The sequence below is a fragment of the Candidatus Pelagibacter sp. PS_41 genome, assembly GCF_059417725.1.
The window spans coordinates 1-57,671 of the sequence record NZ_CM182062.1 but is presented as its reverse complement, the minus strand read 5'-3'; the positions used below and the strand labels follow the sequence as shown (position 1 = coordinate 57,671).

The 57,671-nt window shown below is 28.3% G+C and carries 53 protein-coding genes and 3 tRNA genes (1 of these 56 running past the window's edge); 21 read left to right on the top strand and 35 right to left on the bottom strand.

From position 1 onward, the window contains the following. Positions 1-410: the 3' portion of a shikimate kinase gene (locus AC5SL8_RS00280; protein WP_494579973.1), read on the top strand. The gene continues 103 nt to the left of window position 1, outside the view; the window shows 410 of its 513 coding nt (coding positions 104-513); its start codon lies beyond the left edge, outside the window; its stop codon occupies positions 408-410. Next, on the top strand, positions 397-1,503 hold the full coding sequence (gene aroB, locus AC5SL8_RS00275; protein WP_494579972.1) for a 3-dehydroquinate synthase: 1,107 nt from the start codon (positions 397-399) through the stop codon (positions 1,501-1,503). The genes AC5SL8_RS00280 and aroB overlap by 14 nt, the downstream gene beginning before the upstream one ends. Here the strand turns inward: aroB and AC5SL8_RS00270 are convergent. After that, positions 1,492-1,752 (bottom strand): BolA/IbaG family iron-sulfur metabolism protein, encoded by a 261-nt coding sequence (locus tag AC5SL8_RS00270; RefSeq protein WP_494579970.1) that lies wholly within the window; start codon positions 1,750-1,752, stop codon positions 1,492-1,494. The genes aroB and AC5SL8_RS00270 overlap by 12 nt on opposite strands. A gap of 25 nt (positions 1,753-1,777) precedes the next feature. On the opposite strand from AC5SL8_RS00270, the gene AC5SL8_RS00265 reads away from it, so the two are divergent. From AC5SL8_RS00265 to AC5SL8_RS00255, 3 genes are read left to right on the top strand one after another with little or no spacing between them, the layout of a single operon-like run. Further along, positions 1,778-2,305 carry a J domain-containing protein gene (locus tag AC5SL8_RS00265; RefSeq protein WP_494573220.1) on the top strand — a complete coding sequence of 176 codons (528 nt, stop codon included), beginning with the start codon at positions 1,778-1,780 and terminating at the stop codon, positions 2,303-2,305. Further along, on the top strand, positions 2,295-3,269 hold the full coding sequence (gene cobS, locus AC5SL8_RS00260; RefSeq protein ID WP_494579968.1) for a cobaltochelatase subunit CobS: 975 nt from the start codon (positions 2,295-2,297) through the stop codon (positions 3,267-3,269). Before AC5SL8_RS00265 ends, cobS begins: the two co-directional genes overlap by 11 nt. Next, the gene (locus tag AC5SL8_RS00255; RefSeq protein WP_494579966.1) at positions 3,270-5,078 is read left to right on the top strand and encodes a cobaltochelatase CobT-related protein; all 1,809 of its coding nucleotides are present in this window, start codon (positions 3,270-3,272) and stop codon (positions 5,076-5,078) included. It begins immediately after the preceding gene. Here AC5SL8_RS00255 and AC5SL8_RS00250 read toward each other — a convergent pair. The 7 genes from AC5SL8_RS00250 to AC5SL8_RS00220 form a co-directional block, all read right to left on the bottom strand. Continuing rightward, positions 5,075-6,355 carry an ActS/PrrB/RegB family redox-sensitive histidine kinase gene (locus tag AC5SL8_RS00250; RefSeq protein ID WP_494579964.1) on the bottom strand — a complete coding sequence of 427 codons (1,281 nt, stop codon included), beginning with the start codon at positions 6,353-6,355 and terminating at the stop codon, positions 5,075-5,077. The genes AC5SL8_RS00255 and AC5SL8_RS00250 overlap by 4 nt on opposite strands. A 2-nt stretch (positions 6,356-6,357) precedes the next feature. Further along, complete coding sequence (locus AC5SL8_RS00245; RefSeq protein WP_494579962.1) at positions 6,358-8,415, bottom strand: DNA gyrase subunit B; 2,058 nt, start codon at positions 8,413-8,415, stop codon at positions 6,358-6,360. A 115-nt stretch (positions 8,416-8,530) separates the two neighbouring features. Then, positions 8,531-8,620 (bottom strand) — tRNA-Ser (locus AC5SL8_RS00240). A 16-nt stretch (positions 8,621-8,636) separates the two neighbouring features. Beyond that, complete coding sequence (locus AC5SL8_RS00235) at positions 8,637-9,092, bottom strand: hypothetical protein (RefSeq protein ID WP_494579960.1); 456 nt, start codon at positions 9,090-9,092, stop codon at positions 8,637-8,639. Between the two features lie 127 nt (positions 9,093-9,219). Beyond that, positions 9,220-9,432: a DUF4422 domain-containing protein gene (locus AC5SL8_RS00230; RefSeq protein ID WP_494579958.1), complete on the bottom strand. Its 213-nt coding sequence runs from the start codon at positions 9,430-9,432 to the stop codon at positions 9,220-9,222. Then, positions 9,429-10,280: a hypothetical protein gene (locus AC5SL8_RS00225; RefSeq protein ID WP_494579956.1), complete on the bottom strand. Its 852-nt coding sequence runs from the start codon at positions 10,278-10,280 to the stop codon at positions 9,429-9,431. The genes AC5SL8_RS00230 and AC5SL8_RS00225 overlap by 4 nt, the downstream gene beginning before the upstream one ends. A 25-nt stretch (positions 10,281-10,305) precedes the next feature. Further along, a complete protein-coding gene (locus AC5SL8_RS00220; protein ID WP_494579954.1) occupies positions 10,306-11,412 on the bottom strand; it encodes a glycosyltransferase family 61 protein in 1,107 nt (368 codons plus the stop codon). A 116-nt stretch (positions 11,413-11,528) separates the two neighbouring features. On the opposite strand from AC5SL8_RS00220, the gene AC5SL8_RS00215 reads away from it, so the two are divergent. Beyond that, positions 11,529-12,308: a hypothetical protein gene (locus AC5SL8_RS00215; protein ID WP_494579952.1), complete on the top strand. Its 780-nt coding sequence runs from the start codon at positions 11,529-11,531 to the stop codon at positions 12,306-12,308. A gap of 8 nt (positions 12,309-12,316) precedes the next feature. Here AC5SL8_RS00215 and AC5SL8_RS00210 read toward each other — a convergent pair whose 3' ends face one another. The 13 genes from AC5SL8_RS00210 to AC5SL8_RS00150 are packed head-to-tail and all read right to left on the bottom strand — an operon-like array spanning position 12,317 to position 25,878. Further along, positions 12,317-13,060: a glycosyltransferase family 2 protein gene (locus AC5SL8_RS00210; protein ID WP_494579951.1), complete on the bottom strand. Its 744-nt coding sequence runs from the start codon at positions 13,058-13,060 to the stop codon at positions 12,317-12,319. Next, on the bottom strand, positions 13,053-14,312 hold the full coding sequence (locus tag AC5SL8_RS00205) for a RuBisCO large subunit C-terminal-like domain-containing protein (RefSeq protein WP_494579949.1): 1,260 nt from the start codon (positions 14,310-14,312) through the stop codon (positions 13,053-13,055). Before AC5SL8_RS00205 ends, AC5SL8_RS00210 begins: the two co-directional genes overlap by 8 nt. Continuing rightward, on the bottom strand, positions 14,309-15,049 hold the full coding sequence (locus tag AC5SL8_RS00200) for a glycosyltransferase family protein (protein WP_494579948.1): 741 nt from the start codon (positions 15,047-15,049) through the stop codon (positions 14,309-14,311). The genes AC5SL8_RS00205 and AC5SL8_RS00200 overlap by 4 nt, the downstream gene beginning before the upstream one ends. Beyond that, positions 15,046-15,504 (bottom strand): hypothetical protein, encoded by a 459-nt coding sequence (locus tag AC5SL8_RS00195; protein WP_494579946.1) that lies wholly within the window; start codon positions 15,502-15,504, stop codon positions 15,046-15,048. Before AC5SL8_RS00195 ends, AC5SL8_RS00200 begins: the two co-directional genes overlap by 4 nt. 7 nt (positions 15,505-15,511) lie before the next feature. After that, positions 15,512-16,306, bottom strand: a complete 795-nt coding sequence (locus AC5SL8_RS00190; RefSeq protein WP_494579945.1) for a glycosyltransferase family 17 protein — start codon at positions 16,304-16,306, stop codon at positions 15,512-15,514. Positions 16,307-16,315: 9 nt separating this feature from the next. Then, positions 16,316-18,124 (bottom strand): translation elongation factor 4, encoded by a 1,809-nt coding sequence (gene lepA / locus AC5SL8_RS00185; protein WP_494579943.1) that lies wholly within the window; start codon positions 18,122-18,124, stop codon positions 16,316-16,318. Between the two features lie 2 nt (positions 18,125-18,126). After that, positions 18,127-20,535: a phenylalanine--tRNA ligase subunit beta gene (pheT, locus tag AC5SL8_RS00180; RefSeq protein ID WP_494579941.1), complete on the bottom strand. Its 2,409-nt coding sequence runs from the start codon at positions 20,533-20,535 to the stop codon at positions 18,127-18,129. Then, a complete protein-coding gene (gene pheS / locus AC5SL8_RS00175) occupies positions 20,532-21,599 on the bottom strand; it encodes a phenylalanine--tRNA ligase subunit alpha (RefSeq protein ID WP_494579939.1) in 1,068 nt (355 codons plus the stop codon). The genes pheT and pheS overlap by 4 nt, the downstream gene beginning before the upstream one ends. 43 nt (positions 21,600-21,642) lie before the next feature. Further along, on the bottom strand, positions 21,643-21,999 hold the full coding sequence (rplT, locus tag AC5SL8_RS00170; RefSeq protein WP_271516858.1) for a 50S ribosomal protein L20: 357 nt from the start codon (positions 21,997-21,999) through the stop codon (positions 21,643-21,645). 1 nt (position 22,000) lies between these two features. Beyond that, on the bottom strand, positions 22,001-22,207 hold the full coding sequence (gene rpmI / locus AC5SL8_RS00165; RefSeq protein ID WP_006997462.1) for a 50S ribosomal protein L35: 207 nt from the start codon (positions 22,205-22,207) through the stop codon (positions 22,001-22,003). Between the two features lie 53 nt (positions 22,208-22,260). Further along, positions 22,261-22,806: a translation initiation factor IF-3 gene (infC, locus tag AC5SL8_RS00160; protein ID WP_494579937.1), complete on the bottom strand. Its 546-nt coding sequence runs from the start codon at positions 22,804-22,806 to the stop codon at positions 22,261-22,263. After that, positions 22,807-24,723 (bottom strand): threonine--tRNA ligase, encoded by a 1,917-nt coding sequence (gene thrS / locus AC5SL8_RS00155; RefSeq protein WP_494579936.1) that lies wholly within the window; start codon positions 24,721-24,723, stop codon positions 22,807-22,809. After that, positions 24,724-25,878 (bottom strand): glycosyltransferase family 4 protein, encoded by a 1,155-nt coding sequence (locus AC5SL8_RS00150; RefSeq protein WP_494579934.1) that lies wholly within the window; start codon positions 25,876-25,878, stop codon positions 24,724-24,726. A 42-nt stretch (positions 25,879-25,920) separates the two neighbouring features. Here AC5SL8_RS00150 and AC5SL8_RS00145 point away from each other — a divergent pair, with 42 nt between their 5' ends. Further along, on the top strand, positions 25,921-26,676 hold the full coding sequence (locus AC5SL8_RS00145) for an alpha/beta hydrolase (RefSeq protein ID WP_494579933.1): 756 nt from the start codon (positions 25,921-25,923) through the stop codon (positions 26,674-26,676). On the opposite strand, the gene AC5SL8_RS00140 is transcribed toward AC5SL8_RS00145, so the two are convergent. From AC5SL8_RS00140 to AC5SL8_RS00130, 3 genes are read right to left on the bottom strand one after another with little or no spacing between them, the layout of a single operon-like run. Next, a complete protein-coding gene (locus tag AC5SL8_RS00140; RefSeq protein ID WP_494579931.1) occupies positions 26,641-27,522 on the bottom strand; it encodes an NAD-dependent epimerase/dehydratase family protein in 882 nt (293 codons plus the stop codon). The genes AC5SL8_RS00145 and AC5SL8_RS00140 overlap by 36 nt on opposite strands. 1 nt (position 27,523) lies before the next feature. Then, positions 27,524-32,029: a glutamate synthase large subunit gene (gene gltB / locus AC5SL8_RS00135; protein WP_494579929.1), complete on the bottom strand. Its 4,506-nt coding sequence runs from the start codon at positions 32,027-32,029 to the stop codon at positions 27,524-27,526. Beyond that, the gene (locus AC5SL8_RS00130) at positions 32,029-33,468 is read right to left on the bottom strand and encodes an NAD(P)-dependent oxidoreductase (protein WP_494579928.1); all 1,440 of its coding nucleotides are present in this window, start codon (positions 33,466-33,468) and stop codon (positions 32,029-32,031) included. The genes gltB and AC5SL8_RS00130 overlap by 1 nt, the downstream gene beginning before the upstream one ends. A gap of 183 nt (positions 33,469-33,651) precedes the next feature. On the opposite strand from AC5SL8_RS00130, the gene AC5SL8_RS00125 reads away from it, so the two are divergent. Then, positions 33,652-34,419 carry an undecaprenyl-diphosphate phosphatase gene (locus AC5SL8_RS00125; RefSeq protein WP_494579926.1) on the top strand — a complete coding sequence of 256 codons (768 nt, stop codon included), beginning with the start codon at positions 33,652-33,654 and terminating at the stop codon, positions 34,417-34,419. On the opposite strand, the gene AC5SL8_RS00120 is transcribed toward AC5SL8_RS00125, so the two are convergent. The 4 genes from AC5SL8_RS00120 to AC5SL8_RS00105 form a co-directional block, all read right to left on the bottom strand. Then, complete coding sequence (locus AC5SL8_RS00120) at positions 34,420-35,304, bottom strand: DMT family transporter (protein WP_494579925.1); 885 nt, start codon at positions 35,302-35,304, stop codon at positions 34,420-34,422. It abuts the gene before it with no gap. 6 nt (positions 35,305-35,310) lie between these two features. After that, complete coding sequence (locus tag AC5SL8_RS00115; RefSeq protein ID WP_494579923.1) at positions 35,311-36,582, bottom strand: 2-oxo acid dehydrogenase subunit E2; 1,272 nt, start codon at positions 36,580-36,582, stop codon at positions 35,311-35,313. A 1-nt stretch (position 36,583) separates the two neighbouring features. Next, positions 36,584-39,619 (bottom strand): pyruvate dehydrogenase (acetyl-transferring), homodimeric type, encoded by a 3,036-nt coding sequence (gene aceE, locus AC5SL8_RS00110; RefSeq protein ID WP_494579921.1) that lies wholly within the window; start codon positions 39,617-39,619, stop codon positions 36,584-36,586. 129 nt (positions 39,620-39,748) lie between these two features. Next, positions 39,749-40,936, bottom strand: a complete 1,188-nt coding sequence (locus AC5SL8_RS00105; protein WP_494579919.1) for an acetyl-CoA C-acetyltransferase — start codon at positions 40,934-40,936, stop codon at positions 39,749-39,751. A gap of 74 nt (positions 40,937-41,010) precedes the next feature. Here AC5SL8_RS00105 and AC5SL8_RS00100 point away from each other — a divergent pair. The 6 genes from AC5SL8_RS00100 to AC5SL8_RS00075 all read left to right on the top strand — a co-directional run bounded on the left by AC5SL8_RS00100 (position 41,011) and on the right by AC5SL8_RS00075 (position 45,848). Further along, positions 41,011-41,087, top strand: a tRNA-Arg gene (locus tag AC5SL8_RS00100). Positions 41,088-41,208: 121 nt separating this feature from the next. Further along, a complete protein-coding gene (locus AC5SL8_RS00095; RefSeq protein WP_494579917.1) occupies positions 41,209-41,634 on the top strand; it encodes a PaaI family thioesterase in 426 nt (141 codons plus the stop codon). Between the two features lie 132 nt (positions 41,635-41,766). After that, a complete protein-coding gene (locus AC5SL8_RS00090) occupies positions 41,767-44,247 on the top strand; it encodes a helicase-related protein (protein WP_494579915.1) in 2,481 nt (826 codons plus the stop codon). Further along, positions 44,247-44,675, top strand: a complete 429-nt coding sequence (locus AC5SL8_RS00085; protein ID WP_494579914.1) for a tellurite resistance TerB family protein — start codon at positions 44,247-44,249, stop codon at positions 44,673-44,675. Before AC5SL8_RS00090 ends, AC5SL8_RS00085 begins: the two co-directional genes overlap by 1 nt. Beyond that, on the top strand, positions 44,672-44,998 hold the full coding sequence (fdxA, locus tag AC5SL8_RS00080) for a ferredoxin FdxA (RefSeq protein WP_494579913.1): 327 nt from the start codon (positions 44,672-44,674) through the stop codon (positions 44,996-44,998). Before AC5SL8_RS00085 ends, fdxA begins: the two co-directional genes overlap by 4 nt. Further along, entirely contained in the window at positions 44,940-45,848 is a 909-nt protein-coding gene (locus tag AC5SL8_RS00075; RefSeq protein ID WP_494579911.1) for a CarD family transcriptional regulator, read from the top strand. The genes fdxA and AC5SL8_RS00075 overlap by 59 nt, the downstream gene beginning before the upstream one ends. 354 nt (positions 45,849-46,202) lie before the next feature. On the opposite strand, the gene AC5SL8_RS00070 is transcribed toward AC5SL8_RS00075, so the two are convergent. Continuing rightward, positions 46,203-47,906, bottom strand: coding sequence for an AMP-dependent synthetase/ligase (locus AC5SL8_RS00070; protein WP_494579910.1), 1,704 nt, complete (start codon positions 47,904-47,906; stop codon positions 46,203-46,205). 7 nt (positions 47,907-47,913) lie between these two features. Continuing rightward, positions 47,914-47,998 (bottom strand) — tRNA-Leu (locus AC5SL8_RS00065). A gap of 67 nt (positions 47,999-48,065) precedes the next feature. Here AC5SL8_RS00065 and AC5SL8_RS00060 point away from each other — a divergent pair. From AC5SL8_RS00060 to AC5SL8_RS00050, 3 genes are read left to right on the top strand one after another with little or no spacing between them, the layout of a single operon-like run. Then, positions 48,066-48,662 carry a YqaA family protein gene (locus AC5SL8_RS00060; protein ID WP_494579909.1) on the top strand — a complete coding sequence of 199 codons (597 nt, stop codon included), beginning with the start codon at positions 48,066-48,068 and terminating at the stop codon, positions 48,660-48,662. Then, positions 48,663-49,148: a disulfide bond formation protein B gene (locus AC5SL8_RS00055; RefSeq protein ID WP_494579907.1), complete on the top strand. Its 486-nt coding sequence runs from the start codon at positions 48,663-48,665 to the stop codon at positions 49,146-49,148. Continuing rightward, positions 49,132-49,665 carry a demethoxyubiquinone hydroxylase family protein gene (locus AC5SL8_RS00050; RefSeq protein ID WP_494579905.1) on the top strand — a complete coding sequence of 178 codons (534 nt, stop codon included), beginning with the start codon at positions 49,132-49,134 and terminating at the stop codon, positions 49,663-49,665. Before AC5SL8_RS00055 ends, AC5SL8_RS00050 begins: the two co-directional genes overlap by 17 nt. Here the strand turns inward: AC5SL8_RS00050 and AC5SL8_RS00045 are convergent, their stop codons facing one another. Continuing rightward, positions 49,666-50,232, bottom strand: a complete 567-nt coding sequence (locus tag AC5SL8_RS00045; protein WP_494579903.1) for an HNH endonuclease — start codon at positions 50,230-50,232, stop codon at positions 49,666-49,668. Between the two features lie 47 nt (positions 50,233-50,279). After that, on the bottom strand, positions 50,280-50,936 hold the full coding sequence (locus AC5SL8_RS00040; protein ID WP_494579901.1) for an alpha/beta hydrolase: 657 nt from the start codon (positions 50,934-50,936) through the stop codon (positions 50,280-50,282). Positions 50,937-50,985: 49 nt separating this feature from the next. Here AC5SL8_RS00040 and AC5SL8_RS00035 point away from each other — a divergent pair, with 49 nt between their 5' ends. Beyond that, positions 50,986-51,189 carry a twin transmembrane helix small protein gene (locus AC5SL8_RS00035; protein ID WP_271517065.1) on the top strand — a complete coding sequence of 68 codons (204 nt, stop codon included), beginning with the start codon at positions 50,986-50,988 and terminating at the stop codon, positions 51,187-51,189. Here the strand turns inward: AC5SL8_RS00035 and AC5SL8_RS00030 are convergent. After that, the gene (locus tag AC5SL8_RS00030) at positions 51,186-51,671 is read right to left on the bottom strand and encodes a TlpA family protein disulfide reductase (protein WP_494579899.1); all 486 of its coding nucleotides are present in this window, start codon (positions 51,669-51,671) and stop codon (positions 51,186-51,188) included. The genes AC5SL8_RS00035 and AC5SL8_RS00030 overlap by 4 nt on opposite strands. Before the next feature lie 54 nt (positions 51,672-51,725). Here AC5SL8_RS00030 and argH point away from each other — a divergent pair, with 54 nt between their 5' ends. The 3 genes from argH to AC5SL8_RS00015 all read left to right on the top strand — a co-directional run bounded on the left by argH (position 51,726) and on the right by AC5SL8_RS00015 (position 55,160). Then, the gene (gene argH, locus AC5SL8_RS00025; protein WP_494579898.1) at positions 51,726-53,114 is read left to right on the top strand and encodes an argininosuccinate lyase; all 1,389 of its coding nucleotides are present in this window, start codon (positions 51,726-51,728) and stop codon (positions 53,112-53,114) included. A 117-nt stretch (positions 53,115-53,231) separates the two neighbouring features. Next, positions 53,232-54,446 carry a diaminopimelate decarboxylase gene (lysA, locus tag AC5SL8_RS00020; protein WP_494579896.1) on the top strand — a complete coding sequence of 405 codons (1,215 nt, stop codon included), beginning with the start codon at positions 53,232-53,234 and terminating at the stop codon, positions 54,444-54,446. A 12-nt stretch (positions 54,447-54,458) separates the two neighbouring features. Further along, a complete protein-coding gene (locus tag AC5SL8_RS00015) occupies positions 54,459-55,160 on the top strand; it encodes a lysophospholipid acyltransferase family protein (RefSeq protein WP_494579894.1) in 702 nt (233 codons plus the stop codon). Here the strand turns inward: AC5SL8_RS00015 and dnaN are convergent. Beyond that, positions 55,157-56,269, bottom strand: a complete 1,113-nt coding sequence (dnaN, locus tag AC5SL8_RS00010; protein ID WP_494579893.1) for a DNA polymerase III subunit beta — start codon at positions 56,267-56,269, stop codon at positions 55,157-55,159. The genes AC5SL8_RS00015 and dnaN overlap by 4 nt on opposite strands. Next, positions 56,259-57,671, bottom strand: a complete 1,413-nt coding sequence (gene dnaA, locus AC5SL8_RS00005; protein WP_494579891.1) for a chromosomal replication initiator protein DnaA — start codon at positions 57,669-57,671, stop codon at positions 56,259-56,261. The genes dnaN and dnaA overlap by 11 nt, the downstream gene beginning before the upstream one ends.

Below are 57,671 nucleotides of genomic sequence, written 5' to 3'. Positions count from 1 at the left end.
TTGATAACTTAATTGAGGAGTCCTTAAGGATGTCAATTACAGAAATATTTGAAAATAAAGGAGAGGATTATTTTAGAAAATTAGAAGAAAAAATCACACTTAAATCCTTAAAAAATAAAAAAAATGTAATTGCTCTAGGTGGAGGTGGTTTTATAAATGATAATATTAGAAAAGAGGTTTTATCAAATCATATCAGTTTTTGGCTAGATTGGGATGAGTCAATTTTACTTCAAAGAATAAGAAATAGTAAAAAAAGGCCATTAGTTTTTAAATCAACCGATAAGGAAATTAAAGAAATTATTAAAAAAAGAATTAAGGTATATTCTAAAGCACAATTTAAGATAAACTGTAATAAACTTACAAAAACTGAAATACAAAAAAAAATAATAAAAATTTATGAGCTTAATTAAAATACAAGTAAATACTGTTAATCAAAAATATCCTATGTACATAGGAAATAATATTTTAAATAAATTAAATAAATTTTTAAAAAAAGCTTCTATAAATTTAAATCATTGTCTTATTATAGCAGATAAAAATGTCCCCAAAAAATTGATTAAAGAAGTACTTAAATCTTTACCAAGATACTCAACCATAATTCACTATTTCAATGCGAGTGAAAAAAATAAAAACCAAAATAGTGTACAAAAAATTTTATCAATTCTTTTAAAAAAAAACTTTAACAGAAACGATTGTTTAATTTCTATTGGAGGGGGCATAACAGGGGATGTCTCTGGGTTTGCAGCAAGTATATATAAAAGAGGTTTAAAATTTATTAATATTCCAACTACTTTACTCTCACAGGTGGACTCATCAATTGGTGGTAAGACTGGTGTAAATACCCCGCATGGTAAAAATTTAATTGGATCATTCTATCAACCAAGTTTAGTTATTTCTGATATTAATTTTTTAAAGTTTTTGCCAAAAAGGGAAATCGTTTGTGGTTATGGAGAAGTACTTAAACACGCTCTGATTAAAGATAAGAAATTCTTTTTATTTTTGAATAAAAATGGAACTAACATTTTAAGATTAAAAAGCCCATTCATTGAAAAAGCTATTTATCAAAGCTGTTTAATAAAAAAAAGAGTGGTTGAGGAAGATGAAAAAGAGATGGGGGTAAGAAAAATATTAAACCTCGGACATACTTTTGCTCACGCATTCGAAGCAACACTTGGATATTCAAAAAGATTAAATCACGGTGAGGCTGTTATACTGGGTGTAAAAACAGCAGCAAAGTTCAGTCTAATAAATAAAAATTTAAATATAAAAGATTTTCAAATAATTGAAAATCATCTTAATAAATTAAATCTTCCAAGTGATATCAATAAATTTTTTTCTATGAAGGATCTTAATAAAATTTTATCCTTTATGAAAAAGGATAAAAAAAACAATACAAAAAAAATTAATTTAATTTTATTAAAAAAAATTGGTACGCCTATTCATAAACTTGAATTCAATGAAAAAAGAATTGCTACTTTTTTACAAAAAGAATTAATTCAATAATATTTGTATTGAATGTATATAATTTTTAAGCTCTAAATCTAAGATATTATAAATTTTTTTTGTTGATTCTATTTTAGATAATTGAGCAAGCTCATTAGATTTAATGGTCAATTTTAAATGGTACCTTCCTTCTTGATTTTGCTTATGGTTTTTATGCAGAAAACTTTTATCTTCAATTTTTAAATCCTGAATTATAATTTCTTTTTGAAGTTTATTTTTAACAATTGTAATTAATTCATTTATATTCATAAATAATAATTTATTATTATATAGCATGAAAAATATTTGTGATTGGAATAATTGTTTTGAAATAGGTGAATATAAAGCGCCAATTGAAAAAGATAATAGTAAGAAATACCGGTTACTTTGTTTGGCACATGTCAAAGAATTCAATAAGAATTGGAATTATTTTAAAGGTATGGATGATGAGCAGGTCTTTGATTTTCTTAAATCTGATATGACATGGCATAAACCAACTCAAAGCTTTAGTTCTTCTGATAATTTTTTTAAAGTTTTGTGGAACACCACTTTAAAGGATGAATTTGATAAAACAAAGCTTAGGGGTGAATATAACCATATGAATCAATTTAAATTTGATGCTAATGATATTAAAGCTTTTAGTATTTTGGGTGTTTCTGTTGGATTAAAATGGGAACAAATACAAAACAAATTCAAAACTCTTGTCAAAAAATTTCACCCTGATATTAATTTAGGAAATAAAGAATACGAAGAAAAACTTAAATTAATTACTTTAGCTTACACCCAGCTAAAAAATACATATAGGGAAAAAATTGACACCTAATTTAAACATACAACCAGATATCAAAATATCTTTAAAACAATCTTTTGGAATTGACTCAGATATGGAAGTGGACGCTTTCTCAAAAAAAAGTGAGTATGTCCCAGAAATAGATAAAAATTACAAATTTGATAGGGACACCACTCTTGCAATAGTTTCGGGATTTGCATTTAATAAAAGAGTTCTAGTTCAGGGTTATCATGGAACTGGTAAATCAACTCACATAGAACAAATTGCTGCTAGATTAAATTGGCCCTGTATTAGAGTAAATTTAGACAGTCATGTAAGTAGAATTGATTTAATTGGTAAAGACGCAATAGTTGTAAAGGATGGAAAACAGGTTACTGAATTTAAAGAAGGTATTTTACCTTGGTCAATACAAAACCCAGTTGCTCTTGTTTTTGATGAATATGATGCTGGTAGACCAGATGTTATGTTTGTTATTCAGAGAGTTCTAGAAGCAGAAGGTAATTTTACTCTTTTAGATAAAAATAAAGTAATAAAGCAAAATAAATTTTTTAGACTGTTTGCAACATCTAATACCGTAGGATTGGGGGATACTACTGGATTGTATCATGGAACTCAGCAGATTAACCAGGGTCAAATGGATAGATGGAATATTGTAACATCACTGAACTATCTTAGCCTTGATAAAGAAATGGAGATCGTTTTAGCAAAAAATAAAAATTTGAATAATTCAAAAGGTAAAGAAAAAATCGCAAACATGATTAAAGTAGCCTCTTTAACTAGAAAAGGCTTTATAGCAGGAGATATATCTACCGTAATGAGTCCTAGAACAGTATTGCATTGGGCAGAAAATGCTGAAATCTTTAAAGACACTGGCTATGCATTTAGAGTCACCTTCTTAAACAAGTGCGATGACATTGAAAAAAATACTATAGCTGAATATTATCAAAGATGTTTTGGTGATGAGCTGCCAGAGTCTATGGTTAATATTCAGATTTAAATGAGCAGCAAAGAAAATAATTTTAAAGAGCAATTTAAACAAGCTTTAATTTCAACTGCAAAAGTAATTTCTGATGATTATAAGTTAGATGTAAAAAAACTTGATAAAAGTTTAAGCAATAAAAAAATTGATTTTTTTGATGTAACTAATTTATCTAGTAAAAATGATTTTATTAGATTAAGAGCAGAAACAGATTCAGGAGCTTTAAAGAAAAAATTTTCAAATAAAGATATATTTAATAAAAACCTACCAAACAATCCATCTTGTAAATCTTTATATAATATTGCAGAAAAAATTAGATATGAGGTTTTGGGTAGAAAAATGCTCAAAGGTGTTGGAAAAAATTTAAACGAAAATTATAAACAAAAAATTAATTCTAATCATAAAGATCAAATCAAAACTAAGGATGATGTCCCTGTTGCTGAGGCATTTGAACTATTTATGTTAAAAAAATTTTTTAATTTAAAACTTAACTCAACATCATCCAAAATGTTAAATGTTTGGGAGAAAGATTTTTCAACATTTATTGATAAGCACATAGATTTTTTAAATGAAAACTTAGAAGATCAAGATAATTACAGTTTAAAATTTTCTGAGATTTTAGAAAATATGGATATTTTTAACTCAAATAATGAAGAAAATAATCAGAATGAAGATGAAAAAGATAATTACCAAGATAATAAATCTGAGAATAGTGATGAAAATCAATCAGATGCTAAAGAAGATGAAAATAAACAAGATGAGGTAAAAACTAGTCTTGATGCAGGATTTGATCTTAGTGATCAGCAAATGAATGAACAACTAGAGGATTCTGAATCATTAGAAGAAAGCTCAGAAAGTATTCTGCAAAAATCTAATCTTAACAATATTGATCAAGAATATAAAATTTATACAAATGAATTTGATGAAATTGCGAAAGCAGAAATTTTAGAGGACTTAAAAGAAACTCAAAAACTACGAAAAAATTTAGATCAACAGTTAATTGGTTTTCAAGATCTTATAACTAAGCTTGCTAATAAATTACAGAGGCAACTTCTTGCTAAACAAAATCGATCCTGGGAATTTGATTTAGAGGAAGGTTTGTTGGATAGCTCAAAGTTAACAAGAGTAATTATGGATCCATATAATTCTTTATCATTTATGAGAGAGAAAGATCTTGATTTTAAAGACACTATAGTAACACTTTTAATCGATAACTCAGGTTCAATGCGTGGCCGTCCAATTACTATTGCTGCTCTTTGTGCGGATATATTGTCTAGAACTTTAGAAAGGTGTTCTGTTAAAGTAGAAGTGTTAGGTTTTACAACTAAAAATTGGAAAGGTGGAAAAAGTAGAGAAGCTTGGACAAAAAGAAATAAGCCAAAGAATCCTGGAAGACTAAATGATTTAAGACATATAATTTATAAAGGCGCTGATACTCAATGGCGACAAACTAAAAATAATATAGGTCTAATGCTTAAGGAAGGTCTTTTAAAAGAAAATATAGATGGTGAGGCTATATCGTGGGCCTACAATAGAATAAAAAAAAGAAAAGAGGAAAGAAAAATTTTGATGGTAATTTCAGATGGAGCTCCTGTGGATGACTCGACCTTATCAGTCAATTCTGGAGATTTTCTAGAAAAACATTTAAAAAAAATAGTTAAGTTCATAGAGGTTAAAACTGATGTTGAAATTCTTGCAATTGGAATTGGTCATGATGTATCTAGATACTATGAAAAAGCCATTAAGATAACAGATGTTCATGAGCTTGGTGATGTTATGATATCGCAGTTAAGTGGCTTATTTGAAACTAAAAAAAAATTACATTAAAGTTTTAAAAGATTTTGATTTTTCCACTTTATATTCACTTCGGCACCTGTTCTTGTTTCAGAGTTTTTACATAAAATACTTGCATGATTTTTTTCAAGCAAAGTTTTTCCTATAAACATTCCAAGTCCTAATCCAGATTTTGACTTTATAGAAGACTTTAGAGATTTCACATAAGGTTCGCCAATTTTGCTTAGTACATCCTTAGGATACCCCTCACCATCATCCTCGATCATAATTTCAGAAAACTCACTATTTGTTTTAAGTGTTATAAAAACTTTTTTTCTTGAAAATTTATTTGCATTACCAATAAAATTTCTCAAGCCATAAATTACCTCTATGGACTTATTAAATCTTAATGGATTGGAATTTTGATCATAATTTACAATAAACTCTTTTTTGCTTATTTCTTGGAACGATTTAACAATCTCATCTATATATTTTGACAATGTAAGATTACTATCAATAAAATTATCCTCTATTATTGGGTTTAATGTAAGCTTTTTAAGTATCTCACTACACCTATCTATCTGACTGACTAACAATTCAACATCCTTTTTAACATTAATATCATCTTTAAATTGTTTTAATAAATCTGATGAAATAATTTTGATAGTTGAAAATGGAGTTCCAAGAGAATGTGCGGCGGCGGCAGCTTGTCCTCCTAAGGATAAAAGTTCATGCTCTTTTGACATGATTTCTTCCATTTTATTTAGTGCCTCTTTTCTTATTCTGGATTCTGATCCAAAGGTTGAAGCAAAATAATTCAAAAAAAGTAAAGCAATAATCAATGCTATTGGAATTGAATAGTAATAATAGCTGTCTACGTGAAAATGTTCTTTAATTGGATAGGGTAAAGATTGATTAAAAAAAGTAAGAAAAATAATTATTAAAACTGTGAAACAAACTAATAATAAATTGCTTTTAAATCCTAAATTAGACGATGAAAATATAGCTGGGATAATCAAAAAAATTGAAAAAGGATTTATAATTCCACCCGATAAATAAATCAAACAACTCAGTTGTAAAATATCAATAAATAAAAAAAGAAATGCTATCTTGTCTCTTAGTTGAGTGTTCTGATTAACATAGATTAAATAAAGATTACTTAGCACTCCTAATAGAATTGTTGAATTTGCTAAAATTAGACTAAATCTAAAATCAAAAACAAAATAAATAAGGTTGACTGTTATAAGTTGACCAATAATTGCAATCCATCTTAAATTTATGTAAGTAGATTTTTTTAATGAAAAATATTTTGAAGTTTCGAAAAACTTCATTATTAGATATCTAGATTTTGAACATTAATAGCATTTGACACAATAAAGTCTTTTCTTAAGGCAACATCATTGCCCATTAAAGTGTGAATTAAATCTTGGTCTTTTTTTAAGTCTTTTGAATATTGAACTTGTAATAAATTTCTAGTTTCAGGATCCAAAGTCGTGCTCCACAATTCTTCTGGATTCATTTCTCCTAATCCCTTAAACCTTTGAATACTCATTCTTGATTTTTCTTCTTCATAAGCTCTCATAAATTCTTTTGTTCCTTTTTTTATTTTTTGTAATTCTTTGCTATGTTTTAAAATATAGTCTTCTAATTCTTTTTCATCTTTAATGTAAATCCCTTTTGTACCTTTGTTTATTTTAAACAATGGTGGTTGGGCTAGATAAACATGACCATTTTCAATCAATTTATTAAATGGCTTATTATTAAAAAATGTTAACAACAAAGCTCTAATATGAGATCCATCAACATCAGCATCGGTCATAATAATTATTTTACCATACCTTAGATCTTTTAAATCAATATCTTGAACCTTTGGGTCTAAACCAAGCGCATTAATCAAAGTTACCACTTCATTTGATGACATCATTTTTGCTAATGCCTTTGTTCTATGTTCGCTCCCATCTTTATTACTATTTTTTTTGAGAACAATTTCTTCAACATACGTATTAAGTATTTTTCCTCTTAATGGTAAAACAGCTTGATTAGATCTATTTCTCCCTTGTTTTGCCGAACCTCCCGCAGAATCTCCCTCTACTATAAATAATTCAGTACCTTCTTGTTTGCCTATTTGGCAATCAGCAAGTTTTCCAGGTAAACCACTTAACTCTAATGCACCTTTTCTTCTGACATTCTCCCTTGCTTTTCTAGCAACATCTCTTGCTAAAGCTGCTTGCATTACTTTTGCTAAAATAATTTTAGAAGTTGATGGGTTTTGATCAAACCATGTTGATAATTTTTCACTTATAATATTTTCTACAATCATTCTAACCTCTGATGAAACTAGCTTGTCTTTTGTTTGTGATGAAAATTTAGGATCTGGTATTTTTGCAGAAATTACACAGGTTAATCCCTCTTTAATATCATCACCTGAGATAGTTAATTTATTTTTTTTTAATAGATTATGTTCAGTAGCATATTTATTGATAACTCTTGTAAGTGCACTTCTAAATCCTAGTAAATGGGTCCCACCATCTTTTTGATAAATATTATTAGTATAAGGATAAATATCTTCGCCATAGCTTGCATTCCATTTTAGAGAGCATTCAATTTCTATATTGTCTTTTTTGCCTTCAATATAAATTGGTTTTTTAAACAAATCATTTCCTGTTTTATTTAAAAGTTTTTCTCTTTTTTCATCTAAAAAATCTACGAATTCTAAAACCCCACCATCAAATTTGAATTCAATTACTTTTTCTTTTTTTTTATTTAAATCATTAATTGTGATTTTTATTCCTTTATTTAAGAATGCAAGTTCTCGCATTCTTTTAATAATGATATTAGGTGAAAATTTTATTGAAGAAAAAATCTCTTTTGACGGTAAAAAAGTTATTTGTGTACCAGTATTTTTGGATTTTCCTATAATTTTAAGCGGTGCAACTGATACACCATCTTTAAATTCCATATAATACCTATTACCATCTCTCTCAATCTCTAATTTTAATTTTTCTGATAACGCATTAACTACTGAAACTCCAACTCCATGAAGTCCCCCAGACACCTTGTATGAATCATGATCAAATTTTCCACCCGCATGAAGTTGTGTCATAATAACTTCTGCTGCAGACATTTTTTCACCTTTATGCATATCTACAGGAATTCCTCTACCATCATCTCTTACAGTAATTGTTCCATCAGAGTTAATTTTAACTTCTATATTTTTACAATGCCCTGCTAAAGCTTCATCTATTGAGTTATCAACAACTTCATAAACCATATGATGCAAACCAGTGCCATCATCAGTGTCACCAATATACATCCCCGGTCTTTTTCTAACTGCCTCAAGACCTTTCAAAACCTTGATAGAGTCTGCTTGGTATTTGCTTTTATTTGTCATTTTTTTAATTTTGGAGATTAAAAAATTATAACATTTTTTAAAAAAAATGCTGATTTATCTTAAGTAAAATAGCTGAAAAAAAGCTAATTAGGCTTATAAATTTAGGCTTATTTAATGGTGGAGAGAATGGGATTCGAACCCATGAAAGGATTACTCCTTTACACGCTTTCCAAGCGTGCGCCTTCAACCACTCGGCCACCTCTCCTAAAAAATTTGACAAATCAATTTTTTAAATTTTTAATTTTTTCTGTGTCTATGAATTTATAAGGCCATTCAACATAATTAGAATATTTTTTAAACCAAAATGAATGATATCTTTCAGCTAAATATGCATAAAGTCTAGTTGTGTCATAACCTTTTAAATCTTTAAAGCCAAAAATAGCTTCACATCTTTTAAGCCATGGAAATAGATCCTCAAACCATAACTTAAGAATTTTGGGTTTTGCCACACACATTATATGAGGATTAAAAGATCTGTTCTTTTTTATATACTCAATAAATTCATCCCTATCTTCTTTCTTCACAAGTTCAGCTGCTTTTTGTAAGTTTCTAAATCCATGAAATAAATCAAAATGTAATTCTATATTATAGTTTCTGTCTGAATATAAAATGCTTGGTTTTTGAATTATGTTTTTCCATCCTCGCTTAAATATTTTTGATAGTTTTGGTTTCCCCAAATTAATTTTTTTACAAATTACCGCATTATAGTTATTCCAATTGGAAGGAACTTTACTTAAAAGATTGTTACTAGAATTTTTACTTTGCAGCCAAAACCTTCTTTTTTGACAAAAACCTATCCATAAATTATTTTTTTTTTTCTAATAAATTTTTCCAAAACCAATAGTGAAATGTTAGTTCTGAATAATATTTCTCTTTATAATAAATGTTTTTTTTTTTATTACATTTTATATATTTTTTAGAAAATTTTTCTTTTCCAACTGCAGCAAGTTTGTAACCTGTTTTTTCTAAAAATTTAATTGACTTATTTGTTACACAATAAATTTCTAAATTTTTCATTTTTTTGAAATAATTGCTATTTCATTAAAATTTCCTTTTAAAATCGAAATGTTATCAAAATTTTTAAGAAAATATTCCTTCTGTTCACCTGTAATTAGTGAACTATTAAAATCATTCCCATTTTTAATATTTAATAATATATCTCTTAAAGTTGGTTTTTCTTTATTTAAATTCATGTCGTCTCTTGTGTCAGGAAAATCTAATTCCTCAGTTATAAAAAAACCACCAGAATTTATTAATGGAAATAACATAAACAAACTAATAATTTGATCTTTATATGAGTGAGAGGCATCTTCTATAATTATCTCAAAATTTTTTTTTAAATTTATTATATTTTTTTGTATTGATGTCTCATTGGATGAATCTACATAAAAGTTCTTGATTCTATTGGATTTATATCTAAATAAATCTGGAAAAATATCTGCTGAAAAAATTTTAGCATTTTCTAGATAAAAAAATATTGCAGCTGCAGCATTTCCGTAAAATGATCCAATTTCTAAAATATTAATTTTTTTATTTTTTAATTTGTTAAAAATTTCCTCATAAAATTTAGCATAATCATGGCCAACAATCTTTAAATGAGAATTTCTTTTGATAGGCTGATCGTATTGATTAATAAATTTTTTACCCTTATCGCTGCTAAAATATTCGAATAAATAATCTAAATTCTTATCAAACAGAAAATTATTTTTTTTTGAAAAATCATCTAAATTAGTTTTTTTTTTCAAATATGGTATATTTAATAAATATTTAAACGGGATTATCAAATATAGATAAACTTTGAGAAAAAAATTAGCTTTATTTAATCTGTGCTGATAATAAATCTTAAAATATGTTTTAATTTTCATATTAGATTTATTTATTTATACGTTTCTATAAGCCATTCAAGTAATCATTTAACACGTTAATATTTACAAAAATATCACCATTATTTTTTTCATTATTTTGGTAAGGAGTTGAATAAAGCATATAATCTAAATTATTAATTTGTGATATTCTTTCATACACTTTGTTTTGATAAGCATATCCTGGCTTTGACGGTTTGATCTCTATAACTTTACAATTTTTTTTACTAAAACATAAATTTGCAAGACCTGCACCATGTGCACTGACAATTATACTTGCGTTTTTAAATATATAAACCTGCTCTTTGAAATCAAAGTTTTCTAATTTTAAAATTTCAAATCCTTTTTCTTTTAAGAAATTGATGGTTTCTTTATGGTTAATTATTTGGCAATGTTTAAATAATGATTCAGATCTATCAATAAATATTTTTTCTTTACAATTCATTTTTAAAGCTTTTTCTAGGTAACTATCTCTTAGCCAATTAACAATCCATTCAGGTACAAATTGTGCTTGATCTAAAATATATCCTTTAAAATATGTGGGATGCTGAACAGATATAAGTTCATCACAAACTAAGTGCCTAAATTTTTTTGAGTCAATAAAATTGATTTTATTTAGATCTAATAAATTTAAAGATGTTTTTTGAAAATTATTTAATTTATTTAAATACAAGAAATCTGAATTCTTTAAATTATATATTTCACGATAAAGTTTTAACTTTGGAAGCATATCTAATAACCAATGTGAATAGTTAGAGTGACCACTAGCACCCTGAGCAAGATTAAAAACACGTCCATTAATTTTTTTTTTAAACCTTGGAGTTCCTATTTTTATACAGATATTAAAATTTGCAGTTTTTAATTCTCCTTCAATTTGTTGGTATGAGGGACCTTCTACTATTTGATTTTTTGATATAATTGCAACATTTTGAACATTATCGTTATAAATGCGCCCTTTAGAGATTTGATAAATTTTATACTTTTTTTTTTCGTAAGTTAATATTTTTTTGCTATTAATTTCTAAAATTTTTACATCTTTGTTGTTAATCGCAAAAATTACTCTTCCATAGATTGTTTTAAATAAATTATAGCAAGTATTTTTAAATAATCTTTGAAAAATTTTTTTTATTTTCATAGATTGTTATTTCTTAAATATAAATTTGACTCATATATACATTTACATAATTTCTATAAATATACTACTTATAAGCTTGAAAAGAGTAATATAAATATTAGTATTTTGTCATTCTTATGAAAAAAATAGCTTTTTTAATTTCTGGAAATATAAGAATTTATGAAAAGAATTTCATTTTTTTAGATTCTATAAAAGAAATATTAAAAGATTATGAAATAATTTTTATAAGTTCCGTTTGGCAAAACCAAGTTGAAATTGATGAATTTACAAAAAAGTATCAAATTAAATTTATCAATCAGATAGAAGAAAAAGATTGGTCACACAAAATAAAAGAGGTCAAATATGTTACTGGTGAAGAAAATCTTTCATGGAAACTAAAAAATATTTTTCATATGTGGTACGCTATAACAGAAAATATTAAATTTCTTGAAGATGTAGTAAGTAAAAATAATATTAAGATAGATTATGTGTGTAGATTTCGAACTGACATAACAACTCTTAAAGAAATAAAAAATTTTCAAAAAGACTTACTTAATATTCACGATAATGAAATTTTATTATCATCAAATCGTCATTTTAGAGGGATAACTGATTTATTTTTTATTGCAAATTATCAAACATTTTTAAAAATTAAAAATATTATGGTTTTTTTTGATCAATTATCAAAACAAGAAAGGGTTTTTAATCCTGAATATGTATTTTATTGTTTTTTAAATGAAAATAATTTTAAAATAAAAATAGCATATCAGTTGGAAATAGCCATTATAAGAATTGAAGAAGCAAGGCCCACCAAAGAAGCTCATATTCCTTTTAAAGATAAAATAAATATGAAAATTGCTAAAAGAAAAATAAAATTTATAAAAATATTGAATAAATTAAGATATATTTGGAACTAGAAAAACTATTAATCAATTTTACTATCTAAAAAAGATGACATCTTACTTTTATTTTCATTTAACTCTTCTGGAGTATTAATAGAGAAAATTTCAACTACAGGATAATGTAAAATTTTCTTATTATCTAATAAGTATTCATTATAAACCTGACTTACATAAAACTCATTATTAACTCTAATATTTTTTTTTATCATTTTGTTTGCATAAAACTCAAACTCTGATGTTTTTTTAAAATAATAACAACCTGTATTCCCAAAAGAGCTGACTACTTCTTTTTCCTTGGTTCTAACAACATTTGACATGTTATCATTTAATTCTACAAAAGAAAAACCAGGATTTGCTGTTGGCACAGTTACTAAAATTCCATCATTATCTCTTCTCGATGCAAATTCCATGAAGTTTTTTTTTGACCAATTAATAACCTGGTCGCAATCTTTAACTATTAAAGGTACGCTTTTATCTATCCCTTTAAAGCTTAGTAGTACTGTACAAACAGCACCTTCTGTAACTTCTTTTACTGTAATAATTTGATACTTAATTTTTTTTTTTGAAAAAAAAGAATCAAAATTATGATCCTTTAAATGTTCTTCTCGTATCAAAAAATAAAAATTAGCATCTTGAAAAGCCATATTATCAATCACATGTGCAATAAATGGTTCAGAGTTAATTTCAATTAATGGTTTTGGTGTTTTTATTCCTTTATCCAAGAATCTTTTACCTTTACCGGCCATCGGAATAACAATATTAATCACTTATTAAGCCCCATTTTTCAATTGCTTCTTTATACTCTGATAAATTTATTTCATTAGATTTATCTTTATTTAAGAGGTCAAATGCTTGTCTCATTGCTTTTGCTCCTGCGGTTGTGCCACTAGGATGGCCATGCATTTGTCCACCAAGGCTCATCATAAGATCGTCACCAAAATTTTTAACCGTCGTTTGCACTAAACCTGGGTGGCTCCCACAAGAAAAAGATGGAACAGTTTTTTTAAATCCATTTTCATTAGTAGATGTTAATATTGACATCCAGTTTGTTAGGTCTTCTTTTGTGTCTGACAAATAGCCTCCCCACATGCCTGCATGAATAAAATCAGCCCCTGAAATTCTTGCTAATTTTAAAAGTACGTTCCAAGAAATCGAATAAGCATTATTTTTATCTGTAATTACTCTGTCTCCACTTTTTTGATAAAACATAGCAATATTAAAATCAAAACTTCTGATATATTTATAGATTTGCAAACCGGTCCAAATATTTAAGTGATATGCTTTAATTTTGTTCTCTACTAAAAATTCAATTCTGTTTAACAAATATGGTAAATCTGAATTTACACAAGGAGCATAAAAAACTTCTTTATTCAATTTTGCAGCTTCATTCTGAACAACATCATTTACGACTTTAACTCTTTCTTCAAATGGACAGCAGCTTGGATTTCCTAAAATTTCATCTTCTTTTATAAAATCAACTCCGCCTTTTACCATCTTTATGCAAACTTCTTTTAAGGTTTTTATATCTAGTCCAGTTTTTGGCTTTACGATTCCTCCAAGCAAAGGTCTATTAATAGCATTTGTTCTTTTTTTAATTTCATCCATACCTATTTTGGGGCCTTTAAAATTTTCTATAAACACTTCGGGCAATTCAACATCTAAAAGTCTGCAATGTAAAATTTCTTCAATATCCATTTGTCCTCCCATTAGAGCACATATAAATTGAGTAATACCGTCTTGTTCCAAATCAAAATTTTTGACTGGAAAAGCAATTTTGACTATTGCCTCTTTTTTATTTTTTAAGTTATCTGGATGATCAAGGATAATTGATAAATGATTTTCTAATAACTCAGCTGTTTCATTATCAAGTCTTACATCAGGGTTTCCTATTGACTGCCCAATAGCAATTCCTTTTGCTGCTTTGAGCATATTGTTACTTTTAATGAAATATTTTGCGATAAAATATTTTTTTTTATCTACTGTTGAATTAAACAGAAAATTATCAAATTCTTTTTTCATTTATACTTTATTAACCTGCAGTTTTCATAGAATGATTTAACACTATTATAGCTTCCAAGTGAAGCAATGTATTCACAGTCATATGATTTAATTTTATAATTATTTTTTATCATCTCATTGTATACCAGACTAATCATATATTTACCATTTGAAGACAAAATTTTTTTTTTTATCATTAGCTCTGCGTTTTCAAAAAAAAACTTAGCTTCTCTAAAATAACTAACACAAGCTGTCGAATTAGTAGAAATTGGCTTTGGATCTTTTTCAGAAATTTTTGTTATATATTTTTGTTTATCTATTTTTGCATAACCTCTATTAAAGTATAATGATTGAAATATTGGAACACAACCATCAAACTTATTTTTTAGACAAAATTTAAAAAAATTTTTAAAATCAATATATTGATCTAATAAATCTATGAACAATGGTTTTTTTAAATCTATTTCATTTTTAATCCTTAGAACGCTTTGTGGTGCTCCAGCTGTATAATTATTTAAAATAAAATAACGAATTTTTTTTCCTAATATTTTAGAAATTTTATTTACTAAATCATATTTATTATTATGTCTTTTTTGAAAAATAAAGATTCCGTCAGATAAATTATAAGGTCTAGAAACTTGAACCCATTTTACAAGCTTTTTATCATTTATATCAATTAAAAGTTTGTGATTATTAAATTTTTCAAAATCATAATTTGGACCAGCCACAGGGATTATTAATTGAAAATCTTTACTCATCTTTTTTTAAGTACCATAATTTTTTTTTTATATTTAGCTATGTAATCTGAACAAATTCCCTTGTAAATTAAGGAATTATCAAATTTTTTTAAATTTTCTGGCAAAACATATATGCTAGCTTTAGATAGTTTTTTTCCTGGATACGTCCATAAATAACCACTACTTGTTAAAACATAATCATCTTTTTGATGCCAAAAATAGTTAGCTTTTATTTTCTTTAAATTAAGCAAAGCTTCTAAATTTTTTGCATGACACCATAACTTTTTATTTAAAAGGAAAAATTTATTAACTTTAAATATTGGCTCATCGTGACCTAAATAAAAGTTGTTCTTATAATACCATATATCAATCTCAACATCAAAACCTAAATTCAATGCATTTTTAATATATTCAAATTTATTTTCATCTTTTTTATTTGGTCCTGATATGTTCCCTCTATGTGAAATAAAAAACATTAAATTCTTAAATTAAAAATTCTGAAAATTTTTTTTGATTTTGAATAACATATTTTGGCAAATCTTCCTCTTTTGTTATTTTTTCAAATATAAAATTTCTACCAAATAAGTCCTTTTTTAAATGTATTTTTTTTTTTATGATTTCTATATCTGTGAATTCTGGTTTGTTAAATTCTGAATGTGCAAAAGATTTAATCTTTTCGCTAATTTCTTTTGGTGTCATAATATTTGAAAAATGCCATCCTCCATTATTTACTATATGCCAATTTATTTTATCTAGTCTATAGAAAGGATATTTTTTAACTTTTTGATTTCTTAGCCATTGAGGTTTTTTTAAATGCTTAATTTTACACATTCTGGAACCATACCACTCATTTTCAGTTGTATTTAATAGGTTTAATTTATAATAAATCATTTTTTGTTTAAAGGCAGTATATTTGTTTTTACTTTTAAATATCGACTCTATATTTTCAAAATTTGGTATTTCATCTATATCTGAAATTACAACATAATCATTTTTATCAACTCCAATCAAACCTTTTAATATAAAATCTCTCTGAAAATTTTCCCTTTGCCAATTATCATAATTTTTGGGGAATTTTTCTAATTTTATATACTCAATCTTATTTTTAAATTTATTAAACTTATTTAAATCAAAATTATAATTTTGTTTCACTCTACCTTGATGATCTTGCTTTGCTTCAACAATAATAAATTTGTCAATATAATTATTTAAAGAATTTAATCTTATCTCAAGAATTAAATCTTCGTTATTATACATAAAACAATCAAATATTTTCATTATTTATTCTTACTTTTCTTTACTAATTTTTAATACACCAATAAAGGCTTCTTGAGGTATCTCAACTTTTCCAAATTGCTTACCTCTTGCTTTTCCTTTTTTTTGTTTGTCTAATAATTTTCTTTTTCGATCTCTGGCACCACCACCGTGAATTTTAGTTAATACATCTTTTTTGAAACCTTTAATTGTCTCTCTTGCTATAATCTTTCCACCAATGGCAGCTTGAACGGGGATCATAAAATTATGACGTGGGATTAAATCTTTAAGTTTTTCACATACTTCTCTACCGACTGTTTGTGCAAAATCTTTATGAACCATCATAGACAATGCATCAACTGGTTCAGCGTTAACTAGAATCCCCAGTTTTACTAAATCACCTTCTCTGTGACCTATAATTTCATAATCAAAACTTGCATATCCACTGGTCATCGACTTAAGTCTATCATTAAAATCAAAAACAACTTCGTTTAAAGGTATTTCATAATTTAAAATAGCCCTATTACCAGAATAACTTAAATTTGTTTGTAATCCCCTTTTGTCTTGGCAAACTTTTATAATCGATCCCAAGTATTGATCTGGGGTTATAATTGTTGCTTTAATCCAGGGCTCTTCAATAAATTTTATTAGTGTTGGATCTGGTAAGCTCGAAGGATTTTGAAGCTCTATGACTTCTCCTTTATTCATATGAACTTTATAAACCACACCTGGTGTTGTTGTTAATAAATTTATATCAAATTCTCTTTCAAGCCTTTCTGTAATAATCTCTAAATGCAAAAGCCCTAAAAAACCACATCTAAAACCAAGCCCTAGAGCTGATGAAGACTCAGCCTCAAAAGAAAAACTTGCATCATTTAATTGTAATTTACCTAGACCATCTTTAAGTTTTTGATACTCAGAACTATCAACTGGAAACAGTCCACAAAAAACTACTGGTTTACTTCTCTTAAAACCTGGAAGTGCTTCTTGTAATGGTTTGGTTGCATCACAAATAGTATCTCCAACTTTTGTTTCAGATAAAACTTTTATTCCTGTTGTTATGAAACCAATTTCACCTGCATTTAATTCTTTCATATCAGTTGCTTTAGGAGTAAAGACACCAACTTTTTCAACAATATATTCTTGATTTGTTGACATCATTTTTATTTTCATATTTTTGGAAATTTTTCCATCAATAACTCTAACTAAAATAACTACACCAAGATAGGTGTCATACCAGCTATCAACTAGTAAACATTTTAAATCTGCATCTTTTTCTCCTTCTGGAGCTGGTAATGATACAATAATTTGTTCTAGAATTTCATTAATGCCCTCACCTGTTTTTCCTGAACAAGGAATGGCATTTTCAGTATCAATACCAATTACTTCCTCAATTTGTTTTTTTGTTTTTTCTAAATCTGAAGCTGGTAAATCAATCTTATTTAGAACTGGTACAATCTCATGATTTATATCTAATGCTTGATAAACATTTGCTAGTGTTTGTGCTTCGACACCTTGTGTACTATCGACAATCAATATGGATCCTTCGCACGCATATAAAGATCTGCTAACCTCATAACTAAAATCAACATGACCTGGTGTATCAATTATATTCAAGATATAATCTTTACTATCCTTAGATTTATAATTAAGTTTTACTGTTTGGGCTTTAATTGTAATCCCTCTTTCTCTTTCTATGTCCATTGAGTCTAATACTTGAGCCTTCATTTCTCTTTCGGTAAGTCCTCCACAACTGTGTATTATTCTATCCGCAATGGTAGATTTACCATGATCAATATGTGCAATAATTGCAAAGTTTCTTATATGATCAATCTTTGCCATAACTATGATCTAATCTTTGCGTCAGTTTTTGTTTCTACAGCTGATATAATAAGTTGATTAATTTTATTAAGGTCTTCTTCATTTAATGTTTTTTCTAAAGATTGGATAGTTACATTAAGTGCAATTGATTTTTTATTTTCTGGAATATTTGAACCCTCATAAACATCAAAAACTTTAACTGATTTTATTAATTCTTTATCTACATTAGATATAATATCTATTAGTTCCTGTACTTTAAAATTTTTATCTAACACAAAAGCAAAATCTCTTTCTGATTTTTGAAAATCTGAATATTTATATTGAGTTTTTTGATCTTTTAATGATTTTTTAGGATGTTTAATATTGTCTAAAAAGATTTCAAAACCAACTAAAGCTTCTGATTTAATATCTAATTTCTTTAAAATCTTTGGATGAATATCACCAAAAAAAGCTATTACCTTTTCTTTACCTTTGTTTAAGAAAACTCTTCCTGATTTACCTGGGTGATAATAATTAGGTGTCTCATCATCTATATAAAATTTATCTTTATTAAATCCCGCTTCAACTAAACTTTGAATAACATCTCTTTTTACATCAAAAACATCAACTAACCTATCTTTTTCAATCCAACTGTGTCTAGTCAATTTACCTGACCTTAAGCCACTAATTACTGTCTGTTGTTCACCTGGTTGACTTCCTTGAAAAGTAGGGCCAATCTCAAATATTGATAAATCCTTAAATCCTCTTCCTAAATTTTTATCTAAATGAATAATCAAATTAGAAAAGATTGAAGACCTTAATACATTTAAATCTGAACTAATGGGATTAACTATTTTGATTTCTTTATTTTTTTCTAAAAATAATTGATTAATCTTGCTGTCTGTAAAAGACCAAGTTATTGCTTCTAGATACCCCTTAGAAGCTATAGATCTTTGTAAAAAATGAAATAGTTTTTGTTTTGGATTTAATGTGTCTCTAGCTCTATTCTTTTCAGGCTCAATCATTTTAATTTGATCATAGCCTTTAATTCTCACCAACTCTTCTACTACATCAACTTCTTTGGAAATATCAGGTCTCCATGAAGGAATTATCAAATCAAAAAAGTTTTTAGTTTTTTTAAGTTTAAATCCTAAATTTTCTAAAATTTGTATCATTTCTTTTTTTTCAATATTAAATCCAGTAATTTTTTTAAATAAAACAGGATTAAATTTTATATTGCTGTTTTTTGTTTTTTCTGGTTTTTGGATATCGAATTCACTAATTTCACCACCACAAATTTCTTTAATTAATCTAGCTGCTTTTTCAAGACCTTGCTCTATGGATAGCGGATCAATACCTCTTTCAAATCTAAATTTTGCATCAGTATCTATATTTAAAATTTTAGAAGACTTTCTAATTGATCTTGGATTAAAATACGCTGACTCAATTAATACATTTTTTGTATCAAACTCTGTTCCTGTTCTTGTTCCACCTATTATACCACCAAGACCTAAAACACCTGAACTATCAGAAATTACACACATATCACTTTCTAATTCGTATTCTTTATTATCTAGTGCCTCAAATTTTTCACCTTTTTTTGAATTTCTAACAATGATTTGTTTATCAATTTTATCAACATCATATGCGTGCAAAGGTCTATTTAAATCAAACATTACATAATTTGTAATATCAACTATTGCAGATATAGGTTTTTGACCAAGGGATATTATCTTTTCTTTTAACCAATCAGGACTTTCTGTATTTTTTACACCTTTAATTAAACAACTGCCAAATGATGTACAGGCCTGACCTTTTTCATTTAAAATTTTAACATTAACAGTTTGTTTTCCTTTTTTTTTTAATTTTTGTTCTTTTTTCTTTATTAGTTTGCCAGCTCCAGCTGCTGCTAAATCTCTTGCTATACCACTCACTCCTAAACAATCTGCTCTATTAGGGGTAATAGAAATATCAATTACATTTAAATCATTTTTTGGAAAATAATTTTTACCAATTTTTTTTTCATATTTTTTTGTTGAAAGCTCTGTAATACCATCACTTTCTTCCGATAAATTTAACTCAGACTCTGAACAAAGCATCCCTGATGAGGTAACTCCTCTTATTTTGCTTACCACTAACTTCATTTGATTTTTTGGGATTACTGCACCTGGTGGAGCATAAATTGTTAACAATCCTTCTTTTGCATTTGGTGCACCACAGACTACTTTTATAGGATTACCCGAACCTATATCAACATCACATACTTTTAGTCTATCTGCATCTGGATGTTTTTCTGCCTTTAAAATTTTAGCTACTATGAATGCATCAAGCTCACCTGATTGCTTATCTACACTTTCTACTTCTAAACCAATATCTGTAAGTTTATCTATAATTTCGTTTTCATTTAATTTTGTGTCTAAATGTTCTTTGAGCCAGTTAGTTGTAATCTTCATCTACTTAGGCCTCTATAATTTGTTGGTACATCTATTGGATCAAATCCAAAGTGATTTAACCATCTATAGTCGCAATCAAAAAAGGCTCTTAAGTCATTTATGCCATACTTAAGCATTGCCAATCTATCTATACCTATTCCAAATGCATAACCTTGAAACTCATCAGGATTTACCTTCACATTTCTTAAAACATTTGGGTGAACCATTCCACATCCCAAAACTTCAAGCCATTTGTCACCTTCTCCAATAACTATTTTTCCATCTTTAATTTCATAACCAATATCAACTTCAGCTGAAGGTTCTGTAAATGGAAAATGACTGGGTCTAAATCTCATTTTTATCTTATCAACTTCAAAAAACTCTTTAATAAAATAATTTAAGCACCCTTTTAGATGACCCATGTTAATATCTTTATCAATATGTAGTCCTTCTACTTGATGGAACATAGGTGCATGAGTTTGATCACTATCAGACCTATACGTTCTACCTGGTGCTATTATTTTAAAAGGCGGTTTATCATTTAACATTGTTCTAATTTGTACTGGAGAAGTATGGGTCCTTAACAATAATTCTTTTTTATCATCTAAATAGAAAGTGTCATGCATATCTCTTGCTGGATGATTGTCAGGCGTATTTAATGCTGTAAAATTATTATATTCATTTTCAATATCTGGTCCTTCTTCAACACTAAATCCAATTTCTGAAAAGATTGAGGAAATTTCATCTATAACCTGTGACACTGGGTGTATCTTTCCCTGTGTGAAGGGTCTCTCTGGTAAAGTTATATCTACTTTTTCTTTTTCAAGTTTTTGATTAATTTCTTTTGTTTCAATATCATCAATTTTTTCGGATATTAAATTTTGTAGTTCATCTTTTACCTGATTTAAGTCTGATGCAAATTTCTTTCTTTCTTTTTCAGCTACCTTTCCCAGCATTTTAAATTGAGAACTAATTAGACCAGCTTTGCCAAATAAATCTGTCTTGATTTGATTAACTTGATTAAGGTCTAAATTACCTTTTAGCTTTAAAAGAAAATCATCTTTAATTTTTTTAATATCAGACATATTGAGAGATTATTTCTTCACCGAAGAAAAACAATAGTGAAGATTAATTTAGTGCTGATTGAGCCTTTTGAACAATAGTTTTAAAGGCTTCTGGACTATCGTAGGCTATTTCAGCTAATATTTTTCTATCTAGCTTAATGCCACATTTTGTTAAACCATTAATAAATTTTGAATATGTTAAGCCCTCAGATCTAACACCTGCGTTAATCCTTTGAATCCATAATGATTTAAATTCTCTTTTTTTTGTTCTACGGTCTCTGTATGCATACTGCATGGCTTTTTCCATAGCTTGCTTTGCAACTCTTATTGTACTTTTTCTTCTTCCCCACTGACCTTTTACAGCTTTTAAAACTTTTTTATGTTTCGCATGACTTGTGACACCTCTTTTAACTCTTGCCATATTATCCTCTTAAACTGTAAGGCATATATGATTTAACTATTTTGCCATCCTGTTTTGACATAGCAGTTGTGCCTCTTAATTTTCTAATTTGTGAATTTGTTCTTTTAATCATGCCATGTCTTTTTCCAGCCTGAGCCATCATAACTTTACCTGTAGCAGAGATTTTAAATCTTTTTTTTGCTGAACTTTTTGTTTTTAATTTGGGCATAATTATGCGGTCTTATACAAATATTGTAATAGATTTACAACCTCTATTAAGGCCTATAAAGGCTGAATAACCATAATCATTTGCTTCCCATCAAATTTTGGGTGTAGCTCTACTTTGCCAATATCTTGCATATCAGCTTTTATCTTGTCCATTAATTCCCTGCCTAGATGTGAGTGCTGCAGCTCTCTACCTTTAAATCTTATTGTAAATTTTACTTTATCACCTTTGCCAATAAATTTTTTAGCATTTTTAACTTTAAAATCATAATCATGAGTTTCTGTAACAGGTCTCATTTTGATCTCTTTCAACAAAACAATTTTTTGTTTTTTCTTTGCAACGTTAGCTTTTTTTTGAGCATCATACTTAAATTTACCCATGTCGATAATTTTACATACAGGTGGTTTAGCATTTGGAGCTATCTCGATTAGATCTAAGCCTTGTTCTTTAGCCATTGAAATGGCCTCGTTAGTATTTATTATTCCAATATTTTCTCCCTCACTTCCAATTACTTGTACTTCTGGAGCCGTAATTCTATTATTAGACTTAGGTCCTTTATCTTTAGTTCTTCTTTGAAAATAATTTTGTTTAAAATCTGCCACTTAGTTTGAAGATGCTTTGTTTAAAGCTGAGAAAGTTTTTAAAAATAAGTTTAATTCCATATTTTCTTGTTTGTTAGTATCCAATCTTCTAATCGTTACTGAGTTACTGTCAACTTCTTTTTTACCACAAATCAATAAAAGTGGTATTTTTGATAAAGAATGTTCTCTAATTTTATAATTTAAATTATGATTTTTTAAATCAACTTCAGAGCTCATACCAGCTTCTCTAATTTTTTCATTTACTTCTTTTGCATAGTTATCAAACTCCTCCGAGATTGGAATTACAACAACTTGTAAAGGAGCTATCCAAAAAGGAAATTTTCCAGCATAATTTTCTATTAGAATTCCTATAAATCTTTCTAAAGAACCAAACAAAGCTCTATGTAACATCACAGGTATTTTTTTTGTTCCATCTTTATCAACAAAAGAAGCATCTAATCTTCCAGGTAAATTAAGATCAACCTGCAATGTTCCACATTGCCAATCTCTACCAATGGCATCTCTTAGAACAAATTCAATTTTTGGACCATAAAATGCTCCTTCACCTTTGTTAATCGTATATTCAAGTTTTGATGCTTTCACAGCATCTAATAAAGCTTTCTCTGCTTTGTCCCAAACATTGTCATCGCCAACTCTTAAATCAGGCCTATCTGAATATTTTAATATTACATTTTTAAATCCGAGATCTTTATAAATATCTAAAATTAAATTAGTAACTATTAAGCATTCTTCAGTAATTTGATCCTCAGTACAAAATATATGTGCATCATCCTGAGTAAAAGCTCTAACTCTTAATAGACCATGTAAGGCTCCTGAAGGTTCATATCTATGCACCTTTCCAAATTCTGAAATCCTTAATGGAAGATCTCTATAGCTTTTTAAACCTTGATTAAAAACCTGTACATGACCTGGGCAATTCATTGGTTTAATAGCAAATACTTTTTCATCTGGTGTCTCTGATGTATACATGTGCTCACCATACTTTTCCCAATGACCAGATTTTTCCCAAAGAGCTCTGTCTAAAACTTCTGGAGTATTTACTTCCTTATAACCAGCTTTCTCTTGTCTTCCCCTCATATAAGCGACTAATTTTTGAAATAATTTCCAACCTTTTTCATGCCAAAAAACTGCTCCTGGACTCTCTTCTCTAAAATGAAATAAGTCCATTTCCTTTCCTAGCTTTCGGTGATCTCTTTTTTCTGCTTCTTCTATTCTTTTTAAGTATTCATCTAAATCTTTTTGCGAAGCCCAACTTGTTCCATAAATTCTTTGTAACATTTCATTATTAGAGTCTCCTCTCCAGTAAGCTCCTGATACTTTAGTTAATTTAAAATATTTTCCAATTTTTCCTGTTGAAGGCAAATGTGGACCCCTACATAAATCATGCCAGTCACCATGAAAATATATAGAAACATCTTCTCCCTTTGGAATACTTTCAATAATTTCAGCTTTATACACCTCTCCAATCTCTTTAAAATGAGATATTGCTTTATCTCTATTCCAAACCTCTCTTGTTGTTGGAACATCTCTATCAACAATCTCTCTCATTTTATTTTCAATTTTTTTTAAATCTTCTTCTGTAAAAGGTTCTTTTCTGGAAAAATCATAATAAAAACCATTTTCAATGATTGGTCCTATGGTCACTTGTGTTCCTGGAAAAAGTTCCTGCACTGCCATTGCTGTTATATGAGCTGTATCATGCCTAATGGTTTCTAGGCCTTCTTTATCCTTGGATGTAAAAATTTTAATTGTACAATCTTTATCTATAACGTGACTTAAATCTTTAAGCTCATCATTTACACTAATTATGCTTGCTTGCTTAGATAAAGACTTACTAATCTTTTCTGCAACCTCAAGACCTGTTACTTTATTTGGAAAATCTAAAGTGTTTCCGTCTGGTAATGTAATTAATGGCATTTAATTTAATAATTTTTTGTATTCTGAATATGTAGAAAAACACATTTTTTCAACATTAAATTTCTTAATTATATTTTTTCTACCTTCTATACCAATAGATTTCAATCTAGATTCATCTAGTTGTAAAACTTCTACTATTTTTTCAGATAAGGATTCTGGATCACCAGATTTAAATAAAAAACCTGTTTTTTTATCTATGATTGTTTCATTAGATCCTCCAATATCACTCGCTATTATTGGCTTTTCCATTGATTGAGCCTCAACTGCAACCCTACCAAAGGCCTCTGGCTCTATAGAAGCTGAAACAACTAAACTAGATATTTTATATGCAAGCGGCATATTTTTACAATGTTCTATAAATTTTAATTGGCCTGTTAGTCTATGTTGCTCAGCTAATCTTTTTATTTTTTTTGTATAAATATCTCTTCCCTGGTCACTTCCAAGAATGACGGCATAAAATGAATCAAAGCCTAATTTTTTGTTAACAAGATTTAATGCTTCAATAAAAACCTCTTGTCCCTTCCATGAGGTTAAACGACCAGGCATTAATATTACTTTTTTACCTCTAGTTAATTCCCATTGAGAAATAAGTTTATTTTCCTGGTCTTCTAAAGTTGTAGAAGGATCAAAGTAATCTACATTAATTCCTCTAAATATTACTAAAAATTTTTTTTTAGCATTAAGATACTTTTTATAATTATAACTGATGTGTGAAAAAATAAAATTGGAACCTGCTATAATTAAATCTGATCTAACCATCACTGAATTGTAAAATTTTTTAATTGAATTATTAAAATTATATGTTCCATGAAATGTGGTAACAAATTTTCTTCTAGTTATTTTGGTTGCAATTAAGCATGAACATGCTGGTGCACGGCTTCTTGCATGCACTATCGAAATATTATTTAACAAAATAATAAAGATTAAAGCTATGGAATTAAAAATTATTAATAATGGATTCTTACTATGTACAGGAAGTTTAATTAATTTAACTTTTTTTTTATCTATGAATTTTAATAACTCTCCTCCACTAGTAACAATATAAGAAGTGCAATTATTTTCTGGTAGGTAATGTGCAAGATCATAACATCCTGTTTCTGCCCCACCATATCCAAGCTTTGGTATTACTTGTAAAACTTTTAATTTTGAGGACATTTGATAGAACTATATATTAAGAATGAATTCTAATAAACTGATATGAATAAATTTAAATATCTCAAAATTTCAAATAACAAACAAATAAGATATCTTACCAATAATTATAAGGAAAACTTATACATTGTTTTTCTACATGGTTTTATGTCAAATATTGAAGGTGAAAAACCAAATGCTATTTTTAAATATACCAAAAATAACAAACTGGGTTTTCTTGCACTTGAATACTCAGGTCATGGAAAATCAACTGGTAAATTTACAGATGGCAATATCAGCAAGTGGACTAGAGAAACAAAGATAGCTATAAAAAAAATTGTAGGTAAAAATCCATTTATCTTAGTAGGTTCAAGCATGGGTGCATGGCTTTCACTTAACCAATTTAAATTTTTTGGAAATCAAATTAAAGGTTTTTTAGGCATTGGTTCAGCTCCAGAATTTTTACAAAACCTAATGTGGAAAAAATTCTCCAAACCAATGAAAAAAGAAACAATTAAAAATGGAATTTATCATTTAAAACATGGCACTTATGAATATCCAATTACTTATCAGTTAATAAAAGATGGAAGAAAAAATAGAATTTTAAACAAAAAAATAAAATCTTTTATAAATGTTGTGATGATCCACGGAAGTAAAGATGAGGTTGTTCCAAAAGTATATTCAAAAAAAGTTTTAAAAATATTCACTAATGCAAAAAAAAAATTAGTAATAATTAAAGATGGTGATCACAGCCTTTCAACAAAAAAGGGACTGAAAAAAATAATTTTAGAACTTAATAAAATTGTCTCTAATATAGCTTAAGCCCTCTACATAACTTGGAAACTTTAATTTGTAATTAAAATAATTTTTAATTTTTTCATTGCTCACTTTTTTTGACTCTTTGTAAAAATTTTTTAACATTTCACTTTTTATTTCATCTACTTCAATTTTTTTTACGTTTTTAATTCCTAACAATTTTGCTGCATATAATATTATTTCCTCAGAAGATGAGGGTTTATCATCTGCTAGGTTATATATTTCTCCTGATTTTAATTTTAAAATTGAAGCAAATAAAAAGTTTGCGATATCTTCTACATGAATTCTTGAAAAATAGTGGTCTGTTTTATTAATTATATTTACTTCACCTGATTTTAATCGAGAAAGAGTATTTTTTTCATTAGAATAAATTCCTGACAACCTAAAGATTTGAATCGGCAATTTATTATTTTTAGCGAATGAGATCCAAGAATTCTCTGATTCAAGTCTTGCCAAACCCTTATCAGAAAATGGGTTTGTTTCACTACTTTCATTTACCCATTCTCCTTTATGATCGCCATAAACACTAGTTGAAGATAAATAAGTTATCCATTTTACTTTTGAACTTTTAATGAATTTAGAAAAATTTTTTAAAACTATATCTTCTTTATTAATTGGAGGTATAGAAATTAAGATATGAGTTGCTTGATTTAATTTAATTAATAAATCTCTATCAAATTTTTTATCATCAAAAAGATAATTATTATATTCAACACCATTTGAGGTTTTTTTGGATGATTCTGACCTAGAAGTTACTGATAAATTAAGCTTGTAGTTCTCTGTACTTAATTTTTTAATAAAAGTTTTTGCTACTTGGCCAAAACCAAAACAAAAAATATTTATTTCCTTCACTTTAACTTACTTCTTTTATAATGGGTTTTAAGCTTAAAGGGTTTTCAAGTTTATCAATCATTTCTTTTGGACAAATTTGAACAAAGTTAGAAATTTCTCGATCAAAATTTTCAATTATCTTTTTAGATAAATTTGAATTTGTCTCAATATGATGCTCTTTGACTAATCCTTTTAAATAATTAATCCAGTATTCTGTTTCTGGAGTTTGCCAAATTATACTTTCTGGATTAGCTTTTTTATCAAATTCATTATTAATATTATAAACGAAAGCCATGCCTCCCGTCATACCTGCCCCGAAGTTATCTCCAACATCACCTAAAACAACTACTGTTCCCCCTGTCATATATTCACATGCATTAGAATCGCAACCCTCAATAACTGATACTGAGCCTGAATTTCTAACAGCATACCTTTCTCCTGCTTGACCAGCTGCAAAAAGCTTACCTGAAGTTGCTCCATATAAAACCGTATTTCCAATTATTGTATTTTCATATGAAACAAGATTACTTTCATCTGGAAGTTTAACAACTATTGTTGCTCCTGAAAGTCCTTTACCAACATAATCATTTGCATCTCCTTTTAAAATGAGTTTCAGTCCTTTTATACCGAAGGCTCCAAAAGATTGTCCTGCTGTTCCCTTAAAATTTAATGTTAAAAAATTTGCCTCTAAAGCTTCTGATCCATATTTTTCATATAAGTGATTGGAAATTCTAGTTCCAACAGTTCTGTGTATATTTTTAATAATAAATTCTTTTTCTAAAACTTTTACTTTTCCTATCTTATCTTTTATTTCAGGTAAAATCTCTTGATCCAAAGTATCTGGAACTTCATTTATTTCTGGTGTTGTACAATATCTTGTATTATCTCCAGCATCTGTTTGAACAAAAAGTGGATTTAAATCTAAATCATCAAGATTGGGTGATGCTTTACTGATCTGACGCAATAAGTCAGTTCTCCCAATTACCTCATTTAAAGATTTAAACCCTAATTCAGCTAAAATTTCTCTTACCTCTTCTCCAATAAATTTAAATAAATTCACTACTTTATCAGGAGTGCCTGTAAATTTTTCTCTTAGTTTTTCATCCTGAGTACAAACTCCGACTGGGCATGTATTTGAATGACATTGTCTAACCATTATGCATCCCATTGCCACAAGTGCTGTAGTTGCTACTCCATACTCTTCTGCACCCATCATGGCTGCAATAACCACATCTCTTCCAGTTTTAATTCCCCCATCTGTTCTTAATGTAACTTTATGTCTTAAATTATTTAAAGTTAAAACCTGATTAGCTTCTGTCAATCCCATTTCCCAAGGTATGCCTACATATTTAACACTTGTTTGAGGCGTTGCACCTGTGCCACCATTGTGTCCTGAGATTAAAATTATATCGGCTTTAGCTTTTGCAACACCGGCTGCTATTGTTCCAATTCCTGAAGAGGCTACTAATTTTACTCCAACTCTTGCTTTGGGATTTGCTTGCTTTAAATCATAAATTAGCTGTGCTAAATCCTCTATTGAATAAATATCATGATGAGGGGGAGGTGATATTAATGTTACTCCAGGTGTTGAATGTCTTAATTTAGCTATCTCTTTTGTAACTTTAAATCCAGGTAATTGTCCTCCCTCTCCAGGCTTTGCTCCTTGTGCAATTTTAATTTCTATTTCATTACAGTTGTTTAAATATTTTAAAGTTACTCCAAATCTGGCTGATGCAATTTGTTTTACTCTTGAATTTGCACTATCTCCATTTTGCATTTTTACAAATCTTTTTTCATCTTCTCCACCTTCTCCACTACAAGATGCACCTTTAATTCTATTCATTCCTATAGCTAAAGTTTCATGAGCCTCTTTTGATAATGCTCCATGAGACATACTCCCACTTCCAAATCTAGTTAATATATTTTCAATTGGCTCAACTTCTGAGACTTGAATAGGTGATTTTAAATTTTTAGTTTTAAAACCAATTAAATCTCTAAGATGAATAGGTGGTAGGTTATAAATTCCTTCTGCATATTTTTTATATGCCTCATATGAATTAGATGAGACAGCACTTTGTAATAAATGTATTAGCTTTCCTTGATATTGATGCACTTCACCATTTTTTCTATACCTGTATATGCCGCCAATAGGTAATACAGAATCTGTGCTTTCAAAAGCTTCTTTATGAATTGTTCTTAATTTTTTTTCTATTCCAATTAAACCTATGCCTGAAATTTTTGATAGAACACCAGGAAAATATGCTGATGCCACTGTCCTACTTAAACCAACAGTCTCAAAATTACATCCCCCTCGATAAGAACTGATAACTGAAATTCCCATCTTCGACATAATCTTCAAGAGCCCATAATTTACTGATTGCACATATCTTTCTATGCATTCATCATATCCATACTTACCAAATAATTTTTTTTCAAATCTTTGGTATAGACTATCTAATGCTAGATATGGGTTAACTGTGGTAGCTCCTACTCCTATAAGAGTTGCAAATGAATGTGTATCTAGGGCCTCTCCTGTTTGAGCATTAATAGACACATAACCTCTTAATTTTTTTTTAATAAGATGTGTATTAACTGCTCCAACGCTTAAAAGCATTGGAATGGGCAACCTTTCATTTGAAATATTTTTATCACTTAGCACCAGTTGAGTTAGGCCCTGCCTAGCAGATATTTCAGACTCCCTTTGAATTCTTTCAATGGCACTATCTAGATTTTCATCTTTTGAAAAAGTACAGTCGATGGTTTTAGAATTTTGACCAAAAAAATTTATAAACTTATCTAATTGTGAATTAGATAAAATAGGACTGTCTAAAACATATATATTTTCTTTAATTAAGTTAGTAAAATCCAATATATTTCCAAGATTACCAAAACGAGTTTTTAAACTCATAACTTTATTTTCTCTAAGAGAGTCAATTGGTGGATTTGTTACTTGGCTAAAATTTTGTCTAAAAAAATGATAAAGAGGTCTATACCTATCAGACAATACCGCTAAAGGCGTATCATCACCCATTGAACCAATGGCCTCTTTGCCATCTTCGGCCATGGGATGTAGAATAAGCTCTAAATCCTCTAAACTATATCCAAAAGTATGCTGTCTTTTTCTAAGTTCGTCTCCTGAAAAGATAGATTTTTCATTCTTAATTGGAAATTTTTTATCTAAATCAATAATTTGATTATTAAAATGTTTAAATTCTTTAGCTAAATAATCTTTAATTTCTATATTGGTAAATACTTTACCTTTAGCAATTCTAACACCAATTATTTCACCAGGTCCTAATCTGCCCTTTTTAACTATTTTTTTCTCATCAATCTCAACCATTCCTGTTTCAGACCCGGCACACAATATTCTATCTTTAGTAATTGTATATCTCATTGGCCGTAAACCATTTCTATCGGTAGCTACTATGGCCCATTCATTGTCCGTTGCTGCGATTGCTGCAGGTCCATCCCATGGCTCCATTGTACTATTTAAGAAGTTAAATAATTGTAAATGATCCTTTGGAAGTGTTTTGCTTTTTTTAGACCAAGCATCAGGAATTAACATTAATTTCGCAAGTGGTGCTGATTGACCTGAAATATTTAATAATTCAAATACACTATCAAGAGAAGCTGAGTCTGATGACCCTGGTGGAATAACAGGCTTTAAGTTTTCCATATCATCAAATAATGGGCTATCCATTTCTTGCTCATGGACTTTCATCCAATTGAAGTTTCCTTTAAGTGTATTAATCTCACCATTATGAGCTATTGCTCTAAAAGGTTGAGCCAGATCCCAACTTGGTGCTGTGTTTGTAGAAAATCTTTGATGAAATATTGCAAATCTAGAAATAAATCTTTCATCTTTTAAATCTTCATAAAAGTCTGCAATTGATTCTGCTAAAAACATTCCTTTATAGATAATTGATTTTGAGCTTAACGAGCAAATGTAAAAATCTTTAATTGCATTTTTAATTGCTTCCTTTTCAATTTTTCTTCTAGTTTCATAAATTTTTCTCTCTAATTCTTTTTCAGTTAAATTTTTATCATTATGTTTAAATAAAACCTGCGTAATTTCTGGCCTAGTAAGATTTGCTTTTTCTCCTAGAACTTTTGGATTTACAGGTACTTGTCTCCATCCGTAGATACTAAAGTTACTTTTTGTTAATTCACTTTCAACGACTGTTCTTGCATTTTCTTGAGCTTCATAATTATTTCTTGGTAAAAATATCATTCCAACACAAATTTCAGATCCATCATGATCGTGGCCTGTGATTTCAATTTTTTCAGCAAAAAAATTAGATGGAATTTCTATATGTATCCCAGCTCCATCTCCTGTCTTGCCATCGGCATCGACTGCACCTCTGTGCCAAACAGCTTTTAAAGCATTAATTCCATATTCAACTACTTTTCTTGATTTTTTTCCTTCTGTGGAAGCAATTAAACCTACTCCACAAGCATCATGCTCCATCTCTTTAGAATAAACATGTCCTTCTTCAAGTATTTTGAGGTTTTTTTTATAATTTTTCACTAAGCAACCATTTTTTTTTTGATTTCTTTAGTTTCAAGAAATTTTTTTATGGATGCTGCAGCATCTCTTCCATCCTTGATTGCCCATACAACTAGAGAAGCTCCTCTTACTATATCTCCAGCAGCAAAAACACCTGGTAAACTAGTTTCCATTGTATCAAAATCAGTTTTTAATGTTCCCCATTTAGTAACTTGCAAATCATCTGAACCAAAAAGTTTGGGTAAGTCCTCTGGATCAAACCCCAAAGCTTTAATAACAATATCTCCTTTAATATTAAAATTTGAATCTTTTTGTATTTCTGGCTTTCTTCTTCCGCTATCGTCTGCTTCGCCAAGTTTAATTTTATTTACAACTAATTCTTCAACTTTATTCGTACCTAAAAATTCTTTTGGACTTGATAGCCAAACAAATTCAACACCTTCCTCCTCTGCATTAGCTACTTCTCTTGCTGATCCAGGCATGTTTTCTTTGTCTCTTCTATACAAACATTTTACTGATTTAGCTTTTTGTCTAATTGAAGTTCTTACACAATCCATTGCTGTATCCCCTCCACCAATTACAACAACATCTTTTCCTTCAGCATTTAAAGTTCCATTATCAAATAATTCTACCTCATCACCTAATCCTTTTTTATTTGAAGCTGTTAAAAATTCCATTGCAGGAAAAATATTTCCTAAATCATTTCCTGGTAATTCAATCTCACGAGCTTTATAAACACCAGTAGCAATTAATAATGCATCATGTTTTTTTCTTAGTTGATCTAAACTTGCATCTTTACCAACTTCAAAATTTTGGATAAAATTAATTCCACCTTCTTCTAATAATTTAGTTCGTCTTTCCACTACGAATTTTTCTAATTTAAAATTTGGTATACCATAAATCAATAATCCGCCTGCCCTATCATATCTGTCATAAACAGTAATCTGATAGCCTAGTTTACGAAGTTGTTCTGCCGCTGCTAAACCGGCTGGTCCTGCTCCTATAATTCCGACACTTTGATTTTTCTCATTGTTAACCTTTATCGGATTTACCCATCCTTGCTCCCATGCATTATCTGTTATATATTTTTCAATTGATCCAATAGTTACAGTGCCATGACCTGATTGCTCAATTACACAGTTTCCTTCACATAGTCTGTCTTGTGGACAAATTCTTCCACAAACTTCTGGCATATTATTTGTACTTTGAGATAGTTCATATGCTTCTTTTAATCTTCCTTCTGCTGTCAGTTTTAACCAATCTGGAATATTATTGCTTAATGGACAATGTACTTGGCAAAATGGAACCCCACATTGAGAGCATCTGCTTGATTGTTCACTAGCTTTTTCATTGATAAATTCTTTATAAATTTCATTAAAATCTTTTTTTCTATTATCAGCTTCTCTTTTAGGTGGTGTTTGTTGACCTATATCTACAAATTTTAGCATTTTATCTGACATACTTTTTATTCCAAAGTATATACTATATCACGATTTTCTTTTAAAAAAGACTAATAAGGTCATATATACTGACTTATAATTTTTATTATATATTGATTAACAAGCTTATTATACTTTTTGCATATCTAATATGTTTAAATCGAATTGTTTTATTTAAAGATTATTTAAGCTACGAAGCTTTTAATGCTCACAAATATAATTGAAATTATAATTTTATCTTTAATTCAAGGTGTATCAGAGTTTTTGCCAATTAGTTCTTCTGCACACTTAATTGTTGTTTCTACTTTATATGATTTTAAATCGAGCTCTTTGCTAATAGATGTAAGTTTACATCTTGGCTCCCTAATGGCAATTGTCTTTTTTTTTAGAAAAGAATTATTTAACATTAAACATAATCAAAAATTATTATTATTAATAGTTTTTGGGTCTATGCCACTAATAATAGTTGGTTATGTTTTATATAAAACAGGTCTAATTTATTTTTTAAGGGATATTAAAATAATTGCTTGGGCCACTTTAATATTTGGAATTATTTTATATTTTGCTGATAAATGTAAATTTGATAAAAAGATTTCTTCTAATCTTAATTTAAAAATAGTTTTATATATTGGTTGTTTTCAAATTTTAGCATTAATTCCAGGAGTGAGCAGGGCAGGAATTACAATGACAGCTTCAAGATTCTTAAGATTTAATAGGTTTGATTCTAGTAAAATTTCTTTTTTATTCGCTATACCTGCATTGGCTGGAGCAAGCGTTTTAAATTTAAAAGATATCATTGGACAAAGTTTTGAAATTAATTATCTAGTCTTTATAGCAATAACATTATCTTTTTTATTTTCTTATTTTACAGTAAAGTTTTTTTTAAAGTACATTAATAAATATTCTTTAAATATTTTTATAATTTATAGAGTTATAGTTGGAATAATTTTACTTTTAATAATTTATAATTAATTATTTTTTAACTATTGGGGCTAGTTGCGAAAATAAAACTCCAAATAAAATAAATAAACATCCAAAAAGATTATTGATGTCTAAAATTTGATCTAATAAAATCCATGCAGCTATTGTCGCAAAAACACCTTCAAGAGAAAAAATTATAGCTGATGGTGCAGGAGAAATATTTTTTTGTGCATAAATCTGTAAAACAAATGCAAGTCCACCTGATAAAATACCTGCATATAAAATTTGAAATTTTTCTTTTAAAATATTTGACCAAATAAAATCTTCAAAAAATAATCCTATAATTAAAGATAGAAACGCAACAATTAAAGTTTGTATTGCCCCAATCGTTAATGGTAAATTATAATTTTCTATAATCTTTCCGGTAAATATAATGTGTGTACTCCAGAAAAAAGCACCCAATATTACTAATGTGTCACCAATTCTGACTGTCGCACTATAAAAATTAGTTAATAAATATCCTCCTATTACACAAAGAATGACTGAGGGCCATATGCTCCAATGAATTGGTTTTTTGTATATTAAAAAAACTATAACTGGGACCAATGGTACATAAAAAATCGTAAAAAAAGCAGCATTTGCTACATCAGTATACATCAATGCCACTTGTTGAAGAGCTGAACCTAAAAATAATGAAAATCCTATTAATATTGCTAAATTGATAAATTGTTTTTTATCTTTTTTTAGAGATTTTGAAATATTTTTTCTTTCAAAAATAAAGGCTAAAGGTGTTACTGCTAAAAATCCAACAAAAAATCTTACTGCATTAAATGTAAAAGGACCAATATCATCCATTCCTGTATCTTGGGCAATAAAAGTTGTTCCCCATATCAATGTACAAAGTAATGCACTAAATAATGAGGCTGTTTTTGACATGAAAGTTTAGACGGCTAACTTGTAAGCAAAATTTTTACCCAGATTTTCTTTAAGGTCATTATTAAACCTGGCCGCTTCTGCTCCATCAATTATTCTATGATCATACGACAAAGAAATAGGAAGCATTGTTCTTGTTTTAAACTTACCATCAATAAAAACTTGTTTTTTTTGTGCCTTACCAACACCTAATATTGCAACTTCAGGAAAATTGATTATTGGAGTAAAAAATGAACCCCCAATACCTCCTAAGCTAGTAATAGTCATAGAACCACCAAAGAATTCTTTTTTATCTATTCTTAAATTTTTACATTGTTCACTAATTGTTTTTAACTCGTTACTTATTAAAGAAATATTTTTATTATCTGCATTTCTAATCTTTGGAACCATTAAACCATGAGTGGTGTCTACTGCAATGCCAATGTGAAAGTATTTTTTCATCGTTATTTTTCCATTCTCAATATCATCAATTGAAGAGTTAAAACTAGGAAATTTCTTTAATGATGCCACTAAAGCTTTTACAATAAATGCTAATGGAGTAATTTTTTTTCTCTCACCAGTATACATATCTGTAAGCGAAGCTCTAAAATCTTCCATCTCAGTTATATCTGCTTCATCATGATTGGTTACATGTGGTATCGTTGTCCAAGAATTTACTAAATAAGTAGAAGCTAGTTTTTTTACTCTTGGCATATCTTTAATTTCAACTTCACCAAAATCAGTATGAGAAAACTCGCTTATAATTTTTTTAGGCTGGGTTTTAATTTTTAGCTGATCACTATTAATGTTAGTTGCTATAAAATTTTTAACATCGTTCTCTATAACTCTTCCTTGCCTCTCACTGCCTACTATTTCATTAATATTAACACCAAGTTCTCTAGCAAATTTACGAACCTTCGGACTTGCAGAGGAAAGTTCGCCAATATTATTCTTAATTAAACTATGTACAGGATTTATTTGTTCAACTTTTTTTTCATTTTTTTGATTAACTGTAGGTTCTTCTTTGTTTGCAACTTCTTTTTCTAGAACTTTTTTTTCTTCTTTAGATTCTTCTAAGGTTAAAATTAAATCACCTTGTGAAACTTTGTCTCCTACTTTAATTTTAACTGACTTAATTTTACCATCAACAGAAGATGGTATTTCAACGCTAGATTTGTCACTTTCAATTGTAATTAACGGGTCATTTTTAGATAATGACTGACCGTTTGAAACTAATACCTCTATAACCTCAACATTTTTAAATTCGCCAATATTCGGTACTTTAATCTCTTTATCAGTCATCTTACAGTTTTGTAGGCATCGGCTTATTGCCATCAATATTATATTTTTTTATAGCTTCTTTTGCATATTTTGAAGCAATTAACTGTTCTTTTGCTAAGACACTTAATCCATAAGCAACTATATGTTCTTTATCTACTTCAAAAAATTTTCTTAAATTTTTTCTAGTATCACTTCTACCATATCCATCAGTTCCTAATGAGTAAAAGCTTTTATTTGTGTAAGGTCTAATTTGATCCGAATTCATTCGCATATAGTCTGATGCAGCCAAAATAGGACCCTCACTTTTACCTAAACATTTTTCAACAAATGAAACTTTTTGTTCCTTATCAGGATTTAACAAATTATATCTTTCAACATCCATTCCATCTTTTCTAAGTTCATTAAAGCTAGTAACGCTCCAAATTTCACTATCTATTTGGTATTCATTTTGGAGAATTTCAGCAGCAACCATCATCTCTCTTAAAATTGTACCAGAACCTAAAAGTTGTATTTTTGTTTTTTTATATTTTGTAAATTCTTTAATTTTATACATTCCTTTAAGAATTCCATCTTCACAATTTTTATCTTTTGGCATTTCTGGATGTGAATAATTCTCATTCATAGTTGTGATATAATAAAAAATATTCTCATTTTTCTCATGCATTCTTCTTAATCCTTCTCTAAAAATTACCGCTAATTCATAATGAAATGTTGGATCATATGTTACACAATTCGGTATTGTCGAGGCTATTAAGTGGCTATGACCATCTTGATGCTGTAATCCTTCACCTGCTAAGGTTGTTCTTCCTGCTGTTGCGCCAATTAAAAATCCTCTCGCCTGACTATCTCCAGCAGCCCATGCAAGATCACCTATTCTTTGAAAACCAAACATCGAATAAAAAATATAGATTGGTATCATTTCAATGTCATGATTTGTATATGCTGTAGCAGCAGCAATCCATGAAGACATTGCACCCGCCTCATTAATTCCCTCTTCTAATACCTGACCACTTTTATCTTCTCGGTAAGAACTCAATTGAGCTGAATCTTCTGGTTCATATTTTTGACCTTCATGAGCATATATCCCAATTTTTTGAAAAAAACCTTCCATTCCAAATGTACGTGCTTCATCAGGAATTATTGGAACTAATCTTGGCGAAACATTCTTGTCTCTTAATAAATTTGTGAACATTCTTACCATTGCCATGGTTGTTGACATTTCCTTTTCACCAGTTGACACTTTCATAAAATTAAAAATATCTTTTGGAGGTGCTTTAATTGGTTTTGCATAACTGGTTCTTTCTGGAAGGTATCCACCAAGACTTAGTCTTCTCTCTTTAATGTATTTAATCTCCAGAGACTTCTCATCTGGTTTGTAGTATTCAATATTTTTTACCTGTTCGTCTGTTAAAGGAACATCAAAACGATCTCTGTAATATAGCAAATCATCTACATCCAGTTTTTTTGTTTGGTGAGTAGTGTTAACACTTTCCCCTGTTTTGCCCATTCCATAGCCTTTAATCGTTTTCGCTATTATAACTGTTGGGCTACCTACATTTTTTGATGCTTTGTCATAAGCTGCATAAACTTTATGTGGATCATGACCTCCTCTATTAAGTCTCCAAATATCTTTATCAGATAAACTAGAAACCATTTCTTTAGTTTCAGGAAATTTTCCAAAAAATTTTTTCCTAACATAAGCACCATCACGAGCTTTCATTGCTTGATACTCACCATCAACAGTTTCATTCATAAGTTTAACTAAGTGACCAGTTTTATCGTTAGCAATTAAAGAATCCCAATATGAGCCCCAGATTACTTTTATTACATTCCATCCAGCGCCTCTAAAACTTCCCTCTAATTCTTGAATAATTTTTCCATTACCTCTTACTGGCCCATCTAATCTTTGAAGATTACAGTTTACTACAAAGATTAAGTTGTCTAATTTTTCCCTTGCTGCCAATCCTATAGCACCTAAAGATTCGGGCTCGTCCATTTCTCCATCACCAAGAAATGCCCAAACTTTTCTACCTTCATCTTTAATTAAACCCCGATTAATTAGATATTTCATATATCTTGCTTGGTAAATCGCAAGCATTGGTCCTAGACCCATTGAGACAGTTGGAAACTGCCAAAATTTTGGCATCAACCACGGATGTGGGTATGATGAAAGTCCACCTGGTTTTACTTCTTGCCTAAAGCGATCAAGCTGCTTTTCATTCAATCTACCTTCCAAAAATGCTCTAGCATACATGCCAGGTGCACTATGGCCTTGAAAATATATTAAGTCTCCACCAAATTTATTATTTTTTGCTCTCCAAAAATGATTCATTCCAACATCGTATAAAGTAGCTGCAGATGCGAAGGTACCTATATGTCCTCCCAATTCTGGAAATTTTTTATTTGCTCTAACAACCATTGCAGCTGCATTCCATCTAATTAATGATCTTATTCTTCTCTCTATATTTTGATCACCATTTGATTTACTTTCAGCTTCGGGTGGGATTGTATTAATATAAGGTGTATTTTGAGTGTAAGGAATATTGGCCCCTTTTTGATATGCTTTATTGATTAATTCTTTAATTAAAAAATGAGCTCTTTGATTTCCATCTTTTTCAACAACGGCAGATAAAGATTCTATCCAATCTTGAGTTTCTAAAGGATCAATATCATTTTCACTAATAACTTGAATTGAAGATTGTTTTTTTTTTTTAATTGGTTCTGGTGATAACGTTTTTTCTTTTTCAGTAACTAAAGTAGACTCCGCTTCTTTAATAATACTTTCAGTGTCTTTAGGTATAATCTTTTCAACTGGTGCATCATTTGTAGATTTAATATTAAGTATTAAATCTCCCTTGGATACTTTGTCACCAACTTTAACATTTAAAAATTCTACTTTTCCAGAAACTGTTGCTGGAATTTCAACACTAGATTTATCACTCTCTATAGTAATTATTGGATCATTAACTTTAATTTCATCTCCAACTTTTACTAAAAGTTCTATAATTTCAACTTTTTCAAAATCTCCAATATCTGGGACAAGCAGCTTTTCACTCATATATTAAAATGACTTATACACTGAATATAACCTAACATTGGTATTATTATATGGAAATAAATATGCTTTTTTGTAACAACTTTATTTAAAAAATTAATAAATCTTATCAATTTATATAAAAATAAAGTTTTAAGTTCTCTCAATGCACATAGCTATGCCCATTCCACCACCAATACATAGAGAGGCACAGCCCTTACTTTTGTTCTCTCTAATCATTTCATGAATTAAGGTTACCATTATTCTAGCTCCAGATGCACCAATTGGATGACCTAATGCGATTGCACCACCATTAACGTTAACAATTTTTTTTGGTATTTTAAGTTCCCTTATAACTGCAATACATTGTGCTGCAAAAGCCTCATTAATTTCAAATAAATCAATATCTTCAATATTCCAGCCAGCCTTTTTTAATGCCATATTAATAGCCTGAATTGGACCCAGTCCCATTAATGCTGGATCGACCCCACAAGTTGCCCAAGATGTTATCTTCACTAATGGTTCAATGCCTCGTAGTTCTGCTTCTTCTCTTGACATCAATACAGTTGCTGCTGCACCATCATTTATTCCTGATGAATTTCCTGCTGTGACTGTTCCATTATTTTTAAATACAGTTTTTAATTTTTTTAAATCTTCTATATTTAAATTATCTCTTGGATGTTCATCTTTCCACAGAATTAATTTATGATTATCAATATCAAATTCTAATTTGATTATTTCATTATCAAATTTATTTTTACTTATTGCTTTCTGAGTTTTTTCTTGAGAATTTAAAGCAAAAATATCTTGTTCATCCCTAGAAATTTTATATTTTTCAGCAACATTTTCAGCAGTAACTCCCATGTGATAATTGTTAAATGAGTCTATTAATCCATCTTTTAGCATTGTATCTAATAGTTTTTTTTCATCTAATCTTTTATCTTCTCTAAAGAATATAGAGTGAGGTGCCCTAGACATGTTTTCCTGACCACCTGCAATAATAATATTATTTTCTCCTAATTTGATTGATTGATATCCTGAAACTATTGCTCTTAATCCAGATCCACATACTTGATTAATAATATGGGCAGGTTTTGAAATTGGAACTCCAGCATAAATTGATGCCTGTCTTGCCGGATTTTGTCCAAGTCCAGCAGTAAGAACGTGACCCATGATTATCTCATCAATTTCGTTAGGTTTTAAATCTGATCTAATGATTGCCTCTTTAATAGTTGATGCACCTAATTTTTCAGCACTAATATCTTTTAGCGATCCCTTATATGAGCCTATTGGTGTTCTCAATGCAGCTGTAATCACCACATCGTTTGATTTTTTGGTCATTGCTAATACATCATAATATTTTATAAGTTAATTTACATTAAAAACTTTGATATGTTGGGTAAATTATTTAATAAGGACCGCTGGCCAAATTGGATAAGGCGCTCGGCTACGAACCGGGAGATTCCAGATTCGAGTTCTGGGCGGTCCACCAAAAAGGATAAAATAAAATGTTAGATTGGTTATTAAAATCATCACTACAAAAATCAGTAATATATTTTTTTATTATAGTTTTTATAATATTATTAATTTTAACTTTCACATTATAAATAACCATGAGCAACAAATTTGAACAGATAAGTATTAAACCTGGCTTTATGCAGCACAACGGTGGTGTTTTATTCCGAACTATTTCTGATACTGAATATGAATTTAAAACTACAATTAATAAAAATCATTTAAATGCTGCTGGAATTACCCATGGAGGTTTTCTTTCAGCTTTAATCGATGCAGGAGCAGGCACAGCAGCACACAGGGCTGCTGGAAATGCACCGTGTGTAACTATTTCTTTAGATTTAAAATTTATTGGTTCTTCAAAAGTAGGTGATGAAATAATTGGTTTTACAAAAATATTAAAAAAAACAAATACACTAGTATTTTTATTTTGTGAGCTAAAGTGTAACAATAAAATTATAACTTCTGCATCAGGTTTGTGGAAAATTCTAAAAATAAAACCATCTAATTTAGGTCCTGGTGGTTAAGTTTTAACAAATCTAATATTAAACAAAAATGAGAACTTTTTCCCTTACGATTCGGTCATGTTTTAACCTATTTTTGTTCTTTATCACTAACAACATATGGTGGGGTATAAATTAAAGGTACCATAAATAGAAATGAGTAAAAATAAAATTACTGCTGTTCTCGGTCCAACTAACACTGGCAAAACCTATTTAGCGATTGAAACAATGCTATCATTTGATTCGGGAATGATTGGTTTTCCATTAAGACTGCTTGCAAGAGAGGTATATGACAAGATAATAAAAAAAATTAGCCTAGATAAAGTTGCACTAATTACTGGTGAAGAAAAAATTATTCCATCAAATGCAAAATATTTTCTTTGTACAGTAGAGTCAATGCCAGTTAACAAACATTTAGATTTCGTTGGAATTGATGAAATACAAATGTGTGCAGATCATGAAAGAGGTCATATTTTTACTGACAGACTATTAAACCTTCGTGGAGAAAAGCTTACTATGTTTATGGGGTCTAGCACTATTAAAAATATCATAAACAAATTAGATGAAGATACCGAATTCATTAATAGAGAAAGACTTTCTAAACTTTCATATGTGGGCCATAAAAAGATTTCAAGAATAAATAGAAAAACAGCCATAATAGCTTTTTCTACTGAAGAAGTTTATGCAATCGCAGAACTTGTAAGGAGACAAAAGGGTGGAGCAGCAATAGTTATGGGTTCTTTAAGTCCAAAAACTAGAAACGCACAAGTAGAACTTTATCAATCAGGTGATGTTGATTTTCTAGTTGCTACTGATGCGATAGGAATGGGTATTAATATGGATTTAGAAAATGTCTATTTCTCAAATTTAAAAAAATTTGATGGAAAAAAACAAAGACGCCTCAATATGTCTGAGATTGGTCAAATAGCTGGAAGAGCAGGCAGATATTTAAATGATGGAAATTTTGGTATTACTGGAGATTGTAAAGAAATTGCTGCTGAAGAAGTTGAATTACTTGAAGGTCATAAATTTGAAGAGATTAGAATGTTGTTTTGGAGAAATTCAAATTTAAATTTTAATAATGCTTTAAGTTTAATTAAATCACTAGAAGAAAAACCAAATACACATTGGTTAAGAAAAATACATGAGTGTGGAGATGAAAAGGTTTTAAGATATTTTTTAAAAGATTTAAAAAGATTTAATATTGAAAACAATAAAGAAACCCTAGAATTGCTGTGGGAATGCTGTCAAATACCTGACTTTGTAAAAAAGACGTATGGTAATCATATAGAGGTTGTGGGTAAAGTTTTTGGTTTTTTAAATAGTAAAGAAAGCAGAATTACTAATGATTTTATGCGTCTACAACTGATGAAATTAGATAAATTAGAAGGAAATGTAGATTCTTTATCAAATAGAATTGCAAATGTTAGAACTTGGTCATATGTTTCCAATAAAATTAACTGGGTTGAAAATCAGGGGTATTGGATTGAAAAAACAAAATTATTAGAAGATAGATTGTCTGATAGATTACATGAGGAGCTTACCAAAACTTTTATCGACAAAAGAGCCAGTGTGCTAGCAAGAGGATTAAAACAAGATATAGAATTTAAAACTGAGATAATGGAAGATAATAAAGTAATAATTGATGATCAATTTATTGGTAGCTTAAAAGGCTTGAAATTTGAAATGGATTTAAAAGTTGGAGCCTTAGAAACTGATATTAAGTCACTAAAAAAAGCAGCCAGACAAACAGTAGGTCCAGAATTACAAAAACGGATTGGATCGATCATAGAAACTGGATTAATAGAAATAAAAGATGATTTTAAAATTTATTGGAAAGATTTTCCTATTGCAAAATTAACCGCTGGTAAGGATTATCTCAATCCAGATTTACTTTTAATTGTAGATGATATTTTAGAAAATAATGATAAACAAAAACTATCTGATTTTCTTGAAAAATGGATTAAAGAAAAAATTAATTACATACTAAAAAGTCTGATTGATTTAAGAAATCTAAAAGAAAGTAATTCATCAATAAAAGCTTTGGCTTATCAGCTATATGAAAATAATGGAGTTATAAAAAGAGAGATTGTTTCTGACTATTTAAAAAAACTTGGCCAGGATGAAAGAAAAATTTTAAGAGATATGGGTGTTAAATTTGGGAGATATCATGTTTTCTTGTTTAGATTGCTAAAACCAGAAGCTGTCTCCTTAAGAACTTTATTGTGGAAAAACTTTAATCAAAAATACTTTGATCTAACGCCTCCAACATTTGGCTTAAATTTTTTAGAAGATAAAGATATTAAGAATAAAAATTTTATGCTTCTTTGTGGATTTGAAAATTTTGATAATTATTATGTTAGGATTGATATTTTAGAAAGGTTATTTGTTCAAATAATAAACTCAAATAATGATAAAGATAAAGATATAAAACTAGTTCCTGAAATGCTAAATTTATTGGGATGCAGCAAGGATAACTTTAAAAACTTAATTATGAAAATGAATTATAAAATAATAGAAAAAGATAAGGAGATATATTTTAAATATAATCCAAAAAGACAAATTAAAAAAACTTTTAAAAAGAAAGAAACTTCAAATAGTCCTTTTAAAGTTCTAAAAAATTTTAATTTTAATTAATGATTAATTTTTTTAAAAATAAAGAAAAAATCATTTCAAAAGATAATGACTCATTATGTAAAATTGCAGCTCTACTTATACATGCTGCAAAAATTGATGAAAATTATGAAGAGACTGAAAAAGATATAATTAAAAAAACTTTAATTGAGCTAGGAGCAGAAAAATCATACATAGATGACATTATTTCAAAAGCAACTACTATTGAAGAAAATTCCAATCAAATACTTGATTTTACAAGAGAAATAAAAAATTCACCAGAATCTGATAAAATTAAAATTATTGAATCATTATGGAAAATTATTTATTCAAATAATAATGCAGATATGTATGAGGCAAACTTAATGCGAAGGCTTGCTGGTTTGCTATATATAAATCCTAAAATGATGGGTGATTTAAAAGAAAAAATAAAACAAGAATTAAAAAAATGACATACCTAGTAAATGAAAAATGTATTAAATGTAAATTAATGGACTGTGTTGAGGTTTGCCCTGTCGATTGTTTTTACGAAGGAAAAAATATGCTTGTAATTAAACCAGAGGAGTGTATAGATTGTGGCGTTTGCGAGCCAGAATGCCCTGTTGACGCTATAGTAGCTGACACTGAGTCTGGTAGCGAAAAATGGCTTGAAGTAAATACTAAGTATTCAGAAATCTGGCCGAATATAACAGTTAAAAAAAATCCTCCTGAGGATAATGAAAAATATAAAAATGAAGAAAACAAGTACGACAAATATTTTGGCGAAAATCTTTAAAAAATCTACTAAGAAAAAAACTAAAAAGAAAACTGCTGCGAACGTGGTAAAAAAAGTCTCAAAGCCAAAAATAAAAAAAGTTAAAAAAGTAGTTACTTCAAAAAAAACCAAAGTTACTAAAAAAACTACAATAAAAATAAAAAAAAATTTAAAAACAATTTCAGTAAAAACTGCTCCTCAAAAGATTGAAATTAAGACTGATAATTTAAGAATTTCAAAAAATAATGAAATTAAACCTGAAATTATAAAAGTAAAAAAACAAGAAACTGAAAAAAAAGAATATAAAGTAAAAGACTATGTTGTGTATCCAAAACATGGCGTTGGTCAAATTACTGAATTTAAAAAAATTAAGATTGGTGGAATAGATGTTGAAACTTATGTACTTAAATTTGAAAAAGACAAAGCTTATGGAATGGTGCCAGTAAATAAACAGTCTCACCTTAGACCACTTGCAACCATCAACCAAGTTAACAAATGTATATCCATTTTAAAAAGTAAACCAAAAGTCAAAAGATCAATGTGGAGTAGAAGAGCTCAAGAGTATGAAGCAAAAATATCTTCTGGTAAAATCTATGAACTTGCTGAGGTTGTAAGAGATTTGAATAAAGGTGATGATTTGATGGTTGATCAATCTTATAGCGAAAGACAACTTTTTGAAAAAGCATACGAAAGAATTTTATCTGAATTTCAAATAGTAATGGGTGTATCGCTAGAGGATACACAGAAAAAACTAGATAAGGCACTTAAGAGAAATCTTGAAGGACAAGCCAAGGCTGCTGTAGCAGCTCCTACTAAGACTGTAGAACCTGATGAGCCTGAGGCTGATCCAATTACCGATACTGAGGATTAAAGATTAGAACAAAAAAAAACGCCTCTCACACTTAACGTTATGAGAAGCGTTTTTTGAAAAGATTAAGATACTATCTTTTTCTTCTCTTAGCCTTTTTAGCTTTTTTAGCTTTTTTCTTAGTTTTCTTTTTAGCTTTTTTAGCTTTTCTTCTTGTAGCCATCTTTAGCTCCCTGTTTAAGTTAAACGAATCAAATTGATTCGTTGATTACTTATTTTTATTTTTTTATGCAAGTGATGTCAATTCTTTAATTCAATAACAATTTTAAATTTTTTCTAAAAAAATTTTTATTTCTTTAAATTTTTTTAAGTAAAAAAAGTTATAGTTTATGCGATTAATAATCCATTTGAAAAAAATTAAAAAAGTTTTTTAATTTCATTTTTATAGGTTTCTATAATTTTATATCTTTTTAATTTTAATGTTGGAGTCATCATGTTGTTTTCAATTGTAAATTGCTTTTTTATTATTAAAAATTTTTTTATTTTTTCTATTTTTGATAAATTAATATTTATTTTTTCTAATTCAATTTGAACTTCATCTACACTAATGTCATTGTATTCTGGACTTAGTACTAATAAAGCAACTAAAAAAGGTTTGTTGTCGCCGAACACTAAACTTTGTTCTATATATTTAGATTTATTTAAATTATTTTCAATTTTTATTGGTGAAATATTATCTCCTCCAGGTGTAATAATTATATCTTTTTTTCGATCTGTTATTTTTAAAAACTCTCCATCAAATTTTCCAATATCTCCAGTAGATAACCATCCATTTTTTAAAACTTTATTGGTCTCTTCTTCATTTTTCCAATAACCTAGCATCACATTTTCACCCTTGATCAATATTTCTCCATCATTTGCTAATTTTACTGAATTTCCCATAAATGGTTTTCCAACCGTATCAACTCGAATATCTTTTATAGAATTACAGCTAACTACTGGTGATGTTTCTGTTAAACCATAACCTTGTAAAGTTGGTAAACCAATTGCGTTTAAGAACGAACCAACTTCATAGTCTAAAGCTCCACCTCCTGAAATAAAGGCTTTTAAATTTCCCCCAAATTGTCTCTTAATTTTTTTTCTTACTAAAGCCTCACAAATAAAATTAATAATACTTTCACTAAATAATAATTTTTCTTTATTTAATTTTTTCTTACCCAATATGACAGTCTGGTTTACTAGCATTTTTTTTAAACCTTTTGATTTTGAAAATGTTGAATTAATTTTCTGATATAAATTTTGATAAAATCTTGGAACAGCTGTCATTATTTCTGGAGAACAATCACCCATATTTTTTATAAGTTTATCTATGCTTTCTGCATAAAAAACTTGTGCACCAACCACTATCTGTACAAATTGAACTGTATGCTCATATGAATGTGAAAGTGGCAGCCAAGTTAAAAATTTTGGAATTTTAGAAATAAACTCTTGTAATAATAGATTCGCACCCTCACAATTATTAAGAATACCTCCATGACTTAACATTACACCTTTTGGGTTTCCTTGTGTTCCAGAAGTATAAATTATGCACGCTATATCCTTTCTTTGAATATCTAAATTAAAGAAATCTTTACTACTACTAATTTTTTTTTCAAAAATTTCATCTATGTTTAAATGAAATTTACTATCAAAATCATCTACAATTTCAAAAAAAATAATTTTTTTTATAAATTTTTTTTTAGGAATTATTGTTTTAATCTTTGAATATAAAGTTTTATCAGAAATAATTAAAATACTTGGAGTGCAATCATCAATAATATATTCATAATCTCTTTCGGTATAAGTAGTGTATGCTGGTACAGTTATTCCACCTGAAAGCATAATTGAAAGGTCAGATATCAACCACTCAGGTCTATTTTCTGATACTAACAAACATCTATCGCCCTTATTGATGTATTTATTTATTTCTTCAGATAATTTTATAATATTTAAGTAAACACTTTCCCAAGAATATTCTTTTTGGGGTCGTTTTAACGATTTTAAAAAAATATCCTCTTTATTTTTTTTTCGGTATTGGTGTTGAAATAATTCTAATAAATTTTTAATGTTGTCTATCTTCATAAAAAAATGGTGGGCGAAGAGAGAATCGAACTCTCACTTCTTGCGAAACACGATTTTGAGTCGTGCGCGTCTACCAGTTCCGCCATTCGCCCTTAATTATCATTATTATAACTATAAAATTAAATAGTATAAGAACTTAATTTATACTAAAACGAAAAAATGTTTAATGAATTATATCAGAAATCTTTAAAACTTGCTGCTCATAAGAGTTCTAAAATATTTCTTGCATTTGTATCGTTTATTGAAAGTTCTTTTTTTCCTATTCCTCCAGACGTTATGATTGTGCCAATGGTCATTGCAAAAAAAAATGATTATTTAAAAATTTTTTTGATAGCAACAATATTTTCCACACTTGGTGGAATACTGGGGTATTTTATAGGTTTTTATTTCTTAGAAATTGCAATGAGTGTTGTAGAATTCTATGGCTATGAAGAAAAACTCTTTAATTTGAAAGAAAACTTAACAAAGGGTAGTGGTCTTTATATATGGCTTGCCACCCTATTTCTTGCTGGCTTTACACCTCTGCCATTTAAAGTTTTTACCATAACAAGTGGCATGATTAGTTTTAACTTATTTATATTTATTTGTATTTGTTTCATTTCTAGAGGATTAAGATTTTTTATTGTTGCTTATTTTTCTTATAAATTGGGTGATGCTTTTAGTAATTTTATGAAAACTGATGCGGCTAAATGGTTTATGTTTTTAGGTATTCTAATTGTAATAATTTTTGCTGTAATATATTTTTTTATTAAATAAATGAATAATATAAAACGAGAAACAATTCTTAAACTAATATTAATATTTAGTATTATTGCAATTTTATCTGCTTATTTTATTCAGTATGTACTGGGTCACCAACCATGTAACCTTTGTTTAATTGAAAGAATTCCATATATCTCTTCTATAATAATTATTTCTGCTATCTTCATTTTTAAAAAAATTGAAAAAATACTTTTGATAGTTTTGATAATAATATTTATGAGTGCATTTATCATATCCCTCTATCATTTTGGAATAGAACAGGGATTTATTAAAGAGTCTTTAGTTTGTGACTTAAGCTCAACAAATACAAATTTAACAAAAGAGACTATCCTAAATGAATTAAAGCAAAAAACAATAAGCTGTAAAGATGTAACTTTTAAAATTTTTGGCTTATCCCTTGCGACTTTTAATATTTTTATCTCGTTAATAATTAGTGTTATAGTTATAAAACTTTTTTTAAATTATGAAAAAAACAAATAAAAATAGAGTTAAAGAATTTATTAGAGTAGACCATGCTGGTGAGCGAGGTGCAATAAAAATTTATGAAGGTCAATTACTAGCACTTAATACATTTATAAAAGACGATGATTTAAAAAAAAAAATTGAACAAATGAAAGTCCATGAAAAAGAACACTGTGATTATTTTGAAAATGAAATAAGAAAAAGAAATATTCAGCCTACTAAGTTTCTACCTTTATGGGATATTCTTGGTGTTGGACTTGGCTTTGGCACGGCTATTTTAGGAAAAAAAGCAGCTATGTTATGTACAGCATCTGTTGAAGAAGTTATTGATGAACATTACTCGAGTCAAATTTATGAACTAGAGAGCGATGAAAAAGAACTTAAGAAAAAAATAATCAAATTTAGAGAAGATGAATTACATCATAAAGATATTGCATACGAGGAAGGTGCTACAAAACAAGGCGCTTATTCTATTTTAGATAAAATAATAAAAACAGGCTCGAAGATTGCAATTTCTATATCTGAAAAAGTATAATTAAGCTTCAAGCTCAACATCCCAGTATAAATAATCCATCCAACTTTTATGAAGAAAGTTTGGAGGAAAGTGTTTACCATTTTTATGCAAATCTTCAGTTGTTGGCTGATATGGAGCTTGATTAAGAGTCATGTCAGAATTTTTTAACAACCTACCGCCTTTTTTTACATTACATGACGAGCATGCAGTTACAACATTGTCCCAATTAGTTTGACCTCCTTTAGACCTTGGAAGTAAATGATCAAAAGTTAGCTCTTCACCACTTCCACAATATTGACAAGAGAATCTATCTCTCAAGAATACATTAAATCTGGTAAAGCTTGGATTTGCCTGAGGTTTTATAAAACTCTTTAAAGCAATTACACTTGGTAATCGCATGTTAAAAGATGGACTTCTAACTATTTTATCATAATTGCTAACGATAGAAACTCTATCTAAAAAAACTGACTTAATAGAATCTTGCCAACTCCATAGTGACAACGGATAATAACTTAGAGGTCTATAATCAGCATTTAAAACTAAAGCTGGACACTTTTCTAAAGATAAATTTTGATCACCAAAAATCATAAATAAAACTTTAACTGAAAATTATTACTTTATCAATGAATAGAATTTTAAATATTAAAACTATTTTTTATATAGTTTAATGCAGCACTTGAGGCTTCGATTGGAATATGATGTTGACAATTCTCAATCATTTTTGTTTTTACCTCTACATTATTTCTAATTAAAAAATCTTTTGCCTCTAATAAATGAGTAGGCGATACAACAGCATCTTTGTCTCCATGTATTAAAAACATTTTTGTTAAAGATTTTTTTCTTTTTTTTAAATCATCTTGATTGATTATTTTACCTGAAAATCCAACTACACAATTATAATTCTCATTACTTGTTAAACCTAAATTTATGGACATCATGCAGCCTTGGCTAAAGCCAGATAAACAAATTTGTGAATTTTCTAAATTGTATTTTTCTTTAATTTCTTCAATAAATTTATGCAGTTTAGTCTCTGCTTTTTTGGATTGTTCTAAAATATATTCTGGATCATCTTTTGTTAAATCAAACCATTGGTAGCCACCTGGATTAATTTCACATTTTTCATGTCCATTTGGACATAAAAAAATAGCATTAGGTAAAAACCTCTTCCAGTTTAGTGTTAGCATGCTTATATCTTTTCCATCACCACCATATCCATGAAGCAAAATAACAGCATATTTAATTGGAATATCTTTTTCAGGGTTTACAATTGTTGTTGATAGGCAAAATGTCATAGATATTTTATTATGTTTTAATATAAAAAAAACACTCTACAATATAATTATGATTTCAGGAACATTAGTTAAAATACTTGGTATAGTTCTCTTGATAGTGGTGGCCGTTGTTTTGATTCTAGGAATTGGCACTTTATTTAAAGGTGGCGAAACAAGTAAAAAATATTCCAATAAGCTAATGCAACTTAGAGTATTGTTGCAATTTTTAGCTATAGTAGCATTAGTTTGTTTTGCCTACTTCTTTAAAAATTAATTATAATTTTTTAACCATTTAATAAACCCTTCATCATTAAAATCGATTGATCCTATTAAACGAGCAAATTCTTCACCTTTTTTATTAAAAAAAATTGTTGTTGGAACTCCTCTTAAGGAAAATTTTTTTGCCAAAGTAATTGGTGAATCAAAATAAATATCTAAATTTTTAATATTTAACTCTTTAAAAAAAGACTCAGATTTCGAAATATCCTCTCGGCCGATATTAATTGGAAAAATCTTTAAATTATTAAGCTCTAAATTTACCTGAAGATTATCGAGTGATGGCATTTCCTCTCGACAAGGAGCACACCAGGTAGCCCAAAAATTTAGTATTAGTAATTTTCCCTTAAAATCACTCAAATTAACACTATTCTGATTTGCATCGTTAAAAATTACATTTTCATACGTTTTAGGATTTTTAGTTAAAACCAAATTTTTTATATCTAGCTTTTCTTCTGCATGGCTAAAGGTGCTAGCCACTAAATAAATAAATATTATTAATAATTTCATACTAAATATGTATAATTAATTATCATGCTAAAAAATAAAAACAATACTGCAATATGGGGAACAAGAATAAAAAAAGATGCTTCCACCTTATTTCAAAAAGTTGGTAACTCAATCGATGTTGATAAAAAACTTTTTAGAGAGGATATTTTAGGTTCTATTGCACACGTTGAGATGCTTTTTAGACAAAAAATTATTAGTTTTAAAGTTAAAAATAAAATAATTTATGGGCTAAACAAAATTGAAAAAGAAATTTTAAAAAATAAATTTGAATTTAACAAAAAGTATGAAGATATTCACATAAATATTGAAAAAAGATTGTTTCAAATTATAGGGGAAGAAGCTGGCTATGTTCATACTGCTAGATCAAGAAATGATCAGGTAATTACTGATTTTAAAATGTGGACAACATCTGCTACTAAAGAAATTAATAAAAATTTAGATAGTCTTATAAAAACAATTCTTAAAATTTCTGAAAAAAATATTGAAACTATAATGCCAGGATTTACTCATCTGAAAAATGCTCAAGCAGTTTCATTTGCTCATTATTTAATGGCTTATGTAGAGATGTTTAGTAGAGATAAAAAAAGATTTTCATATAACCTGGAAAGTTTATCAGAATGTCCATTAGGTGTAGCAGCATTAACAGGAACCTCTTTTAATATTGATAGAAATTTTACGTCAAAAAAATTAGGATTTAAAAAGCCAACTAATAACTCTATTGATACAGTGGCGGATAGAGATTTTGTTTTAGATTTTTTGTATAGTGCTTCTGTTTGTTCAATGCACATCTCAAGAATTGCTGAAGAACTTATTATTTGGAACTCTGATGCTTTCAATTTAATTGTTCTATCGGACAAAGTTGTTACTGGTTCTTCAATAATGCCACAAAAGAAGAATCCTGATCTATTAGAATATTTAAGAGGAAAAACAGGATCAGCTTATGGAAACTTATTTTCGATGCTAACAATATTAAAAGGTCTTCCAATATCCTATTTTAAAGATCTTCAGGATGATAAGGAAATATTATTCAAATCTTATGAGATATTAAATAATTGCATAGCAATTTTAAATGAAGTTTTAAAAAATTTAAAACCGAACAAGCAAAAAATGCTAGACCTTGCAAATTCAGGCTACATCACCGCTACCGATTTAGCTGACTATCTTGTTAAAAATCATTCAATGCCATTTAGAAAAGCTTATCAAACAACTGCATCGATTGTTAATTTTGCAGAGAAAAAAAATAAAAAATTAAATGAATTGAGCATTGAAGAATTAAAGAAAATAGAACCAAAGCTTACAACTGAAGTCTTAAAGGTATTTAATGTAAAATACTCTGTAAATTCAAAAAAATCCTATGGTGGAACATCTTTTGATAATATTAAAAAAATGATAATGAAATATAAGAAGTTATAAAATGATGAAAAAATTAATCTTAATCTGTATATTTTCTTCTTTGTTATTTGCCTGTGGAAAAAAAGGAGACCCTAAATATGTTGGGAACGAAATGGTTTTTCCTAAGTCTATTAATTAATGAAATATATAAATAAAAAACTTTCTATAGAAAAAATTAAAGTTGAGGATATTGCCAAAAAATTTGGGACACCTACATACTGCTATTCTTATAAAAGGCTAAAAGATAATATAAATAATTTTAAAAATAATTTTAAATCATTTTCTCCGCTGGTCTGTTTTGCAATAAAATCAAATACTAATGTAAATTTAATTAAAGAAATTAGAAAATTAGGCCTGGGCGCAGATGTTGTTTCAATGGGAGAGTTGATGATGGCCCTTAAAGCTGGGGTAAACCCAAAAAAAATTGTTTTTTCTGGGGTTGGTAAAACGGCTAAGGAAATAAACTATGCTATTGATAAAAAAATTTTATTAATAAATGCAGAGTCAAAAAGTGAAATTATTGAAATAGAAAGAATTGCAAAAAATAAAAGGAAAGTAGTTGATATAGGAATTAGACTAAATCCAAATACAGATGCCAAAACTTTAAAACAAATTTCCACAGGTAAAAAAGAAAATAAATTTGGAGTAGATGAAAAAATATTTTTTGAACTAATTAATTACACAAAACTATCCAAAAATGTAAAATTAAAATGTCTAAGTGTTCATATTGGTAGTCAGATTTTAGATCATCAGCCATATGAAAAAATGCTTAATGTTATCGATAAAATTATTAAAAAAAGTAATCATAATTTTGAGTTTATTGATCTTGGTGGGGGAATGGGAATATCTTACGAAGAAAATAGCAAAAAACTAAACTATAAAAAATACAATTTGGCTATAAATAAATTTTTAAAAAAACATAAATCTAAAATTATATTTGAACCAGGTAGATCTATAGTTGGTGATATAGGATCGCTAATTTCTCAAGTAATTTATATAAAACAAAATGAAAAAAAAGATTTTATAATACTTGACGCTGCAATGAATGATCTAATGAGACCAGCTTTATATGGTGCAAACCATAAAACTTTACCTGCAACAAAACACAGCAGGCTTTCAAAGAAAACTTATGAATTTGTTGGTCCAATTTGTGAAAGTACAGATAAATTTACAACTTTAAAAAAGTTTCAAAAATTAAAAGAGAAAGACCTCGTTGTAATGTGTGATACTGGGGCGTATGGAATGTCTTTAAGTTCAAACTATAACCTCAGACCAAAAGCTGCGGAAATACTGATCAAAGGAACTAAAATTAATGTTATTAAAAAAAGACAAAAACTTGATCAATTAATCTAGTTTTTGATTAAAATGATAAGAAATTTTTTATTCTCTCTATTTTTTTATATTGGAATTATTTTTATTTCTTTATTATTTCTACCATCACTTTTTCTTCCCAAAAAAATTGTTTTATTTGGTGGTAAGATTATGGGATATTGGACCTCTTTTTGCTTAAAAATTTTTTTATCAACAAAAATTATAATTAAAGGAGAGGAAAATATTATCAATAATAGAAAGTTTTTTATTGCTGCCTCTCATCAATCAATGTTTGAAACTTTTTATTTACAAACAATTTTTAAATCTCCAGTTTTTATTCTTAAGAAGGAATTATTAATGATACCCATATTTGGCTGGTATTTAAAAAAAATTGGATCAATATCAATAAAAAGAAATAAAGTAACTAAAGATAATCTTGGCTTCTTTAATGATATATCAAAACAAATAAATGCATCTGATAGACCATTAATAATTTTTCCACAAGGTACACGGTTGTCTCCGGATGAACGCACATCTTTTAAAAAAGGTTCAGGCAGAATTTATGAGGAACTTAAAATATCTTGCCAACCTATAGCTATTAATTCTGGAAATACTTGGCCAAAAAAAGGACCTAAAAAAATTGATAAAATTATAACTATTTCAATTTTAGAACCAATTGAACCTGGATTAGAAAAAAATGTTTTTTTACACAAGCTTGAAAATGTAATTTATAGCGAGCTCGATGCTATTAATTAGCCTTTCATAGGCATTATTACAAATATACTATCAAAGTCACCCGGATCTTTAATTAATGCTGGTGAGCCAGTGTCATTAAAGAAAATCTCTATTTTATTTCCATCAAGCTGTGAAGCAACGTCAATTAAATATCTTGAGTTAAAGCTTATCTCTAAATCATGATCGAATTTTACATTTAAGCTTTCTTTTCCATCTCCGCTATTTGTATTGTTTACAGATAAATTTAAAACATCTTTTGATAAATTAAATTTCACACCATCTTTTTTATCTAATGACACCGATGCAACTCTATCAACTGAATCTAGAAAAAGTTTTAAATCTATATCCAATTTTTTTTGATTATTTTTTGGTATTACTTGAATATAATTTGGAAATTTTCCATCAATTAACTTGGAAATCAAAATACTATTATTTAGTTCAAACTTAATTTTAGATTTAACATTTGAAATCTTAACATCCCCATCATAGCTCTCTAACAATGAGCATAATTGAAAGATTGTTTTCTTTGGAAGAATTATTGGCTCAAAATCAATCTTTTGATCTAATCTTATTTTAGATATAGACATTCTGTGACTATCAGTGGCAGCTGCTGTCAAAAAGTTTTTATCTTCTATTTGGGTTTGATGAAAAAAAATTCCACTTAAATAATGTCTTGTTTCATCATTAGAGACTGAAAATTTACATTTATTTAATAGTTTTAATAACTGTTTTGATTTTATTATAAACTCATTTTGATTGAAGTTTTCATCAGTCAAAGGAAACTCAGATGCACTAATACAATTTAAATTAAAAATTGATTTTTCAGACTCTACTTGAAGCTTACTAACATCGGTTAAAGATAAATTGATTTTTTTTCCAGAGGAAAATTTTCTTATAATATCATACATAATAGATGAAGTGGTGGTCGTATTTCCCTCTTCTAACACTTCAACATTATTAATTTGATGAATAAAAATTAAATCTAAATCTGTTGCTGTAATAGTTAAGTTTGAGTTACTGGCATTTAACAAAACATTAGATAAAATTGGAAGTGTACTTCTTTTTTCTATCACACCCTGACAATAATTAAGGGCTTGTTGCAGATCTTGTTGATTAACGTTAAATTTCATTTTCTTTATTATACAATATCTGATTTTTTAAGTTATTAATATTGTTAGTCATTTCTGGATCTTTTTCTTTTAATTTTTCAATGGTTTTAACAGAATGAATAATTGTTGTATGATCTCTATTTGAAAACTCTCTACCTATTTCTGGTAAGGATTTTGAGGTTAATATTTTAGTTAAATAGATCGCTGTTTGTCTCGGCCTGACTAAATATCTTGATCTTCTTGAGGACAACATCTCATTTTTACTAATTTTGAAGAACTTACATACAGTCGATTGTATTAAATCTATTGTTACTTTATTTTCTCCAATATTTAATAGATCTTTTAAAACTACTTTAACTTCTGATAAATTTGGAACTTTGTTGTAAATTCTTGAAAAGGAAACAACTCTATTAATTGCTCCTACTAACTCTCTAATACTGGTAGTTATTTCTGTGCTTATAAATTTTTGTATTTCTTCTGAAATATTTACTTGATTTGAATAAAAAATGTTTAATTCTTCTGTTTTTTGCTTAACAATTTTACTTCTAAGTTCATAATCTGGTTTTTGTATATCAACAACAAGACCTCCAGCAAATCTTGATTTAATTCTATCTTGGATTCTTGATAATTTGTTTGGAGCTCTATCGGCAGAGATTATTACTTGTGAGCCTTTATCTAATAGTGCATTAAACGTATGAAAAAACTCCTCTTGCATTGCTTCTTTACCATTCATGAATTGAATATCATCTATCAATAATATGTCAGTATTTCTAAAGTACTCTTTAAACTTTACCATATCATTAGATTTAATTGATTTTACAAACTGATACATAAATCTCTCAGCAGAAATAAACATGACTTTGTTTTTTTCTTTTAATGAAAGACCAATTGAATTTAATAAATGTGTTTTTCCCATTCCAACTCCTCCATAAATATAAAGCGGATTATAATGAGAAATATTTTCTGAAACTTTCATAGATGCCTCATAGGCAAGTTTATTGCTTGTTCCTGTAATAAAACTATCAAATCTTTTATTTGGGTCTATTCTGTTGTATTGCAAGTATGTATCTTTAATGAAGGATATGTTTTCATTATTTTGATTTTTAGTAATATTATTTTCTATTTCATTTTCAGAATTTTTTTCAATAATCTTAAACTCTATTCTTGTTAGATCTTTCTTATAAGTTTTTATTATTTGCAAAATTTGATCTAAATATCTTGAGGTAATCCAGTCTCGGATAAATCTGGTAGAAACCGAAAGTAAGACATAGCTATTCACCTCTTCAACAAAGTCTATCTTTCTAAGCCAGCTTTCATATATATCGCTACCTAGCTTATTTTTCATATCCTTTTGAATTACAACCCAGTCTAAAGCTTCAGAAGATAGATCTTTTGTACTTTGTGTTGATTTGTAGCTTGTCAT

Coding starts and splice junctions, on each gene's coding strand:
- aceE (WP_494579921.1), bottom strand. CDS start 39,619: ATGAGTGAAAAGCTGCTTGTCCCAGATATTGGAGATTTTGAAAAAGTT.
- AC5SL8_RS00245 (WP_494579962.1), bottom strand. CDS start 8,415: ATGACAAATAAAAGCAAATACCAAGCAGACTCTATCAAGGTTTTGAAA.
- AC5SL8_RS00205 (WP_494579949.1), bottom strand. CDS start 14,312: ATGAAAAAAGAATTTGATAATTTTCTGTTTAATTCAACAGTAGATAAA.
- rpmI (WP_006997462.1), bottom strand. CDS start 22,207: ATGCCCAAATTAAAAACAAAAAGTTCAGCAAAAAAAAGATTTAAAATC.
- pheS (WP_494579939.1), bottom strand. CDS start 21,599: ATGTCTGATATTAAAAAAATTAAAGATGATTTTCTTTTAAAGCTAAAA.
- argH (WP_494579898.1), top strand. CDS start 51,726: ATGCTAAAAAATAAAAACAATACTGCAATATGGGGAACAAGAATAAAA.
- AC5SL8_RS00040 (WP_494579901.1), bottom strand. CDS start 50,936: ATGACATTTTGCCTATCAACAACAATTGTAAACCCTGAAAAAGATATT.
- AC5SL8_RS00195 (WP_494579946.1), bottom strand. CDS start 15,504: ATGTTTTTTATTTCACATAGAGGGAACATATCAGGACCAAATAAAAAA.
- AC5SL8_RS00215 (WP_494579952.1), top strand. CDS start 11,529: ATGAAAAAAATAGCTTTTTTAATTTCTGGAAATATAAGAATTTATGAA.
- aroB (WP_494579972.1), top strand. CDS start 397: ATGAGCTTAATTAAAATACAAGTAAATACTGTTAATCAAAAATATCCT.
- rplT (WP_271516858.1), bottom strand. CDS start 21,999: ATGGCAAGAGTTAAAAGAGGTGTCACAAGTCATGCGAAACATAAAAAA.
- AC5SL8_RS00220 (WP_494579954.1), bottom strand. CDS start 11,412: ATGAAAATAAAAAAAATTTTTCAAAGATTATTTAAAAATACTTGCTAT.
- AC5SL8_RS00145 (WP_494579933.1), top strand. CDS start 25,921: ATGAATAAATTTAAATATCTCAAAATTTCAAATAACAAACAAATAAGA.
- AC5SL8_RS00035 (WP_271517065.1), top strand. CDS start 50,986: ATGATTTCAGGAACATTAGTTAAAATACTTGGTATAGTTCTCTTGATA.
- AC5SL8_RS00115 (WP_494579923.1), bottom strand. CDS start 36,582: ATGACTGATAAAGAGATTAAAGTACCGAATATTGGCGAATTTAAAAAT.
- AC5SL8_RS00230 (WP_494579958.1), bottom strand. CDS start 9,432: ATGAAAAATTTAGAAATTTATTGTGTAACAAATAAGTCAATTAAATTT.
- AC5SL8_RS00265 (WP_494573220.1), top strand. CDS start 1,778: ATGAAAAATATTTGTGATTGGAATAATTGTTTTGAAATAGGTGAATAT.
- AC5SL8_RS00125 (WP_494579926.1), top strand. CDS start 33,652: ATGCTCACAAATATAATTGAAATTATAATTTTATCTTTAATTCAAGGT.
- AC5SL8_RS00120 (WP_494579925.1), bottom strand. CDS start 35,304: ATGTCAAAAACAGCCTCATTATTTAGTGCATTACTTTGTACATTGATA.
- AC5SL8_RS00150 (WP_494579934.1), bottom strand. CDS start 25,878: ATGTCCTCAAAATTAAAAGTTTTACAAGTAATACCAAAGCTTGGATAT.
- AC5SL8_RS00015 (WP_494579894.1), top strand. CDS start 54,459: ATGATAAGAAATTTTTTATTCTCTCTATTTTTTTATATTGGAATTATT.
- AC5SL8_RS00050 (WP_494579905.1), top strand. CDS start 49,132: ATGAAAAAAACAAATAAAAATAGAGTTAAAGAATTTATTAGAGTAGAC.
- pheT (WP_494579941.1), bottom strand. CDS start 20,535: ATGAAGATTACAACTAACTGGCTCAAAGAACATTTAGACACAAAATTA.
- AC5SL8_RS00255 (WP_494579966.1), top strand. CDS start 3,270: ATGAGCAGCAAAGAAAATAATTTTAAAGAGCAATTTAAACAAGCTTTA.
- dnaN (WP_494579893.1), bottom strand. CDS start 56,269: ATGAAATTTAACGTTAATCAACAAGATCTGCAACAAGCCCTTAATTAT.
- AC5SL8_RS00075 (WP_494579911.1), top strand. CDS start 44,940: ATGAAAAATATAAAAATGAAGAAAACAAGTACGACAAATATTTTGGCG.
- lepA (WP_494579943.1), bottom strand. CDS start 18,124: ATGGCAAAGATTGATCATATAAGAAACTTTGCAATTATTGCACATATT.
- AC5SL8_RS00200 (WP_494579948.1), bottom strand. CDS start 15,049: ATGAGTAAAGATTTTCAATTAATAATCCCTGTGGCTGGTCCAAATTAT.
- AC5SL8_RS00250 (WP_494579964.1), bottom strand. CDS start 6,355: ATGAAGTTTTTCGAAACTTCAAAATATTTTTCATTAAAAAAATCTACT.
- AC5SL8_RS00045 (WP_494579903.1), bottom strand. CDS start 50,232: ATGATTTTTGGTGATCAAAATTTATCTTTAGAAAAGTGTCCAGCTTTA.
- fdxA (WP_494579913.1), top strand. CDS start 44,672: ATGACATACCTAGTAAATGAAAAATGTATTAAATGTAAATTAATGGAC.
- AC5SL8_RS00095 (WP_494579917.1), top strand. CDS start 41,209: ATGAGCAACAAATTTGAACAGATAAGTATTAAACCTGGCTTTATGCAG.
- AC5SL8_RS00130 (WP_494579928.1), bottom strand. CDS start 33,468: ATGTCAGATAAAATGCTAAAATTTGTAGATATAGGTCAACAAACACCA.
- AC5SL8_RS00270 (WP_494579970.1), bottom strand. CDS start 1,752: ATGAATATAAATGAATTAATTACAATTGTTAAAAATAAACTTCAAAAA.
- AC5SL8_RS00060 (WP_494579909.1), top strand. CDS start 48,066: ATGTTTAATGAATTATATCAGAAATCTTTAAAACTTGCTGCTCATAAG.
- AC5SL8_RS00070 (WP_494579910.1), bottom strand. CDS start 47,906: ATGAAGATAGACAACATTAAAAATTTATTAGAATTATTTCAACACCAA.
- lysA (WP_494579896.1), top strand. CDS start 53,232: ATGAAATATATAAATAAAAAACTTTCTATAGAAAAAATTAAAGTTGAG.
- AC5SL8_RS00085 (WP_494579914.1), top strand. CDS start 44,247: ATGATTAATTTTTTTAAAAATAAAGAAAAAATCATTTCAAAAGATAAT.
- AC5SL8_RS00105 (WP_494579919.1), bottom strand. CDS start 40,936: ATGACCAAAAAATCAAACGATGTGGTGATTACAGCTGCATTGAGAACA.
- AC5SL8_RS00190 (WP_494579945.1), bottom strand. CDS start 16,306: ATGAAAATATTTGATTGTTTTATGTATAATAACGAAGATTTAATTCTT.
- thrS (WP_494579936.1), bottom strand. CDS start 24,723: ATGCCATTAATTACATTACCAGACGGAAACACTTTAGATTTTCCAAAT.
- AC5SL8_RS00090 (WP_494579915.1), top strand. CDS start 41,767: ATGAGTAAAAATAAAATTACTGCTGTTCTCGGTCCAACTAACACTGGC.
- dnaA (WP_494579891.1), bottom strand. CDS start 57,671: ATGACAAGCTACAAATCAACACAAAGTACAAAAGATCTATCTTCTGAA.
- AC5SL8_RS00225 (WP_494579956.1), bottom strand. CDS start 10,280: ATGAAAATTAAAACATATTTTAAGATTTATTATCAGCACAGATTAAAT.
- AC5SL8_RS00055 (WP_494579907.1), top strand. CDS start 48,663: ATGAATAATATAAAACGAGAAACAATTCTTAAACTAATATTAATATTT.